This is a genomic window from Roseateles sp. DAIF2 (assembly GCF_015624425.1).
Lineage (GTDB): Bacteria > Pseudomonadota > Gammaproteobacteria > Burkholderiales > Burkholderiaceae_C > Kinneretia.
This window is the reverse complement of sequence record NZ_CP049919.1, coordinates 554,166-609,752: the sequence shown is the minus strand read 5'-3', so window position 1 is coordinate 609,752 and position 55,587 is coordinate 554,166. Positions and strand designations below refer to the sequence as shown.

The 55,587-nt window shown below is 69.9% G+C and carries 50 protein-coding genes, 1 pseudogene and 1 riboswitch (2 of these 52 running past the window's edge); of the genes and pseudogenes, 23 read left to right on the top strand and 28 right to left on the bottom strand.

Annotation, left to right across the window (positions count from 1 at the left end; translation table 11 throughout):
* The 6 genes from cobN to G8A07_RS02815 form a co-directional block, all read right to left on the bottom strand.
* Nucleotides 1-3,886: the 5' portion of a cobaltochelatase subunit CobN gene (gene cobN / locus G8A07_RS02840; RefSeq protein WP_195795619.1), read on the bottom strand. The gene continues 155 nt to the left of window position 1, outside the view; only the first 3,886 of its 4,041 coding nucleotides appear in the window; its start codon is at nt 3,884-3,886; the stop codon falls past the left edge of the window.
* Nucleotides 3,887-4,008: 122 nt separating this feature from the next.
* Nucleotides 4,009-6,276: a TonB-dependent hemoglobin/transferrin/lactoferrin family receptor gene (locus G8A07_RS02835; RefSeq protein WP_195795618.1), complete on the bottom strand. Its 2,268-nt coding sequence runs from the start codon at nt 6,274-6,276 to the stop codon at nt 4,009-4,011.
* A gap of 329 nt (nt 6,277-6,605) precedes the next feature.
* Complete coding sequence (locus G8A07_RS02830) at nt 6,606-7,004, bottom strand: nuclear transport factor 2 family protein (protein ID WP_249937203.1); 399 nt, start codon at nt 7,002-7,004, stop codon at nt 6,606-6,608.
* Between the two features lie 145 nt (nt 7,005-7,149).
* Entirely contained in the window at nt 7,150-9,408 is a 2,259-nt protein-coding gene (locus G8A07_RS02825; RefSeq protein WP_195795617.1) for a molybdopterin cofactor-binding domain-containing protein, read from the bottom strand.
* 123 nt (nt 9,409-9,531) lie between these two features.
* A complete protein-coding gene (locus tag G8A07_RS02820; protein WP_195795616.1) occupies nt 9,532-11,415 on the bottom strand; it encodes a potassium transporter Kup in 1,884 nt (627 codons plus the stop codon).
* 142 nt (nt 11,416-11,557) lie between these two features.
* Nucleotides 11,558-14,455 carry a TonB-dependent receptor gene (locus G8A07_RS02815; RefSeq protein ID WP_195795615.1) on the bottom strand — a complete coding sequence of 966 codons (2,898 nt, stop codon included), beginning with the start codon at nt 14,453-14,455 and terminating at the stop codon, nt 11,558-11,560.
* A gap of 102 nt (nt 14,456-14,557) precedes the next feature.
* Between G8A07_RS02815 and G8A07_RS02810 the strand changes: the two genes are divergently transcribed.
* Both G8A07_RS02810 and G8A07_RS02805 read left to right on the top strand, forming a co-directional pair.
* On the top strand, nt 14,558-15,514 hold the full coding sequence (locus G8A07_RS02810) for a LysR family transcriptional regulator (RefSeq protein ID WP_195795614.1): 957 nt from the start codon (nt 14,558-14,560) through the stop codon (nt 15,512-15,514).
* A gap of 66 nt (nt 15,515-15,580) precedes the next feature.
* Complete coding sequence (locus tag G8A07_RS02805) at nt 15,581-16,162, top strand: NADH-quinone oxidoreductase subunit B family protein (protein ID WP_195795613.1); 582 nt, start codon at nt 15,581-15,583, stop codon at nt 16,160-16,162.
* Here the strand turns inward: G8A07_RS02805 and G8A07_RS02800 are convergent.
* A complete protein-coding gene (locus tag G8A07_RS02800) occupies nt 16,149-17,018 on the bottom strand; it encodes an AraC family transcriptional regulator (RefSeq protein WP_195795612.1) in 870 nt (289 codons plus the stop codon). The genes G8A07_RS02805 and G8A07_RS02800 overlap by 14 nt on opposite strands.
* A 19-nt stretch (nt 17,019-17,037) precedes the next feature.
* Complete coding sequence (gshA, locus tag G8A07_RS02795; protein ID WP_195795611.1) at nt 17,038-18,333, bottom strand: glutamate--cysteine ligase; 1,296 nt, start codon at nt 18,331-18,333, stop codon at nt 17,038-17,040.
* A gap of 112 nt (nt 18,334-18,445) precedes the next feature.
* On the opposite strand from gshA, the gene G8A07_RS02790 reads away from it, so the two are divergent.
* The 3 genes from G8A07_RS02790 to G8A07_RS02780 are packed head-to-tail and all read left to right on the top strand — an operon-like array spanning nt 18,446 to nt 20,580.
* Nucleotides 18,446-19,402, top strand: a complete 957-nt coding sequence (locus tag G8A07_RS02790) for a TraB/GumN family protein (RefSeq protein ID WP_195795610.1) — start codon at nt 18,446-18,448, stop codon at nt 19,400-19,402.
* A gap of 43 nt (nt 19,403-19,445) precedes the next feature.
* Entirely contained in the window at nt 19,446-19,820 is a 375-nt protein-coding gene (locus G8A07_RS02785; RefSeq protein WP_195795609.1) for a response regulator, read from the top strand.
* A gap of 31 nt (nt 19,821-19,851) precedes the next feature.
* The gene (locus G8A07_RS02780; protein ID WP_195795608.1) at nt 19,852-20,580 is read left to right on the top strand and encodes an AAA family ATPase; all 729 of its coding nucleotides are present in this window, start codon (nt 19,852-19,854) and stop codon (nt 20,578-20,580) included.
* A gap of 265 nt (nt 20,581-20,845) precedes the next feature.
* Here G8A07_RS02780 and amt read toward each other — a convergent pair whose 3' ends face one another.
* From amt to G8A07_RS02765, 3 genes are read right to left on the bottom strand one after another with little or no spacing between them, the layout of a single operon-like run.
* A complete protein-coding gene (gene amt / locus G8A07_RS02775; RefSeq protein ID WP_195795607.1) occupies nt 20,846-22,378 on the bottom strand; it encodes an ammonium transporter in 1,533 nt (510 codons plus the stop codon).
* 44 nt (nt 22,379-22,422) lie between these two features.
* On the bottom strand, nt 22,423-22,761 hold the full coding sequence (glnK, locus tag G8A07_RS02770) for a P-II family nitrogen regulator (protein ID WP_195795606.1): 339 nt from the start codon (nt 22,759-22,761) through the stop codon (nt 22,423-22,425).
* 21 nt (nt 22,762-22,782) lie between these two features.
* The gene (locus tag G8A07_RS02765) at nt 22,783-23,535 is read right to left on the bottom strand and encodes a TorF family putative porin (protein WP_249937202.1); all 753 of its coding nucleotides are present in this window, start codon (nt 23,533-23,535) and stop codon (nt 22,783-22,785) included.
* 295 nt (nt 23,536-23,830) lie between these two features.
* Between G8A07_RS02765 and G8A07_RS02760 the strand changes: the two genes are divergently transcribed.
* From G8A07_RS02760 to G8A07_RS02735, 6 genes are all read left to right on the top strand, one after another.
* Nucleotides 23,831-25,348 carry a YifB family Mg chelatase-like AAA ATPase gene (locus G8A07_RS02760; protein WP_195795605.1) on the top strand — a complete coding sequence of 506 codons (1,518 nt, stop codon included), beginning with the start codon at nt 23,831-23,833 and terminating at the stop codon, nt 25,346-25,348.
* Between the two features lie 100 nt (nt 25,349-25,448).
* Nucleotides 25,449-26,453: a hypothetical protein gene (locus G8A07_RS02755; RefSeq protein ID WP_195795604.1), complete on the top strand. Its 1,005-nt coding sequence runs from the start codon at nt 25,449-25,451 to the stop codon at nt 26,451-26,453.
* The gene (locus G8A07_RS02750; protein ID WP_195795603.1) at nt 26,431-27,105 is read left to right on the top strand and encodes an SH3 domain-containing protein; all 675 of its coding nucleotides are present in this window, start codon (nt 26,431-26,433) and stop codon (nt 27,103-27,105) included. The genes G8A07_RS02755 and G8A07_RS02750 overlap by 23 nt, the downstream gene beginning before the upstream one ends.
* Before the next feature lie 167 nt (nt 27,106-27,272).
* Nucleotides 27,273-28,022 (top strand): 5-oxoprolinase subunit PxpB, encoded by a 750-nt coding sequence (pxpB, locus tag G8A07_RS02745; RefSeq protein ID WP_195795602.1) that lies wholly within the window; start codon nt 27,273-27,275, stop codon nt 28,020-28,022.
* Entirely contained in the window at nt 28,019-28,993 is a 975-nt protein-coding gene (locus tag G8A07_RS02740) for a biotin-dependent carboxyltransferase family protein (RefSeq protein ID WP_195795601.1), read from the top strand. Before pxpB ends, G8A07_RS02740 begins: the two co-directional genes overlap by 4 nt.
* Nucleotides 28,990-29,769 carry a LamB/YcsF family protein gene (locus tag G8A07_RS02735; RefSeq protein WP_195795600.1) on the top strand — a complete coding sequence of 260 codons (780 nt, stop codon included), beginning with the start codon at nt 28,990-28,992 and terminating at the stop codon, nt 29,767-29,769. Before G8A07_RS02740 ends, G8A07_RS02735 begins: the two co-directional genes overlap by 4 nt.
* A 32-nt stretch (nt 29,770-29,801) precedes the next feature.
* On the opposite strand, the gene G8A07_RS02730 is transcribed toward G8A07_RS02735, so the two are convergent.
* From G8A07_RS02730 to metH, 3 genes are all read right to left on the bottom strand, one after another.
* Complete coding sequence (locus G8A07_RS02730; RefSeq protein ID WP_195795599.1) at nt 29,802-30,224, bottom strand: hypothetical protein; 423 nt, start codon at nt 30,222-30,224, stop codon at nt 29,802-29,804.
* Between the two features lie 168 nt (nt 30,225-30,392).
* On the bottom strand, nt 30,393-31,028 hold the full coding sequence (locus tag G8A07_RS02725; protein WP_195795598.1) for a glycine zipper 2TM domain-containing protein: 636 nt from the start codon (nt 31,026-31,028) through the stop codon (nt 30,393-30,395).
* 95 nt (nt 31,029-31,123) lie between these two features.
* Nucleotides 31,124-33,862 (bottom strand): methionine synthase, encoded by a 2,739-nt coding sequence (gene metH, locus G8A07_RS02720; protein ID WP_195795597.1) that lies wholly within the window; start codon nt 33,860-33,862, stop codon nt 31,124-31,126.
* A 73-nt stretch (nt 33,863-33,935) separates the two neighbouring features.
* Nucleotides 33,936-34,021, bottom strand: a riboswitch (S-adenosyl-L-homocysteine riboswitch).
* A 94-nt stretch (nt 34,022-34,115) separates the two neighbouring features.
* On the opposite strand from metH, the gene G8A07_RS02715 reads away from it, so the two are divergent.
* Nucleotides 34,116-35,318 (top strand): HD-GYP domain-containing protein, encoded by a 1,203-nt coding sequence (locus tag G8A07_RS02715; RefSeq protein ID WP_195795596.1) that lies wholly within the window; start codon nt 34,116-34,118, stop codon nt 35,316-35,318.
* Here G8A07_RS02715 and G8A07_RS02710 read toward each other — a convergent pair.
* The gene (locus G8A07_RS02710) at nt 35,312-36,217 is read right to left on the bottom strand and encodes a LysR family transcriptional regulator (protein WP_195795595.1); all 906 of its coding nucleotides are present in this window, start codon (nt 36,215-36,217) and stop codon (nt 35,312-35,314) included. The genes G8A07_RS02715 and G8A07_RS02710 overlap by 7 nt on opposite strands.
* 85 nt (nt 36,218-36,302) lie before the next feature.
* On the opposite strand from G8A07_RS02710, the gene gstA reads away from it, so the two are divergent.
* Nucleotides 36,303-36,914: a glutathione transferase GstA gene (gene gstA, locus G8A07_RS02705; protein WP_195795594.1), complete on the top strand. Its 612-nt coding sequence runs from the start codon at nt 36,303-36,305 to the stop codon at nt 36,912-36,914.
* 19 nt (nt 36,915-36,933) lie between these two features.
* Here gstA and G8A07_RS02700 read toward each other — a convergent pair whose 3' ends face one another.
* Complete coding sequence (locus tag G8A07_RS02700) at nt 36,934-38,010, bottom strand: homocysteine S-methyltransferase family protein (protein ID WP_195795593.1); 1,077 nt, start codon at nt 38,008-38,010, stop codon at nt 36,934-36,936.
* 28 nt (nt 38,011-38,038) lie between these two features.
* Here G8A07_RS02700 and G8A07_RS02695 point away from each other — a divergent pair, with 28 nt between their 5' ends.
* Entirely contained in the window at nt 38,039-38,434 is a 396-nt protein-coding gene (locus G8A07_RS02695; RefSeq protein WP_195795592.1) for a rhodanese-like domain-containing protein, read from the top strand.
* 84 nt (nt 38,435-38,518) lie between these two features.
* On the opposite strand, the gene G8A07_RS02690 is transcribed toward G8A07_RS02695, so the two are convergent.
* The 5 genes from G8A07_RS02690 to G8A07_RS02670 form a co-directional block, all read right to left on the bottom strand.
* A complete protein-coding gene (locus G8A07_RS02690) occupies nt 38,519-39,133 on the bottom strand; it encodes a PAS domain-containing protein (protein WP_195795591.1) in 615 nt (204 codons plus the stop codon).
* Nucleotides 39,134-39,221: 88 nt separating this feature from the next.
* On the bottom strand, nt 39,222-39,473 hold the full coding sequence (locus tag G8A07_RS02685; RefSeq protein WP_195795590.1) for an oxidoreductase-like domain-containing protein: 252 nt from the start codon (nt 39,471-39,473) through the stop codon (nt 39,222-39,224).
* 28 nt (nt 39,474-39,501) lie between these two features.
* The gene (locus G8A07_RS02680; RefSeq protein ID WP_371816419.1) at nt 39,502-40,152 is read right to left on the bottom strand and encodes a pyridoxamine 5'-phosphate oxidase family protein; all 651 of its coding nucleotides are present in this window, start codon (nt 40,150-40,152) and stop codon (nt 39,502-39,504) included.
* A complete protein-coding gene (locus G8A07_RS02675) occupies nt 40,152-40,844 on the bottom strand; it encodes a DUF4197 domain-containing protein (protein WP_195795589.1) in 693 nt (230 codons plus the stop codon). The genes G8A07_RS02680 and G8A07_RS02675 overlap by 1 nt, the downstream gene beginning before the upstream one ends.
* Before the next feature lie 53 nt (nt 40,845-40,897).
* Nucleotides 40,898-42,043: an alpha-D-ribose 1-methylphosphonate 5-triphosphate diphosphatase gene (locus G8A07_RS02670; RefSeq protein ID WP_195795588.1), complete on the bottom strand. Its 1,146-nt coding sequence runs from the start codon at nt 42,041-42,043 to the stop codon at nt 40,898-40,900.
* 31 nt (nt 42,044-42,074) lie between these two features.
* Here G8A07_RS02670 and G8A07_RS02665 point away from each other — a divergent pair, with 31 nt between their 5' ends.
* Nucleotides 42,075-42,761: a DUF1045 domain-containing protein gene (locus tag G8A07_RS02665; protein WP_195795587.1), complete on the top strand. Its 687-nt coding sequence runs from the start codon at nt 42,075-42,077 to the stop codon at nt 42,759-42,761.
* Here G8A07_RS02665 and G8A07_RS02660 read toward each other — a convergent pair.
* Nucleotides 42,727-43,674, bottom strand: a complete 948-nt coding sequence (locus G8A07_RS02660; protein ID WP_195795586.1) for a nucleoside hydrolase — start codon at nt 43,672-43,674, stop codon at nt 42,727-42,729. The genes G8A07_RS02665 and G8A07_RS02660 overlap by 35 nt on opposite strands.
* Nucleotides 43,671-44,693 carry a fumarylacetoacetate hydrolase family protein gene (locus G8A07_RS02655; RefSeq protein ID WP_195795585.1) on the bottom strand — a complete coding sequence of 341 codons (1,023 nt, stop codon included), beginning with the start codon at nt 44,691-44,693 and terminating at the stop codon, nt 43,671-43,673. The genes G8A07_RS02660 and G8A07_RS02655 overlap by 4 nt, the downstream gene beginning before the upstream one ends.
* 42 nt (nt 44,694-44,735) lie before the next feature.
* On the opposite strand from G8A07_RS02655, the gene G8A07_RS02650 reads away from it, so the two are divergent.
* The 3 genes from G8A07_RS02650 (at nt 44,736) to G8A07_RS02640 (ending at nt 48,501) form a co-directional block, all read left to right on the top strand.
* Nucleotides 44,736-45,656: a DUF3108 domain-containing protein gene (locus G8A07_RS02650; protein WP_195795584.1), complete on the top strand. Its 921-nt coding sequence runs from the start codon at nt 44,736-44,738 to the stop codon at nt 45,654-45,656.
* Between the two features lie 131 nt (nt 45,657-45,787).
* Entirely contained in the window at nt 45,788-46,078 is a 291-nt protein-coding gene (locus G8A07_RS02645) for a DUF3567 domain-containing protein (protein ID WP_195795583.1), read from the top strand.
* Between the two features lie 131 nt (nt 46,079-46,209).
* Complete coding sequence (locus tag G8A07_RS02640) at nt 46,210-48,501, top strand: ATP-binding protein (protein ID WP_195795582.1); 2,292 nt, start codon at nt 46,210-46,212, stop codon at nt 48,499-48,501.
* A 15-nt stretch (nt 48,502-48,516) separates the two neighbouring features.
* On the opposite strand, the gene G8A07_RS02635 is transcribed toward G8A07_RS02640, so the two are convergent.
* Genes G8A07_RS02635 through G8A07_RS02625 form a run of 3 tightly spaced genes read right to left on the bottom strand, consistent with a single transcriptional unit; the run spans nt 48,517 to nt 50,855 of the window.
* Nucleotides 48,517-49,692, bottom strand: coding sequence for a hypothetical protein (locus G8A07_RS02635; protein WP_195795581.1), 1,176 nt, complete (start codon nt 49,690-49,692; stop codon nt 48,517-48,519).
* Nucleotides 49,693-49,736: 44 nt separating this feature from the next.
* Nucleotides 49,737-50,408, bottom strand: a complete 672-nt coding sequence (locus G8A07_RS02630) for an AraC family transcriptional regulator (protein WP_195795580.1) — start codon at nt 50,406-50,408, stop codon at nt 49,737-49,739.
* An 18-nt stretch (nt 50,409-50,426) separates the two neighbouring features.
* Complete coding sequence (locus tag G8A07_RS02625; protein ID WP_195795579.1) at nt 50,427-50,855, bottom strand: VOC family protein; 429 nt, start codon at nt 50,853-50,855, stop codon at nt 50,427-50,429.
* 64 nt (nt 50,856-50,919) lie between these two features.
* Here G8A07_RS02625 and G8A07_RS02620 point away from each other — a divergent pair, with 64 nt between their 5' ends.
* From G8A07_RS02620 to G8A07_RS02610, 3 genes are read left to right on the top strand one after another with little or no spacing between them, the layout of a single operon-like run.
* Nucleotides 50,920-51,411, top strand: coding sequence for a TIGR02281 family clan AA aspartic protease (locus tag G8A07_RS02620; RefSeq protein WP_195795578.1), 492 nt, complete (start codon nt 50,920-50,922; stop codon nt 51,409-51,411).
* 32 nt (nt 51,412-51,443) lie between these two features.
* Nucleotides 51,444-52,115, top strand: coding sequence for a PhaM family polyhydroxyalkanoate granule multifunctional regulatory protein (locus tag G8A07_RS02615; protein ID WP_195795577.1), 672 nt, complete (start codon nt 51,444-51,446; stop codon nt 52,113-52,115).
* On the top strand, nt 52,112-53,263 hold the full coding sequence (locus tag G8A07_RS02610) for an FIST N-terminal domain-containing protein (RefSeq protein ID WP_195795576.1): 1,152 nt from the start codon (nt 52,112-52,114) through the stop codon (nt 53,261-53,263). Before G8A07_RS02615 ends, G8A07_RS02610 begins: the two co-directional genes overlap by 4 nt.
* A 53-nt stretch (nt 53,264-53,316) precedes the next feature.
* Here G8A07_RS02610 and G8A07_RS02605 read toward each other — a convergent pair.
* Nucleotides 53,317-53,644, bottom strand: a pseudogene (locus G8A07_RS02605) (sulfatase-like hydrolase/transferase); the annotation flags it as partial.
* 4 nt (nt 53,645-53,648) lie between these two features.
* Nucleotides 53,649-54,005 carry a tripartite tricarboxylate transporter substrate binding protein gene (locus tag G8A07_RS02600; protein WP_195795575.1) on the bottom strand — a complete coding sequence of 119 codons (357 nt, stop codon included), beginning with the start codon at nt 54,003-54,005 and terminating at the stop codon, nt 53,649-53,651.
* On the opposite strand from G8A07_RS02600, the gene G8A07_RS02595 reads away from it, so the two are divergent.
* Nucleotides 53,998-54,237 carry a hypothetical protein gene (locus G8A07_RS02595; RefSeq protein ID WP_195795574.1) on the top strand — a complete coding sequence of 80 codons (240 nt, stop codon included), beginning with the start codon at nt 53,998-54,000 and terminating at the stop codon, nt 54,235-54,237. The genes G8A07_RS02600 and G8A07_RS02595 overlap by 8 nt on opposite strands.
* Before the next feature lie 79 nt (nt 54,238-54,316).
* Nucleotides 54,317-55,587, top strand: partial view of an FAD-linked oxidase C-terminal domain-containing protein gene (locus tag G8A07_RS02590; protein WP_195795573.1) — the 5' portion only. Its footprint extends 235 nt past the window's final position; the window shows 1,271 of its 1,506 coding nt (coding positions 1-1,271); its start codon is at nt 54,317-54,319; the stop codon falls past the right edge of the window.

The window sequence follows — 55,587 nt, the reverse complement described above, 5'->3', positions numbered from 1 at the left end:
TCGGCGGTGGCGGCGGTTCGGCCGTCGGGGCCTGCGGCTGTTGCGCCGCAGCCTTCGCGGCCGCGTTTTTCACCTGCGGCGGCGCGACGTTGAGGCCGTAGCCGGCATCGACGAACTTGCTGAAGGCCTGGTTGTCGGTCTTCACGTCGTAGCGGCGCGCCAGCTCGCGCCAGCGTTGCTTCAGCTCGGCGATGCTTTGCGCATCCGCCGTCTTCCACTGGCCCTGGCGCGCGGCCTCCAGCATGCGCTCGATGCTCTGCGCCAGCGCATGCGGGTTGTTGCCCTCGAACCAGCGCTTCAGGCCGAGGTTGTGCTTGTCGCGCACGTAGACGTCCATGAACTCCTGCCACTGGTCGTCGCGCACGATCTCGCGCGCGACCGATTGCCAGCCGGCGAAGTTGTTGATGCCGTCCAGCACCTGCAGGGTGCCGGAGTAGCCCTCCTTCATCAGGCCCTCGATATAGCCTGGATGGAAGTTGCGGGTCGCCAGCTCCTTGGCCAGGAATTGCGCCGCGCCCTCGACCTTGCCGCCGCCGGGGCCGCGCAGATTGGAGATGTAGAGCTCCGGCGCCTTGCCGTCCAGCTGGCGCACCGCCAGCGCGATGCCGCCCAGGTACTGGAAGGGGTCGTCGGTGGTCAGCATGCCGTAAAGGTTGGAGCTGCGCGCCAGCACCGCGCCCTCGGTGCCCCGCAGATGCTCGGCATAGAGGTTCAACTGACCCGCTTTCCCACCGGCCGCCACGCCCTTGCTGCCCCACTCGGCCTCGTCCGGCCCGTAGGCGAACTGCATGCGCGACAGGTACAGCTCGGCCAGCTTGCGGTCGCCCTCCCCTTGAGTCTTCCAGGTGTCGGTGGCCAGGGCCGCATCGTCCAGGCCGGTGCCGTAGCGGCCGGTCTCGGAGGAAAAGATGCGGGTCTGGCCGGCGCGCTCGGCGGCCGCGGCATCGACGCCGCGTGCCACCAGTTGCTGCGCGATGCGCTGGGCATTGGCGGCAACCGGGTTGTCGGCCTCGCCCTTGGCCTCCGCGGCCAGCTTGGCGGCCTTGGCCAGCTGGCGCATCACATTGGGGAAATGGTCGCGGTACAGGCCCGTGGCCGAGAGCACGATGTCGACCCGCGGCCGGCCCAGCTTGTCGCGCGGGATCAGCTTGACGTCGCCCACGCGGCCGCCCGAGTCCCACACCGGTTCGACGCCCAGCGCCCACAGCGCCTGCGCTTCGAGCAGGCCGAAATGGCGCATGGTCTCGACCGACCACAGGGTGAAGGTCAGCTTCTTCGGCGGCTTGCCGCCGTTCTTGGCCTGGTGCGCGGCGATCAGCTTGTCCATCGCCTCCTTGCCGGCCTCCCAGGCGGCCTTGGTCGGCACGCGCGAGGGATCGAAGCCGTAGAGATTGCGGCCGGTCGGCAGGGTGTCCGGGTTCTTGATCGGATCGCCGCCATAGCTGGTCGGGATGTAGCGGCCGGCCAGCGCGTTCAAGAGGCCCTGCATCTCGCTGGCGCCACTCAGGGCCTCATACCACTCGCGTGCCTTCGCGACCTTGGCGCGGGTCGCCTCGGGCATCTTCGCGACGGCCGCGTCCTGGCTCTTGTCGCCGCGCAGGATCGCCTGCAGCTTGCGGAAGGGCGAGGACTCGGCCAGCTTCTTCCAGTCGCCGACCAGCATCTCGTCGGCCTCCTCGTCCGGGCCGGCCATGCCTTCCCAGAACTCGTGGCCCATCATCATCAGCACGGTGGCGACGCGCAGCTGCTCGTCCGGCCCCTGGCCGAAGGTATGCAGGCCCAGCGGCTGGGCGGTGCGAGCCAGCTCGTGCAGATGGTCGTGCACCTCGGTGACGAAGGCCGGGAACTCGGCGGCGATGCGCGCCTCGCTCCAGCCCATGTCGGCGGCCATGCGCTCCTTCCTGACCTTGGCCAGGAACTCGGCCCGGATCTTGTCCTTCACGCCGCCTTCCTCCTGCGCCAGCCATTGGTGCAGCAGGTCGTGGATCTCGGTCAGTGCGGCATGCAGGCCGGCCGGCGCGAACGGGGGCGTCTGGTGGCTGATGATGGTGGCGCGACCGCGGCGGCGCGCCTGCGTCGCCTCGCCGACGTTGTCGACGATGTAGGGGTACACGACCGGCACGTCGCCGACCGCCAGCATCGGGTAGTCGTGCGAGGCCGAGAGGCCGCGCTCCTTGCCCGGCAGCCATTCCTGGCTGCCATGGGTGCCGTAATGCACCAGCGCGTCGGCGCCGAAGCCCTGACGCGCCCACAGATAGGTGGCCATGTAGTAATGCGAGGGCGCGGCGCTGGTCGAGTGGTACAGCGACTTTTCCTTGTCGCCACCGCGCTCGCCGCGGCCGGGCTGCGGCAGCAGGGTCACATGGCCCAGCTGCAGGCGCGGGATCACGAAGAAGCGCTCGCCGCCCTGGCTCAAGAGCATCGAGGATTTCTCCGGCTCGCCCCAGGACTCGCGCATCTGCGCCTGTACGCTGCTAGGCAGCGCGGCCAGCCAGCGCTTGTAGTCGGAAAGCGCGAGGCGTCCGGCCAGGCCGTCGCGCACCAGGTCGCGCAGCACGGCCTGGTTCTCCGGCGGCTCGTAGGCGGGCTTGAGCAGGCGCTGCAGCAAGAGGGTCAGCGGCTTCTCGTCCTGCGGCTCGGTGCGGTAGCCGGCGGCCTGCAGCGCGGCCAGGGTCGCGACGAAGCTCTTCGGCAGGTTCATGAAGGAGGCGCTGAGGTTCTTCTCGCCCGAGGGGTAGTTCCAGAAGAACACGGCGACCTTGCGCTCGGCCGCGGCCTTGCGCTGCAGCTTCGCCAGGTTCAGCGCCTTGCCCGCCACCGCGGCGCTCTGCGCGGCGATAGTCTCGACCTGGTCGTCGCCCTTGCGGTTGGCGGCGGCGATCTGGATGTCGGTGATGCCGGCGTACTCGGCCTGGGCCAGGTAGAAGGGCACGTCCATCAGCTGCACGCCCTGCGGGTCGGCGGCCCAGTCGGCCGCGTCGCCGCGGCGATAGGCCATGGCCTGGATCACCGGGATGCCCATGGCCTCGAACTCCTGGCGGCGCGCCTCGGGGCTCAGGGTGATCTGGGTGTTGATCAGCACATCGACAATCGGCCTGCCATCCAGCAGCGCCATGCGGCGGATCGAGTCGGCGTCCAGCACCGGGCTGTAGAAGGGCCAGGCGATCGCGCCGCCCGCCTCTATGCGAGCGATCAGGTCGTCCAGGAAGGCGGTCTGCTCGGCCGAAATGCTCTGCTGGTGGAAAGCGATGCCGACCACCGGCGGGCGTTTGGCCGGGTCGGCGTCCAGGCCGCGCCATTTCAGGAAGGCCGCCGGCGTCGGCAGCACGATGGACGGCAGCTTCGGATGGTACAGCGCCGCGGGCGGGAACACGACCGGTTCGGGCAGGCGCGCCCAGTCCTGGTTGCCCGCGAGCTGGCTTTTCAGCGCACGCAGGAAGGCGTCCATGTTCGAGCGCCCGCCGTTCACGTAATAGGCATGCAGGCGCTTGGCGAAGGCCTCGGGCACGTTGGCGCTCTTGGGCGCAGCGGTCGGCAGCCAGACCTGCGGCTTGGCTGCCAGCGCCGGCAGCGCGGCGCCCAGGCGCTGGCGCACATAGTCCTCGATATGCTGGCGCGGTGCGTCGATCAGCACCAGATCGGCATTGGCCCAGAGCTTGGCGTCGAGGTCGGGGCTCAGCTTCTCGGCGAAGCGCGCCTCGATGCGCAGACCCAGCGGCTCGGCGGCCTTTGCCAGGGTGACGAACTTGCCGGGCGCCACCGGGCTGGCGGCGATGAAGAGCACGGTGGGCGGCGGCTTGCCGCCCGCCGGCGCGGCCGCGGCCGGACTGCCGAATAGCAGCAGCGCGAAGCTCGCGAACAGGAGGGAGAACAGGATTCTTCGCATCGGATGCTGGCGCCGCTGGTCGGCGCGGCTGGCTGGCTAGGGGTGGTGGGCTTAGCCGGCCCGCGTGTATCGCGTGCCGGCCTTCGCTAGCCACAGACTCCTTCCGGAGCCTGTGTGCGAGCTCAGAACTGGTAGCGCACGCTGGCGCTGAAGTTCCGGCCCGGCTGGGTGTAGGCGTCGAGCGCGATGGCGGTCGGGGCGATGCCGCGCACGTCGGACCATTGCCAGTACTTGACGTCGCCGAGATTGCTGATGCCAGCATTGATCGTCCATTGCTTGCCGATCTCGTACCAAGCCGCCAGATCGCCGACCACGAAGCCCTTGGGCGTGTAGTTGGCGGCCGGGTTCGGATTGCGACGCTGGCTCTTCATGCCGGTCACGCTCAGCTCGGCGCCCCAGACACCCGCCTGCTCATAGCGCAGGCCCAGCACGCCCTTGTCCGGGTCGATGGTCTCCAGCGGTGCCTTGACGCCGGCCACTTCGCTGTCGCCCTTGGTATGGGCATAGCTGGCGCTGACGGTCCAATTGGGCAGGAAGTTCCAGGCGCCGCTCAACTCGAAGCCGCGGATGCGGGCGCTGCCCAGGTTGATCGATTGGAAGACCAGGGGATCGGCCACGGTGCCCGATCCGCCAACCGTCTGGTTGGCGGCAATGAAGTCCTTGTAGCGCCCCTTGAACAGCGCGACGCTGTAGCGCACCAGATCATTGCGGCCGCGCAGGCCCAGTTCCACGGAGTCGCTGGTTTCGGGCTTCAGATTCGGATTGCCGACCGAGGTATAGGCCGGCCGGGCATTCAGATTGGTCACACCGCCGTTGACCTGGCTGGGTGTCGGCGCGCGGAAGCCATGCGAGTACTGGCCGAACACGCGCAGCATCGGCGTGTAGGTCCAGACCACGCCCAGCTTGGGCGACAGCTCCTGGTCGCTGAGCTTGGCGGGCTCGGCCTTGTTGTTGACCGTGTAGAGCGGGTCATTCTTGCGCGGATCGAGTTCGAAGCGATCCAGGCGCAGGCCCGGCGTCACGGTGAAATCACCCAAGGTGATCTCGTCCTGGATGAAGGCGCCGAACAAGCGGTAGTCGGTGTCGGGGAAGCTCTTGTTGGTAGGCCCGAAGCCGCTGGGCGACGGCGCGGTCACGAGCGCACCGTTCAGGTAGTTGCCCCCCTCCTTCAACGAGTGGACCAGCGAGCTGGACGCATCGACCCCGTAAACCAGCCGCTGGTTCGTCAGATAGGACTCGAACTGGACCGAGCCGCCAACCATGCGTTCCGCATAGTAGGCATCGCGCGAACGGCTGTTCCAGACCGAGGTATTGCTGCGCTCCTCATAGCCCAGCTGGCGATTCTTCGCCTGCTGCCAGTAGACATTGGCGAGCATGCGCTGGAACAGGGGATTGCTGCTGTCGGCAAACTCGTAGTCCAGCTTGGCCAATGTGCGGTTGATGCGCTCGGCCGCGTCGACGCGGGTCGTCGTCAGATACATCGGGTCACCAAACAGGGTGTAGACCGTGGTGTCGATGTCGCGGTCCATGTGCTCCAACGAAAGCTTGAAGCGCTGACGCGCATCGAGCTTGTAGATCAGCTTGCCCAGCACATAGTTGGAGGCGATGTCCTGCGGGTTGCCGACGGTACGGTTGCGATTCTTCGCCTCGTTGTCGCCGCGCGTGTTGGTCTCGCTGCCGCGGCGCAGGCTGGCCAGCAGCATGCCCTCGAACTGGTCACCGCGGAAGGCGTAGCTCGGTACCACGGTCGTGGACTTGTCGACCGAGGAGTAGCCCAGCTTCAGCGCGGCCTGCGAACTCTTGCCCTTGGGCACCAGATCGATCGGGTCCTTGGTCTGGAAGCTCACGGCGCCGGCCAGGCCATCGCTGCCATAGGAGCTGGACGAGGAACCGCGCAGGATCTCCACCTGCTTGAAGGCCTCGACATCGATGTAGTCGCCTCGTCCCGCAAACACCGGGCCGCTGGCATAGATCATCGGCAGGCGCACGCCATCGGTCTGCAGCAGCACCTGATTGCCTTCCAGACCGCGGATATTGATGCCCTCATTGCCACCGCGTCCGGTCGCAGAGAACGCGGCAGAGCTGCGATTCGGCTGCGAGCGCACCGAGATGCCGACCTCGTTGCGCAGCAGGTCCTTGATGTCGGTGGCGCCCTTGCGGTCGACATCCTTGGCCGTCAGCGTCGTGATCGTGGCCGCCACCTCGTCTTCTGATGTCGCCAGGCGGGTGGCCGAGGTCACGACCTTGGGAAGGTCGGGCGCCACGAGGGGCTGGGCCTGGGCCACGCCCGCCAGCGCGGCGGCGGCCAGGGCCAGCGGATGCAGACGCGGCAGGGCGCGGACGAGAACCGGGGACGAGGAGGTTGTAATAGCGGTAGAGCAGCGTGCCATGGACGGACCTTGGAATCGCTGCGAGCGCCGTGCTGCGACCACCGCCCAGGGCGCGGCCCGCCGCCGCACCAACCCCGCAGGGCATCGCCGCCGGCAAAGCCTGGCCCGGACGGCGGACGGCATGGGGCCCGCGGCTGGGTTGGGAACTTTGTGCTGGTCGAGCGGCGGGCTGAGGGACTGACTGAATGGCTGGCGGGCTCTTTCGGCGAGCCCACCCGCCATCAGGCAGCGGGGCTCGCGATGCGCCAATTCTACTTAATAACGATTCTCATTAACGTAATGATGCAAATTCGTCACAGCCGCTTGTGCGCCTGCTGAATCGTCCGGGCTCACGGCTGCGGCCGGGCCTTCGCCTGCGCATGGAAGGACTTGCCGACGATCCGCCACTGCCCCGCCACCTTGAGCAGGGCCATATGGTCGACGAACCTGACCGTCGGATAGTCGAGCACGACCTTCGCCACGGCCGCATCGCCGGCGAGGTCCAGGATCTCGAAACTCCGGCTGCGCTGCGACTCGTCGGCCGCGGGCTTGCCCGTGAAGCGCGCGGCGTACTCGGCCACGCTCCAGGAGATGAGCTCGCCGTTGATATGGCCGGTCACCCGGGCCCCCTCGGCAAACGCCTGGTGGATCAGCTCCGGGTTGCCGGTCGCATGGGCGAGCACATAGTGCTGGAGCGGCACCTGGGCCGCATCGATTTCCGTGTTGCCGGCAAGAACATGGGTTGACAAGAGCAAGCCTCCCAATGAAACCAGGGTCGAGAGCATTCGCTGGTGTAGTTGACGCATGACGATCCGCCTTCCGGGCCGGCGAGGTGGAAGACAGCACGGGCGATCGAAGCGGGTGGCCGGCCCGGCACCGCTCCGGCCACCACGCTCAGCCGCGGCCCCCGGCCAGCTCCCAGCCGGCCCGCGTCAGCGGCAGGCGCGTCACCGGCCGGCCGCTGGCCGCCAGCAGGGCGTTGGCCAGGGCCGGCGCGATGCTGGGCACCGCCTCCTCGCCGGCGCCGCCGGGCCGCTCGGCCTCGCCCAGCACCAGCAGCTCGATCGGCGGCAGCTCGGCCAGCCGGGGCAGGCGATAGCCGTCGAAATTGCGCTGCAGCGCGCGATCCTCGGCAAAGCCGATCTCGCCGAACAGCGCGGCGCCCAGGCCGAACACCGTGCCGCCCATCAGCTGGGCCGACACCGCGTCAGGATTGCCGACCCACCCTACATCGAGCGCGGCGGTGATGCGCACCAGGCGAAAGCGCCCCGGCCCGGCCAGCGCGATCTCGACCACATGGCCGGCCACCGCGCGGTTGGCCTCGCTGAGCGCCAGGCCGCGGAAATGCCCGGGCGGCAGCGGCCGCGCACAGCCGGCGCGCTCGGCCAGGGCCTCCAGCAGGGCCAGCACGCGCTGGCGCGCCGGCCGGTCCCCGCCGGCCAGCAGGCGGCGCCGGTAGTCCAGCGGATCCTGGCCGGCGGCCCTGGCCGCCAGGTCCAGCATGGTCTCCAGGCAGAAGCAGTTCTGCGAGTTGCCGACCGAACGCCAGTAGGCCAGCGGCACGCCGCGGTCCCGCTCGCTGAAGCGCAGGCTCAGCGGCGGCAGCGCGTAGCTCGGCCCCAGCCAGCCCATCGAGCCGCTGCCGTCCGGGATGTCGGCCGCAATCGAGCTGGCCACGCCGGAGCTGGATTCGATGCGCGCACCCGCCATGTCGACGCGCAGGGCCTGGGGCAGCCCGTCGGCCCCCAGCGCCAGGCGCACCCGCGCCGCCCAGGCCGGGCGGTAATGGCCGGCGGCCAGCTCGGTGGCGCGCGACCAGATGGTCTTGACCGGCCGGCCCGCGCCGAAGGCCCGGGCGATCAGCGCGGCCTCGCGCACGAAGTCATGCTCCAGCCGCCGCCCGAAGCCGCCGCCGGCCGGCAGGCTGTGCAGCCGCACACGCTCGACCGGCAGGCCCAGGGCCTTGGCCACGGCGGCCTGGGTGTCGGACTGGTTCTGAGTCGAGACCCACAGCTCGGCGCCCTCGACGTCGACGCGCGCGGTGGCGTTCAGCGGCTCCATCGGCGCATGGGCCAGGAAGGGGAACTCGAACAGCTGGTCCAGCGGCGGTCGGCCCGCCGCCTCGGCCGCACGCAGGCCGGCCTCGCAGGCCTCGTCATCGAGCCGGGCCGGGGCGATGCGGCGCGGATAGGCGCGCCCCATGCCGGCCTGTGCGGCCTCACGCAGCTCCCGCGCATAGGCCTCACTGTCCAGCGGCGCCCGCGGCCCGGGCGCCCAGCGCGGCCGCAGGGCCTCGCAGGCGCGCTCGGCGGCCCAGTAGCTGTCGGCCACCACCGCGACCGCGCCCGGCAGGCGCAGCACCCGCCGCACGCCCGGCCGGGCCAGGGCTAGCGCCTCACCGTCCAGGGCCAGCAGCCGCGCGCCGAAGCCCGGGCCATGCAGCACCGCCGCATGCAGCAGCAGGCCCGGCGGCCGCACATCGATGCCGTAGACCATGCTGCCATCGGTCTTGGCGGGAATGTCGGCGCGCGGCAGCGCCCGGCCCAGCACCCGCCATTCGCTGCGCGGCCGGGGCTGCGGCCTCTCCGGCGGGCTCAGCGCGGCGGCCTCGGCCAGCAGCTCGGCCAGGGCCAGGCGTCGCCCGCTGGGCGGGTGCCAGAGCGAGCCGTCGCGCGGCTCGCAGTCGGCCGGAGCCACGCCCCAGCGGGCCGCGGCGGCGCGCTGCAGCATGTCGCGCGCCGCCGCGCAGACCGGGGCCAGCACCGTGTAGGCGCTGCGAAATCCCAGGCTGCCATAGGTCACATAGCTGTCCGCCAGCGGGTTCAGGAACTCCGGCCGCAGCGGCGCCATCTCGACCCGGATCGCCGCCGGCGGCAGGCCCAGCTCCTCGGCCGCGATCTGTATCAGCGCGGTATGGCTGCCCTGGCCGATCTCGCTGATGTTGCTCAAGAGGGTCAGGCCTTGCGCATCGAAGCGCAGCCAGGGGCTGAAGCCCGCAGCGGCCGGCGCGGCGCTGCTGGCAGCAGCGGCCGGCGGGGCGCCCAGCAGCCAGGCGCCGCCGGCCAGCAAGGCGCTTTGCAGCAGGCGCCGGCGCGCCGGCAACTGAGGCTGGTCGTCCGAAAACACCTCCGGCTCCTGGCTTCTTGCTTGCATATCCCGCCCTCCCTGCTGTTTTGGCAGCGGGCGATGCTAGGCGGGCCGCACAGAGCCGCGGCGACGATGCGACGAAACCGGCCCGGCGCGGACGAAGCCGGCCGGCGCAGGGGTCAGATCAACTCAGATCTCGACCTTGGCGCCCAGCTCGACGATGCGGTTGGTCGGCAGGTGCAGGAAGTCGGCCGCGGCGGCGGCGTTGCGGTGCATGCTGGCGAACAGCTTCTCGCGCCAGGGCGCCATGCCCGAACCGATGGTCGGGATCACGATGTCGCGCGACAGGAAGTAGCTGGTCTCCATCTCGTCCAGGTGCACGCCGCGCTGCTCAAGCAGCTTCAGCGCGTCCGGCACATCGGGTTCGTTCTTGAAGCCGAAATGCAGGCTGACCGCCCAGCAGTCGTTGCCCAGGCTCTCGACCTGCACCCGCTTGTCGAAGCCGATCCAGGGCACCTCATGGTGCTTGACGCTGACGAACAGGTTCTGCTCGTGCAGCACCTTGTTGTGCTTCAGGTTGTGCAGCAGCGCATTGGGCGTCACGCCCTGCTCGGCCGACAGGAACACCGCGCTGCCGGGCACGCGCGTCGGCGGGCTGACGAACACCGCCTCCAGGAAGCTGTTCAGGTCGATCGCGTCCTCGCGCAGCTTGGCGCTGAGCTGGCGCCGGCCCTGCTTCCAGGTCAGCATCAGGGTGAACATGCCGATGCCGATCGCCAGCGGGAACCAGCCGCCATGGGCCAGCTTCAGCAGGTTCGAGGCCAGGAAGGTGATGTCGATCAGGAAGAAGGCGCCGGTGGCCAGCACGCACAGGGCCAGCGGGTAGCGCCAGCCGTAGCGGATCACGAAGAAGGTCATCACCGTGGTGATGGTCATGTCGATCGTCACCGCGACGCCATAGGCGCCGGCCAGCTTGCTGCTGGAGCCGAACAGCACCACCGCCAGCACGACGAAGACGAACAGGCCCCAGTTGACGAAGGGCACATAGATCTGGCCGGTGTCGCGCACCGAGGTGTGCAGGATGCGCATGCGCGGCAGGATGCCCAGCTGCACCGCCTGCTTGGTGACCGAGAAGGCCGCGGTGATCAGCGCCTGCGAGGCCACGCTGGCCGCCACCGCCGCCAGCAGGAACAGCGGGATCTCGGCCCAGGCCGGCGCCAGCAGGAAGAAGGGGTTCTTGATCGCCTCGGGCTGCTGCAGCAGCAGCGCGCCCTGGCCGAAGTAGTTGATCACCAGGGCCGGCATCACGACCGCGTACCAGGCGATGCGGATCGGCTTCTTGCCGAAATGCCCCAGGTCGGCATACAGCGCCTCGCCGCCGGTTACCACCAGCACCACCGCGCCCAGCGCGACGAAGGCGACCCAGCGGTATTCCATGCAGAAGGCCAGTGCCCAGGCCGGGTTCAGCGCCAGCAGCACATGCGGGTTGTCCAGCACCTTGGGCAGGCCCAGCAGGGCCAGGCTGAGGAACCAGCACAGCATCACCGGCCCGAAGGCGCGGCCGATGCCGCCGGTGCCGAAGCGCTGCACCGTGAACAGCCCGGCCAGCACCATCAGCGCCACCGGCACGATCAGGTCGTGATAGCCGGGGGCATAGACATCGATGCCCTCCACCGCGCTGAGCACCGTCATCGCCGGCGTGATCACCGCGTCGCCATAGAAGATCGCGGTGCCGAACAGGCCCACCAGCATCAGGCGCCGGCGCAGCTGGGGCTTGTCGTTCACCGCATTGGTGGCCAGCGCCAGCATCGCGATCAGGCCGCCCTCGCCGTTGTTGTCCGCGCGCAGGATCAGCAGCACGTACTTCAGCGAGACCACGATGGTCATGGTCCAGAACAGCAGCGAGAGCACGCCCAGGATGTTGTCGTGCGTCAGCGGCACATGGCCGCCGTGGAACACCTCCTTGAGCGCATACAGGGGGCTGGTGCCGATGTCGCCATAGACGACGCCCAGCGCGCCAAGGGTCAGGCCGGCTTGGGCCAGGGGGCTGCGGGCCGCGGAGGATGCACTCACGGAAAACGCGGCGGCCTGCTCGGCCGCTGGTGGTCGAAAGGGGCATATTGTGCGCCCGCCGTTGTGCAGTGCGTCAACGCGGTATTCCTACCCCGCGAAAAAGGGGTGTGACGGCGTGGTGACGCCGTCACACCCAGAGCCCTTACCAGAAGGTGTAGGTGGCGCTCAGCGACACCGAACGGCCGGCGGCGCTGTAGAGGTCCTTGTCCCAGCCGTACAGGTCGAAGGTCGGGGAGTAGGGGGCCGCACGGTCGAAGGCGTTCAGCACCGTGGCCTGCAAGGTCAGCCCCTTCACCGGGCGCACGGTCAGACCGAGGTCCACGGTCGTGAGCGAGGCCACCCGGCAGCCCCCGCCCAGGGCCGCGGTCTGATAGGGGCTGCTGGCATAGGTCGGGCTGCATGCATCGCGCACACCGGTCACCTGATTGACACGGGGCAGCCCCATGCTGTGCAGGTAGTTGAGCGCGCCATACAGGGTCACATCGCCAAAGCTGTAGTTGCTGCTCAGACGGCCCTTGTACTTCGGCTGATCACGGTCCGCGGCGTCGTTGAAGTCGACATGCGGCATGCCCTTGTCGCGCTGCCGGGTATAGCTCTGCACATAGCCGACGAACAGGCTGCTGCTCAGGCGATGGCCGTTCTCGAAGTTGAGCCGATGGCTCAGCTCCAGATCGGCGCCGCGCACCTGGGTCTGGCCCAGGTTCAGGTATTTGCGCTTGACCAGCGCGATGCGCTCGGTGCCCGGGATGACATTGCCCGCCGCGTCCTTCAGCGCGGTGCTGGCATCCGCGGTGCGGACGACGTCGCCCTGGTAGGAGCTGTCACCCAGTTCAAACAGGCGCTGCAGCACATCGGTGGAGCTCAGGCGGTCCACCTCGTTCTTGCGGGTGATCTGGTAGATGTCGACGGTGCCGTTGATCGTCGGCGTCGGCGAGAACACCAGGCCCAGGGTGTAGCTGCGCGAGGTTTCCGGGCGCAGCTTCGGGTTGGCCACGATGAAGGCCGCGACCGAGCGCGAATTGCCGCTGCTGGCATTGCGATCGCACTCGTTCGCGAGCGTGTTCTCATAGTTGGTAGCCCCCGGGATCTTGCCCGGCAGCCCGTTCTTCCCCAGGGGGCAACGATTCGCGTCGCGCCAGGTGCCGATGGTCTGGGAGCTGCTGACCGACGAGTCGGACATCTGGCTCAGGCTGGGGGCGCGGAAGCCGGCCGAGGCGGTGCCGCGCAGGGCCAGGGATTCCATCGCCTTCCATTTGAAACCGAACTTCGGCGTGGTGGAGTTGCCGAAGTCGCTGTACTGGTCGGAGCGCAGCGCGGCCTCCAGGCTCAGGCTCTTCCAGACCGGCAGCACCGTCTCGGCAAAGACCGAGGTGACATTGCGGCTGCCATTGGCCATGGAGCCGCCGCGCCCGACGAAGTTGCCGGCCTGCAGCTCGGCGTCCGGCCGCATGCTGATGCTTTCCCGACGGTATTCCAGGCCCAGGGCCACACCCACGGCACCGCCCGCCAGGCGACCGATCTCGCGGCTGCCCTTGAGGTTGGCCATCGTGACCTTGGTTTCGCCCTCGTTGAAGATGGTCGGGCTGATCCGGGCCAGCAGCTCGGGGCTGTTCTGCCCCCCGAAGCGGTAGCTCTTCAGCGCCTCCTCGGCCCTCTTGGCATGCACCGCGCCGAACTCGGTTTCCTTGCGCTTGGACTGGTTGTGGAGCAGGCCGCCGTTCCAGTCCCAGCCGAAATGTGCGCCGCTGAGGTCCAGCACCAGGCGCACATCCTCCTGCTTCAGCTTGTCGTAGCGTGGGATGTCCCCCAGGCGGGCGCTGGTCAGCACGCGCAGCTTGTTGTTGGGATCGGCCTGGAACAGCGGGTTGTCCGGATGATTGGACGCCATCACATGACGGAAGGTGCGACGCTGCCCCCGCGGGTCGAACCATTCGCTCAGGCCCGAACCCAGCGTGGCAAAGCCGGTGTCATTGGAGTACTCGCTCTCCAGGCGCGAGTAGGCGGCCTCGACCGAGGCGCTCAGGTCCGGCGAGATGAGGAAGTTGGCGCGCGCGAACAGGTTCGCATTCTTCGAAGGCTCGGTGAAGCGCTCGTACCGGCTGGTATCCATCGCACACACCGGGGCCTTGCTCGCCAGCAAGGTCGTGTCGACAACGCCCGGCGCCGCGCAGCTGTTGTTCTTGGGCGGGATCGGGGTGCTGGTGTTGAAAGCGCCCGAGCCCACGGCGGTTTCACGCCAGAAGTTGGGCGCGAAGGTCAATGAACTGTCGGGGCGGGTGATGTCCCCCGCCAGGCCTGTCGTGGTGGAGGTGGTCCCCAGCTGCCAGGCTTCATAGGACACCCCTTTGAGCTTGTCCATGCCGGTCGCGCCGCGCTTGGACAGGTCCAGGCCCACCATCACGTTGAAACCCTGGGTGTCGAGGTTGCCGAAACCGCCGAACAGATTGGCGGAGTCATTGCGGAAACCGCCTTGCGTGGCGCCGGAGGCGCTCAGCTTCGCCTCCAGGCCCTGGTACTCCTTCTTCAGGATGAAGTTCACCACCCCGGCGATCGCGTCCGAGCCATAGACCGCCGAGGCACCGTCCTTCAGCACCTCGACACGCTCGATCGCCGACATCGGGATGTTGTTCAGGTTGTAGAGCGTGGACTGGCCCGCGTTCGGATTCGCGGTCGCGGTCGCGGCCATGCGGCGGCCATTGATCAGGGTCAGCGTGGAGGCCGAGCCCAGACCGCGCATCGAGACGGTGCTCACCCCATTGGAGAAGCTGCTGCCGGTGGCGTCGGCCTGGCCGCCGCTGCCCACCGCCGGCAGCAGGCGCATCAGCTCGGCCAGATTGCTGGCGCCGGAGCGCGCAATGTCCTCGGCGCGCAGCACCTGCAGCGGCGAGGCGGTCTCCTTGTCCACGCGCTTGATCGACGAGCCGGTCACCTCGATGCGTTCGAGCTTCTGGGCGTCGGCCGGAGCGGCCGACTGGGCCTGGGCCTGCTGCACCACCGCCAGCATGGCGGCCAGGGCGATCAAGGTGTGGCGTTGTTTCACGAGACGGGTCCTTTGGGCGATGAATGGAGAGAAGAGCCATGACCCTAGGGATTTGCGCGGCACAATCCATGACCGTTTTTTTACAAAACTTTTCCTACGGTTATGCCTGAGGGATTGGCCATCTCGCCGGAGCAGGTGGAGGACTTCGTGATGCGGCGCCTGAGCCTGCGCCAGCTGCGCATGCTGATGACGCTTGCGCACGCGGGTTCACTGAGCGCAGCGGCCGAGATGCTGCATGTCACCCAGCCCGCGATCAGCAAGGCGCTCGGCGAGGTCGAGCGCTCCCTGGGACAAACCCTGTTCGTGCGGCGCGGGCGCAACATCCGCAGCACGCCACTGGGTCAGCACCTCGTCCGGCTGGCCGAACGCCTGGAGCAACAGCTGCGCCGCAGCGGCGAGCAGGCCGCCTCGCTGGTGCGCGGCGCCAGCGGCGATCTCCTGCTGGGCGCCACCAACGCGGCGCTGAACGAGGTGCTGTTCGATGCCATCGCCCGGCTCAAGCAGGAGCAGCCCCTGCTGAGCATCAGCGTGCGCACCCATTCGCTCAGCGGCATGTACGAGGATCTGAGGCATGGCCGCCTGGACCTGGTGGTCGCGCGCCAGGTCGGCGATGCGCCGGCCGAGCTGCGGGCGCACAGCATCCTGCCGACCCATGAGGTGGTGGCCATCAGCAGCTGCCACCCGCTGGCCCGGCAACGCCGCCTCGGCTGGGAGATCCTCAACGAACAGGCCTGGATCTGGCCACTGCCCGGCACCCGCTCGCGGGCCCGGCGCGACCAGTTCTGGCAGCGGCTGGGCCTGCCACTGCCCAGCAATATCCTGCAGACCGACGACCTGATGCTGACGATGGGGCTGCTGCGGCGCATGCCGCTGGTCGCCATCCTGCCTTCGCCGATCGCTCGCTCGGTCGCTTTGACCGGTGCGGCCGTGCTGCTGCCGCTGGAGGTGGATCTGGGTCTTGGCGAACTCTGTGCCTGGCATCCGGCCGATCTGCAGAATCCCTTCGTCGACCGCTTCGTGGCCCTGCTCGAACAGACGGCCCGCTCCGCACAGGCCTGACCGAGGACAAGGCCCGATGTCGGAATCTTCCAAGACGCCCCGCCGGCGCGGCGCTACGGTCGCGCCATGCGATACCTCACCGACGAACCACCGACACCGGCCCTGCCCGGCGCTCCCAATGGCTATGTCCTGACCACCGTCGAGGCCGCGGTCAATGCCGCGCGCACCGGCAGCATGTGGTACCTGACCTTCGGCCTGGCCTGCTGCGCGGTCGAGATGATGCACACCGCGATGGCGCGCTACGACTTCGAGCGCTTCGGCATGATGCCGCGCGCCAGCCCGCGCCAGGCGGATCTGATGATCGTGGCCGGCACGGTCACCAACAAGATGGCGCCGGCCCTGCGCAATATCTACGATCACATGGCCGAGCCGCGCTATGTGATCTCGATGGGTTCCTGCGCCAATGGCGGCGGCTACTACCACTATGCCTACTCGGTGCTGCGCGGCGTGGACCGGATCCTGCCGGTCGATGTCTATGTGCCGGGCTGCCCGCCGACGCCCGAAGCCCTGCTCTACGGCGTGCTGCAACTGCACCGCAAGATCCGCGAGGGCCAAGGTGCGCCCGCTTCCGCCCGCGTCATCGACCGCGACGCCGCCCCGCGCCGGGCCGCGACCTCCCTGCTGCCACGCTGGCTCAGGCGCCGTTGACCAGTCCGGCCGCCGCGCCGCGCGCATGGCCGGCGCCGATCTCCAGTGGCCAGAACTCGGCGTCGGTCTCGGCCGCCAGGGCCAGCCGGCCCGGCGTCGCGCCGGCCAGCAGCCGGCAGTCGCGCGCCAGATGGGCCTGGTCGTAATAGCCATGGCGCAGCGCCAGCTCGGCCCCGCCCTGCCGGTGCAGCAGCGCATCGAGCAGGGCGCCCTCCAGCCGCGTGATGCGCTGGAACAGCCGCGGCGCCAGGCCGAACTGCTGCGTGAACACCCGCTCGAACTGGCGCTCGCCCAGGCCGGCGGCGCGCGCCGCCTCGGGCAGCGGCGCATGGCCGGCCAGGGTCCGGCGCAGCCCCTGCAGCCGCCGCGTCAGGTCGACCACGCGCGGCTCGCCAAGCAAACGCCGGCGCAGGAAGGCGAACAGCTGCGCCAGCCGCGCCCGGTCGTCGCGCGCCTCCTGCAGCGCCCGCTCGCAGGCCAGCCAGTCCGGGCCGAGCAGCGCCTCGGCCGGCAGATGCCGGTCGGTCAGCAGCCGCGGCGAGGCCTCGCCGTGCAGCAGCGCGGCCAACGCCCAGGGATGCAACAGCACGCCCACGCAATGCAGCCGGCCCTCGAAGCAGGACAGCAGCGGGCCGCTGGCGGGGCCACTCAAGGTCGCGCGCGGCAACGCGGCCGATGCGGCATCCGGCCCAAGCATGCGCAGGCGGCCCTCGACCACATAGGTCAGCATGCCGCCGGCCAGGGCCGGGAAGCGATTGACGCGGGTCTCGCCCGGCGGCGCCTCCAGCCGCACCGCCGTCGCCTGCGCCACCCAGGGCCGCAGCTCGGGCGGCACGGGTGCCAGCAAGGGCGTCATGGCGGCCGGCGGTGCGGCTTTACGCGTAGACCTCGGCTTCCGGGTCGGTCACCTCCAGCTCATAGCTGGCCGCCAGCATCGCCAGGCGGGCGATCACGCCGTACATGTAGAAGCGGTTCGGTGCGCTGGCGCCGGGCTTGACGCCCGGGCGCGGCAGCTGCGAGGACTCGGCGAAGGCCAGCGGCACGAAGCTGGAGCCCGGCGCGTTCAGGTTCTCGTCGATGCCGCGCTCGGCATGCACGCGGTAGAAGCCGCCGACCACATAGCGGTCCATCATGTAGACCACCGGCTCGGCCACCGCGTCGTTGACGCGCTCGTAGGTCGGCACGCCTTCCTGGATGATGACCTCGCTGATCGGCTGGCCGTCCTTGCTGACGCTCATCTTGTTGCGCGTCTTGCGGTTCAGGTCCGCCAGGTCCTTGGCATCGCGCACCGTCATGATGCCCATGCCGTAGGTGCCGGCATCGGCCTTGACGATCACGAAGGGCTTCTCGTTGATGCCGTATTCCTTGTACTTGCGGCGCACCTTGGTCAGGAGCGCATCGGCCTGGGTCTGCAGCGCCTCCAGGCCCTGGCCCTCGCCGAAGTCCAGCTCGCCGACCGTCGCGTACATCGGGTTGATCAGCCAGGGGTCCATGCCCAGCAGCTTGGCGAACTTCTTCGCCACTTCCTCATAGGCGCGGAAATGGTTGTGCTTGCGCCGCACCGCCCAGCCGGCATGCAGCGGCGGCAGCAGGTACTGCTCGTGCAGGCCCTCCAGCACGCTCGGGACGCCGGCCGACAGGTCGTTGTTCAGCAGGATGGTGCAGGGGTCGAAGTCCTTCAGCCCCAGGCGGCCGCGGGTGCGCAGCAGCGGTTCGACGGTCAGGCTGCTGCCGTCGGCCAGCGCCAGCGGGGTCGGCTCGCTGATCGCCGGGTCCAGCGTGCCCAGGCGCACGTTCAGCCCGGCCTGGGTGAAGATGCGCACCAGGGTGGCGACATTGGCCAGGTAGAAGGTGTTGCGGGTATGGCCCTCGGGCACCAGCAGCAGGTTCTTGGCCTCGGGGCAGATCTTCTCGATCGCCGCCATCGCCGCCTGCACCGCCAGCGGCAGCATCTCGGGGTTCAGGTTGTTGAAGCCGCCGGGGAACAGATTGGTGTCCACCGGCGCCAGCTTGAAGCCGGCATTGCGCACGTCCACCGAGCTGTAGAAGGGCGGCGTGTGCTCCATCCATTCCAGCCGGAACCAGCGCTCGATCGCCGGCATCGATTCGAGGATGCGCTGCTCCAGCTCGTTGATGGGGCCGTTCAGCGCGGTGATGAGATGGGGGACCATGGGCTTGGGTAGCCCGCAGCGGGCTTGGTAGGCATGTGAGGATGATTCTAGGAGGCTATTCGTCTCTGAACTGGGGGCGAGGAGCACAAGCTCAAGGCCCTAAAGTCGGGGCATGAGCATCCTCGCCCGAAAACTCCTGACCGCCCTGCTGCTGCCGGCCTGCCTGGCCCTGAGCGCGCCGGCCCTGCGCGCCGCCCCCGCGGCCTGCCCGCCGGCCGCCGAGGCCCCCAGCGCCGAGGCCCTGCAGGCCGCGCAGGCGCGCGCCCAGGACCGCGGCCTGCTGTGGCGCATCAGCAAGGACGGCCGCAGCGCCTACCTCTACGGCAGCATCCATGTCGGCAAGCTGGACTGGGCCCTGCCCGGCCCCAAGCTGGCCGCCGCGCTGCAGGACAGCGACATGATCGCACTGGAGCTGGACCCGGCCGACCCGGCGATCCAGCAGCGCATGGCCGCCGGCATGGCGCGCCGCCATGTCGCGCCGGACGAATCCCTGCGCCGCCGCCTGGCGCGCCACGAGGCCGAGGCCTGCCTGCCCAAGGGCGCGCTGGCCGGCCAGCATCCGCTGATGCAGGCCTTCATGCTGACCCTGCTGGCCGCGCGCTGGGAGGGGCTGGAGCTGGCCTATGCCCAGGAGCAGGTGCTCAGCGGCATGGCGCGCACCCTGCAGCGCCAGGTGGTCTCGCTGGAGACGGTGGAACTGCAGCTGGGCGCGCTGCTGCCGAAGAATCGGCGCCAGGCGCTGAAGATGACCGGCGAGCTGCTGGACCTGCTGGAGGAGGGCAAGGCACGCAGCGTGCTGCGCCGCATGGCCGAGGCCTGGGAGAGCAGCGACCTGCAGGCGCTGGAGGATTACGAGCAATGGTGCGAATGCGCGCAGAGCGCCGCGGACCGCGCCCAGCTCAAGCGCCTGAACGACGACCGCAACCCCTACCTGGCCGAGCGCATCGATGCCCTGGTGCGGGCCGGCCACCAGCCGCTCGCAGCGGTCGGTGCGCTGCACATGACCGGTCCCAAGGCCCTGCCGCGCCTGCTGGAACGGCGTGGTTTCAAGGTCGAAAGGCTGCAATAAGTCGCATGTCACCGACACGAACTGGCCCTAATATCGCGCCATCATGCAAGCGCGCATCCTGATCGTCGAAGATCTGGCCGACACCCGGCGGCTGATCCGCTGGGCCCTGGAGGAGGCCGGCCACCGGCTGCACGAGGCGGCCAGCGGCGCGCTGGCGCTGCAGATCGCGCAGGCCCTGCGGCCCGACCTGATGCTGGTCGACGTCGTGATGCCCGGCGAGATCGGCGGCCTGGAGCTCTGTGCCCAGGTCAGGCAAGACCCGACCCTCGCCGACACCAAGCTGATCGTGCTGAGCGCCAGCGCCGCGCCGCACGAGCGCCAGCGCGCGCTCGCCGCCGGCGCCAACGCCTTCCTGGCCAAGCCCTTCAGCCCGGTGCGCCTGGCCGAGCTGATCGATGAGGTGCTGGCCGCCGACTGAGCCGCCGGGAGCCCGCCGCTGTCTTCGTTCGATGCCAATCAGTCGCAAGCCCTATCTGCTGCGCGCCGAGTTTCTGCCCGATGCGGCCCCGGACTTCGACGCCTACCCCTTCAACATCCCGGCGGTGCGCGATCTGGCCCAGATCGACTTCCATGCCGACGTGACCTTCTTCGTCGGCGAGAACGGCGCCGGCAAGTCCACCGTGCTGGAGGCGCTGGCGGTGGCGCTGGGCCACAACCCGGAGGGCGGCTCGCGCCACGCGCGCTTCCAGACCGCCGATGCGCCGGTCTCGCCGCTGCACGAGGCGCTGCGCCTGGTGCGCAGCGCCTTCCGGCCGCGCGAGGAATACTTCCTGCGCGCCGAGAGCTTCTTCAACGTCGCGACCTATCTGGACCAGATCGGCAGCCCCAACCCCTCGCTGCATGCCTGCTCGCATGGCGAGGCCTTCATGGCCGTGCTGTTCGAGCGGCTGCGCGGCCAGGGCCTGTACCTGCTGGACGAGCCCGAGGCCGCGCTCTCGCCGCAGCGCCAGCTGACCGCGCTGCGCGCGATCGATGCGCTGGTGCGGCAGAGCTCGCAGTTCATCATCGCCACCCACTCGCCGCTGCTGCTGGCCTATCCGCGCGCCCGCATCCTGCAGTTCGACGGCGCCGGCATCACCGAGCTGCGCTACGAGGACACCGAGCATTACGCGATCACGCGCGACTTCCTGAACCACTATCCGAAGCGGCTGGAGCAGCTGCTCAAGGATGAGGACTGACGAGGCGCCGGTGAGCACCATCTCCACGCTTGTGCTGCTGCCGGCGCACTGTTGTCACGCTTCCTTCGTGCCTACCTGACTCGCTGCTGGGTCGGGTCTTGATGGGAAGTCACCACGCCCCGGAGCTGCCGGCCGAGCTCGACACAGCGATGGCCAAAGCCGCATCCAGATAGCACCGCGCCCTTCTTCTTCGCGCCAAAGAAAAAGCCGCCCGAAGGCGGCCGTCCGAGAATCCCGCCGAACCCGAAGGTCCGGCGGCGACACATCACTTGTGATACGCCGTCTCGCCGTGCGAGGTGATGTCCAGGCCCTCGCGCTCGGCTTCCTCCGAGACGCGCAGGCCGATCACCAGGTCGACGATCTTGTAGGCGATCAGCGAGACCACGCCGGACCAGACGATGGTCAGCAGCACGCCCTTCAGCTGGGCCCAGACCTGGGTCGCGATCGAGTAGGCATCCGCGGTGACCATGCCGACGGTGACCCAATCGCCGACGGCGCTGGGGCCGCCGAGGTTGGGCGAATTGAACACGCCGGTCAGCAGCGCGCCGACGATGCCGCCGACGCCATGCACGCCGAACACGTCCAGCGAATCGTCCGCGCCCAGCAGCTTCTTCAGGCCCGACACGCCCCACAGGCAGGCGAAGCCGGCGATGAAGCCGATGATCAGGCCGCCGCCGATGCCGACATTGCCGGCCGCGGGAGTGATGGCCACCAGGCCGGCGACGGCGCCCGAGGCGGCGCCCAGCATCGAGGCCTTGCCCTTCAGCAACGCCTCGCCGATGCACCAGGCCAGCACGGCGGCGGCGGTGGCGGCCAGGGTGTTGGCGAAGGCCAGCGCGGCGAAGCCGTTGGCCTCCAGCGCGGAGCCGGCGTTGAAGCCGAACCAGCCCACCCACAGCAGCGAGGCGCCGACCATGGTCAGGGTCAGGCTGTGCGGGGTGAAGGCTTCCTTGCCGTAGCCGATGCGCTTGCCGATCATGTAGGCGCCGACCAGGCCGGCGACGGCGGCGTTGATGTGCACCACGGTGCCGCCGGCGAAGTCCAGCGCGCCCCATTGCCAGATCAGGCCGGCCTTGGATGTCATCTCGTCGGCCACGGCGGCGGAGCTGTAGGCGTCCGGGCCCATCCAGAACCAGACCATATGGGCCATCGGGATGTAGCTGAAGGTGAACCAGATCGCCAGGAACAGCAGCACCGCGCCGAACTTGATGCGCTCGGCGAAGGCGCCGACGATCAGGCAGGCGGTGATGCCGGCAAACGTCGCCTGGAAGGCGGCGAACACGATCTCGGGGATGTAGACGCCCTTGCTGAAGGTGGCCGCGTTGGCGAAGGTGCCGGCGGCGTTGTCCCAGATGCCCTTCAGCAGCACGCGGTCGAAGCCGCCGATGAACTTGTTGCCCTCGGTGAAGGCCAGGCTGTAGCCGTACAGCACCCACAGCACGACGATCATCGAGAAAGCGACCATCACCTGCATCAGCACCGACAGCATGTTCTTGCTGCGCACCAGGCCGCCGTAGAACAGGGCCAGGCCGGGCACCGTCATCATGATCACCAGCAGGGTGGAGACCATCATCCAGGCGGTGTCGCCCTTGTTGGGGACCGGGGCGGGCGCTGCGGCGGCGGCCGAAGCGGCCTCCGCCGCGGGAGCAGCGGCTGCGGTCACTGCATCGGAGGCGGCAGACACCACGGCCGAGGCGGCCTCGGCCACAGCCGGCGCGGAGGCCGCGGCGTCTTGGGCCCAGGCCGGGGCGCAGGCCGCCGCGGCCAGCGCCAGGCAGGCGAGTAGTTGTTTGATCATGATGAAGATATCTCCGGATGGGTCGGTCTTGTATTTGTGCTCTCTCAGAGCGCGTCCTGGCCGGTCTCGCCGGTGCGGATGCGCACCACCTGGTCCAGCGGCGACACGAAGATCTTGCCGTCGCCGATCTTGCCGGTGCGTGCCGAGCTCTCGATCGCCTCGATCACCTGCTCGACCACGTCGTCGGCCACGGCGGCCTCGATCTTGACCTTGGGCAGGAAGTCCACCACGTACTCGGCGCCGCGGTACAGCTCGGTGTGGCCTTTCTGGCGGCCGAAGCCCTTGACCTCGGTGACGGTCAGCCCCTGCACGCCGATGGCGCTCAGGGCCTCCCGCACTTCGTCAAGCTTGAAGGGCTTGATGACGGCGGTGATCAGTTTCATGGCTCTCTCTCCTCACGGGATTCAGAAGTTGTACTTAAGCGCGACGACCACGCCGCTCTTGCCCAGGAACTTGCTGCTGTTGGCGTTGGCGCCCGGCACGTAGAAGTTCTTGTCGGCATTGGTGCCGACCAGGGTGATGCTGGGCACCAGGCCGCTGAAGTCCTTGGACAGGCTCAGCGAGTAGTCGGTGTAGGAAGCGTCCTTGCCCACCGGGCCCTTGATCTTCTGGTGGCCGACATGGGGGGCCAGCATCCAGCCATCGCCGACATCGAAGCTGGCCGCGAGGTCCAGGTAGCCGCTGTTCTTGCTGTCCGGGTTGCCGAAGGTGTCGGTCACCGCATGCGAATACTTGGCCGTCACCGGCCCGTAGCTCAGCGCCGCGTAGAGCTCGGTGGTGTTGGCGCTGGTGGGGCTCAGCTTGTTGCTGGGGTAGACATAGCTCAGCAGGCCCAGGTCCAGGGTCAGGCCCTCGGCGACCTGGGTCTTGAAGCCGCCGTACAGGTCGACCTCGACATCGGCGTCGCCGCCCGGGATGTCCTTGATCCACTTGATGGTCGAGCCCCAGACGCCCAGGTAGAAGCCGCTGGCATGCGCATAGTCCAGGCCGCCCTGCAGCGCGGGCTTGAAGCGCGACTGCGAGATGCCGCGGTAGCGGTAGTCCGAGGTCAGGCTGACATTGAAGGTCAGGGGGCTGGCTTCCTGGGCCTGGACCGGCAGCGCGGCACCCAGGCTCAGGGTGGCGGCACATGCGGCAAGCATCGGCTTCATCATCATCGCGGGACTCCTGGATTGGATTTTGGGGAGGAAGGGGCGAACGGATGGGTTACTCGGCAGCGTTCTTGCAGCTTCCGTGCCAGCCGCTCCTCGCCCAGGTGCAGACCCCGTGGCCCGCGTCGGGGCCCGTGCATCCCGCGAATGGCGCACCAGTTTGGATCAGCACCGTGCCGGCGCCAGCTTGGTGCACGCCCTGAATCCGTGCATCGCCGCGGGGCGCATGGATGGCCGCCGCTGCTGCACAATCGTCGCGAGACCGGCCCGCGCTCGCGGCCGGCCCTCGGGGGAGGTCGCCATGTCCCTGGCCGTGATACACAGCCGTGCGCTCGACGGGCTGGCCGCCGCGCCGGTCAGCGTCGAGGTGCATCTGGCCAATGGCCTGCCCAGCTTCACCCTGGTGGGGCTGGCCGAGACCGAGGTCAAGGAGGCGCGCGAGCGGGTGCGCGCAGCGCTGCAGAACAGCGGCCTCTCCTTCCCGCACAACAAACGCATCACGATCAGCCTGGCGCCGGCCGACCTGCCCAAGGAGGGCGGGCGCTTCGACCTGCCGATCGCGCTGGGCCTGCTGGCCGCCAGCGGTCAGATCGATGCCGAACGCCTGGCCGGGCTGGAATGCGCCGGCGAGCTGTCGCTGGCCGGCGAGCTGCGGCCGATCCGCGGCGCGCTGGCGATGGGCCTGGCGCTGCGCCAGACCGGCGGCGCCCGCCGCCTGGTGCTGCCGCTGGCCAGCGCCGCCGAGGCCGCGCTGGTGCGCGGCGTGCCGGTCTATGGCGCCGGCCATCTGCTGGACCTCGTCGCCGCGCTGGCGCCCGGCAGCGAGCAGGCGCTCACACCGGCGAGTCCGGAGGCAGCACCGGCGCCGCCGAACGCCGCGCTCGATCTGCGCGACATCAAGGGCCAGGCCGCGCCGAAGCGCGCGCTCGAGATCGCCGCCGCCGGCGAGCTGAGCCTCTTGCTGATGGGTCCGCCGGGCACCGGCAAGTCGATGCTGGCGCAGCGCCTGCCGGCCCTGCTGCCGCCGCTGAGCGAGGACGAGGCGCTGGAGTCCGCCGCGGTGCTGAGCCTGGCCGGCGAGTTCACGCCCGCCGCCTGGGGCCGGCGCGTCTTCCGGTCCCCGCACCACAGCGCCTCCAGCGTCGCCCTGGTCGGCGGTGGCTCGCCGCCGCGGCCGGGCGAGATCTCGCTGGCCCAGCATGGCGTTTTGTTCCTCGACGAGATCCCCGAGTACCCACGGGCCGCGCTGGAGGCCCTGCGCGAGCCGATGGAGAACGGCCGCATCCTGATCGCCCGTGCCGCGCGGCGGGTCGAGTTCCCGGCGCGCTTCCAGCTGATCGCGGCCATGAACCCATGTCCTTGCGGATTCTTAGGCCATCCGGGGCGCGAATGCCGCTGCACGCCGGACCAGGTCGCGCGCTACCAGGGCCGGCTCAGCGGCCCCTTCCTGGACCGGCTGGACCTGCTGGTCGAGGTGCCGGTGCTGCCGCCGCAGACCCTGGCCGCCGCGCCGGACGGCGAGCCCAGCGCCGCGGTGGCCGCAAGAGTCGCCAAGGCGCGCGGGCTGGCGCTGGCGCGGCAGGGCTGCAGCAATGCGCGGCTGCTGCCGGCCGCATTGGAACAACATGTCCGGGCCGAACCGGCCGCCAACACGCTGCTGCAGAAGACGGCCGCGCATCTGGGCTGGTCCGGACGCGGCTACCACCGGGTGCTGCGGATTGCGCGCACCATCGCCGATCTGGCCGACGTCCCCATGATCGCGGCCGAGCATATGGCGGAAGCGGTCCAACTGCGCCGGGGCTTGCAGCTGGGCGGTTGATCAACGCCGACCAGCAGCGTCGACGGACAACCGTCAGGCGTACCTCAACGCGCGCCCACATGACCTTCGGACGCCCGGAATCGCTGGCGACAAACCCAAAATGCCCGGCAAAGCCTGCACAGGATCAGCGAGCAAGCGCGGGGAGAAAATCATGGGGCATACGAATTCCTGGAACCCGGATCTGGAGGGATTGGCGGAGCGTTTCGCGCTCGGGGTGACTCGGGATCCCGCGGTCGCGCTGCAACAGTGGCATGCTGACTTGCACACCCTGCACTCCTCCTTGCGCGCGACCGCCCACCGGCTGGCAGACCAGCGTTTGAGCTGGCCTGCCCGGATCGCATTGAATACGGTGCCCGATGGCGCCCGACTGCTGCTGCAATGGTCGCTGGAGCGCCAGGGGCGGCCGGAGTTGCCAAGCTTGCCTTTCCTTTCCCCACGCTTGGCCTATGCCTACTGCGCCAGCCTTGTGCATCAACGGGCACAGCCGGCCGCCAGCGCAGCATTGCGCGAAGGTCGGCTGCTGGTACTCGGTCTGCGTCGCGACACGTCAACCCTGGAAAACAAGGGGCGCGGGGTCTACGACGATCACCTCGTGGTGCTGAATGGCTGGGGCCGCCGCGGCAGCGTACATTTCTTCCCTGCGACGACCGAGCCCAGCGCGCAGTATTCGCAGCGGGCCGCGAGCGCAGCCGGAGGCGGTCGCGTGGACGCTCGCTACCAGGATGTGCGGTTCAAGGAGAGCCATGGCGCCGACGTCGACCGCGATGGGGTGCTGGATGCGGGTCGCCTGCTGGCCGGCACATACTTCTTCACCGAAATGCCCAGGTTGTTCTTGGATGATCGCGCCTTCTGGGCCTCACAGGCTCAAACCGTCGAACGCGATACCAATGGGGATGGGCGCTTCACGCTGGCGGACTCACACCGTATCGACCGCAAGGGCGTCGGACGCACCATGTACATCCATCAAGGCGGGCCGATGAACCGTGCCACCATCAATACCTGGTCTGCAGGATGCCAGACCGTGCCAAAGAATCTGTATCCGACATTCCTGTCGGCTCTAGGACGAAGCCCGAGGTTCTTCTATGTACTCATCGACGCGCGCTGACCGGATGCTGCGGATCTGCGGCGGCGCCCTCCTGGCAGCAAGCTGCTTTGCAGCCCATGCCAATGAGCCGAGCGCCACATCGACCTCCTGCTCGATCGTGGCTTTCGTGGATGAGACAGATCCGGCCGGTCTGAATGTGCGTGCCGCGCCCAGTGCCAAGGCACGGGTTCTCGGGACCTTGCCTCCCGTTTGGGTCGACAAGGATTCAGGATCCCGGGTCCGGATCCGCGTCGAGGTCATGGAGGGTAGCAACGGCTGGTTTCGCATCCGCAATGCACGTGACGACGAAGATTTGACCGGGATAGCCGCGCGCCCGACCTTCGGCGGCGAAGGCTGGGTCAGCGGGCGCAAGCTGGTGGTGAAGTCGCAGGCCAGGCAGGGTCATGCGGACCCGGCGGAGGACTCGGCCGTGCTGCTACGGCTCAACGAGCAGCAGATCTTCGATGGCAGCCTGATGGTCCGCGCCAGTTCCCTGGTGGCCTGCCACGGGAGATGGGCGCAGCTGGAGTTCTCCGATCGCCGACTGCCAGAGCCGGACCTGAAGGCGCTGGACCTCGCTCCTGCTGCCAGGGCGGGCTTGCCGCGCGGACGGTTCCGACTCTGGGTCGACAAGATCTGCGGCTCTCAGGAAACCAGCTGCGACGGGCTCTGAGCCGGCGCCCTGTCGACACCCGAACGGCTTGCCTGGGGCGCAAGCCCCGCCTTCGTCGACCTGGCTGACAATGCGTCATCCGATCGCCAAGGCGGCGCGGCAACTGGACGACGACCATCGATGCCCCAAGAAGCGCAATCCCCGGCCCGCGTGCCGCTCGCCCGCCGATGACGGCGGCCTCCGCCACGCCCACGGCCACCGCCTGGCGCATCGATGCGGTCGGTGATCGCTGCCTGCTGGTCGGCCTGGGCACCGAAGTGGACCCGGCCACCAGTGCGCGGGTGCATGCGCTGGCGCAGCGGCTGCGCGAGCGGCCGATCGAGGGCGTGCGCGACATCGTGCCGGCCTTCACCACCCTGGCCCTGCATTACCGGCCCGAGCGCTTCGGCTTGACGCCCTTCGCCACCCTGCGCGAGCTGCTGCTGGAGCGCCTGGCCGAGCCGCTGGAGGCGCTGGCCGACAGCGGCCGGCTGATCGAGGTGCCGGTCTGCTACGGCAGCGCGGCGCAGCCGGACTTCGGCCCGGACCTGGACGAGGTGGCCGCGCGCTGCGGCCTGGCGCCGGCCGAGGTGATCGAGCGCCACCTGGCCTCGGCGCACCGCGTCTACATGCTGGGCTTCGCGCCCGGCTTTCCCTTCATCGGCGGGCTGGATCCGGCGCTGGCGATGCCGCGGCGCGCCAACCCGCGCACCCGCATCCCGCCGGGCTCGGTGGCGATCGCGCGCGAGCAGACCTGCATCTATCCGCTGGAGACCCCCGGCGGCTGGAACCTGATCGGGCGCACGCCGCTGCGCCTGTTCGATCCCGGCGCCGAGCCGCCCTGCCGGTTGGCGCCGGGCGATGCGATCCGCTTCGTCGCGATCGACGCCGACACCTACCGCGGCCTGCTGGCCGAGCAGGCGGGGCACGCGGCATGACGGCGGTGGTCCGGATCGAGGTGCTGAAGCCCGGCGCGCAGACGCAACTGCAGGACCTGGGGCGCTATGGCCACCAGGGCCTGGGCGTGCCGGTGGGCGGCGCGATGGATGAATGGTCGCACCGTGTCGCCAACCTGCTGGCGGGCAACCGCGACGAGGATGCCGCCACCCTGGAACTGGTGCTGACCGGCCCGAGCCTGCGCTTCGGCGCCGCCACCCGCATCGCGATCTATGGCGCCGACATGGCGCCGCGCCTGAACGGCCGGCCGCTGAAGCCGGACCGCGCGGTCGAGGTGCCGGCCGGCGCGCTGCTGGAGTTCGGCGCCTGCGTCGCCGGGCAGCGCGCCTATCTGGCGGTGCGCGGCGGCTTCGCGGCGGCGCCGCTGATGGGCAGCCGCAGCACCTATCTGCGCGGCGGCTTCGGCGGCTTCCAGGGCCGCGCGCTGCGCAAGGGCGATGTGCTGGAGGCCGCCGGCCAGGCACCCGCGCCAACCGCGACGGGCCCGCGCACGCATCCGCTGCTGCCCAGCAGCCTGGCGCGCCAGCCCGCCGGCGAGCCGGCCTGGCTGCGCGTGATGCCCGGCGAGCATTGGTCGCTGTTCGGCGCCGAGGCGCAGCAGCGACTGGGCCATGAGGCCTACCGCATCAGCCCCAAGTCCGACCGCATGGGCTTTCGCCTCGAGGGCGCACCGCTGCAGCGCCTGCAGCCCGGCGAGCTGATCTCGGAGGCGATGAGCTTCGGCACGATCCAGGTGCCGCCGGACGGCCAGCCCATCGTGCTGATGGCCGAGCGCCACGGCACCGGCGGCTACCCCAAGATCGCCCATGTGATCAGCGTCGACCTGCCGCGCCTGGCCCAGCTGGCGCCGCAGCAGGCCCTGCGCTTCGAGCTGGTGAGCCTGGAGGCGGCGCAGACTCTGTACCTGCAGCGCGAACAGGCGCTGGCCACCCTGAGGGACGCCCTGCCATGACGAACCGCGGCAACAAGACGCTGGACCTGAACTGCGACATGGGCGAGAGCTTCGGTGCCTACACGATGGGCAACGACCTCGCCATCCTCGACCAGGTCTCCTCGGCCAATATCGCCTGCGGCTTCCATGCCGGCGATCCGCCGACGATGCGCCGCATCGTCAATGCCGCGCTGGCCAAGGGCGTCGCGGTCGGCGCGCATCCGGGCCTGCCCGATCTGCAGGGCTTCGGCCGGCGCGAGATGAAGGTCTCCCCGGCCGAGGCCTATGCGCTGGTGCTCTACCAGGTCGGCGCGCTGGCCGGCTTCGTGCAGGCCGCCGGCGGCCGCCTCAACCATGTGAAGGCGCATGGCGCGCTCTACAACATGGCGGCGCGGGACCGCGCGCTGTCGGACGCGATCGCGCAGGCGGTGCGCGATTTCGATCCAGGGCTGGTCTATTTCGGTCTGGCCGGCAGCGTGATGATCGAGGCCGCCCAGGCCCTCGGCCTGCGCTGCGCCCATGAGGTGTTCGCCGACCGCAGCTACCAGGACGATGGCCGCCTGACGGCGCGCGGCACGCCGGGCGCGATGATCGAGGACGAGGACCGCTCGCTGGCCCAGGTGCGGCAGATGCTGCACGAAGGCCGGGTCACCGCGCTGAGCGGTGCCACGGTGCCGGTGCGGGCCGACACCTTATGTCTGCACGGCGATCAGCCCGGCGCGCTGGCCTTCGCGCAGCGCATCCGGGCCGAGCTGGGTGCCGATGGCGTGGCTCTGCACGCGCCGGCGCGCGGCTGAACGGTCTCGAGGAAGTTACCGACTGTGCCTGCTCAAGCCGCGAGGTTCGACATCTTCACGATGTACCAGATGGCGGCGGAGGTGAACACCGTCGACACCGTCGCGACCAAGAAGGCATGCAGAAAGGTCAATCCCAGCGCGAGCCTGAAACCCAGCACGTAGGCGCCATGCTGCAGCGCCAGCAGCAGCAGGCCACTGCCGCCATTGATCAGCTCGCGCGGCGCGCCCTTCATGAAGCTCATGACCGTGAAGGCGGCGATCGCTCCGAAGAAGACGGACAGCACGATGGCCTTGAACGATTCGGTCAAGGTCACGCCCGCATTCGAGACCGCCGATGTCGTGGCCTGCACGAACAGGGTGGCCAGCAGGATGGCCCCGCAAAAGATCAACGCCCCCTTGAGCGGCGCGATCACGAACACAGCCAAGAAGAAGAGTGCGGTAAGCAGGGGGGCCATTACGCAGTGTCGGAAGGTTGCAGCGGGGCCTGATTGTGGCGGCCCGCGCAACCATCCAGTGGCCGGATGACGCCCCTCTCATGGGGGAGGTCCGATGCGGCTTGACAGCTGCGGAAGCTGGCTCTGACGCCGGCCGAGCGGATCACTCCGCGCGGCCGTGCCGCGCCCTCAGTCGCGGTGGCGCAGCAGGCCGTCGCGCACGACGACCACATCGCCGGCGCGGACCTGCGGGTCCTGGCGCTGTTCGTGGCGGCGCGTCGCGCCGTCGCGGTCGGCCAGGCGCACGACCCAGACGCGGTAGCTCTTGTGGCGCTTCTCGATCTCGTTGCCGGCATAGCCGCCGGCCACCGCGCCGCCGACGGTGGCGATCTTCTTGCCGCTGCCGCCGCCGACCTGGTTGCCCAGCAGGCCGCCGATCACCGCGCCGCCGATTGCGCCCAGGCCGCTGCCCTCGCCCTGGCGCTCCTCGGATTGCACCGAGACGACGCGCGAGCATTCATCGCACAGGCGCGGCGCCGGCGCGGCCGTGCTGGCCACCGGTTGTTGCTGCTGTTGATGCTGCTGCTGTTTCGCGGGGGCGGGCTTGCTGTGACTGCTGCTGACCGGCCGCGGGGCCGGTTCGGCCGCGGGTTCGGTGGCGTTGGCCGCCAGCTTGCTGCCGACGGCAGCGGGCTGTTCTTCCTTGACCGGCTCGGCCGGGGCCGTGCTCTGCGAGGAGCGGCCCAGCGCAAAGGCACCGCCCAGCAGCACCGCGGCGATAGCGGTGGCGGCAATGGTCTGGCTGGCGTTGAGGGGCATCTTCATGTTCTTGACTCCGATAGCAAGGATGCCATTGCAACGCGCGCGGCCCGCCGGACGCCGACCCGGAGATGTAAACAGTCGTCAGCCGGCCAGGTCGCTCAACCGAGCAAGGGGGCGAGCGCCCGCCCGGCCTCGCGCTCATCCAGCGCCATGCGCCGCGCCCAGTCGGCCAGCTGGTCCTCGCCGATGCGGCCGACGTTGAAATAGCTGGCCTCGGGATGCGAGAAGTAGAAGCCGCTGACACTGGCGGCCGGGGTCATCGCCATCGCGTCGGTCAGGCCCATGCCGATCTCCGCGGGGTTCAGGACCTGGAACAGATCGCGCTTGACCAGGTGGTCCGGGCAGGCCGGGTAGCCGGGCGCCGGGCGGATGCCGCGGTACTTCTCGTCGATCAGCTCCTCGTTGCTGAGCGCCTCGTCCTGCGCATAGGCCCAGAACTCCTGGCGCACGCGCTGGTGCAGGCGCTCGGCAAAGGCCTCGGCCAGACGGTCGGCCAGGGCCTTCAGCATGATGGCCGAGTAGTCGTCATGGTCGGCCAGGAACTGGCTTTCCTTCTTGTCGACATTCAGGCCGGCGGTCACCGCGAACAGGCCGATGTAGTCGGGCACGCCGCCCCTGGGGGCGATGTAGTCGGCCAGCGCGCGGTTCGGGCGCTTGATGCCGTCGACCACCGGGCGCTCCGACTGCATGCGCAGGCCGCGCCAGCTCATCAGCACCTCGGAGCGGCTCTCGTCGGTGTAGATCTCGATGTCGTCGTCGCCGACCTGGGCCGCCGGGTAGAGACCGAACACGCCACTGGCCTGCAGCCAGCGCCCCTCGATCAGGCGCTGCAGCATGCGCTTGCCGTCGCTGAAGACGCGCTGCGCCTCGGTGCCGACGATCTCGTCCTTCAGGATCGCCGGGAAGGGCCCGGCCAGGTCCCAGGTCTGGAAGAACGGGCCCCAGTCGATATGCTGGGCCAGCTCGGCCAGGTCGTAGTTCTTGAACAGGCGCCGGCCGATGAACTTCGGCACCGGCGGCTTGTAGCCGGCCCAGTCCAGCCGCACCTTGTTCTCGCGCGCCTGCGCCAGCGTGACCAGCGGGGTCTGCTTCTTGTTGGCGTGCAGCTCGCGTACCTTCTCGTAGTCGGCCTTCAGCTCGTCGATGAAGCGGGTCGCACGCTCGTCGGAGAGCAGCTCGGTGCAGACGCCCACCGAGCGCGAGGCGTCCGGCACATAGACCACCGGGCCCTCGTAATGCGGGCTGATCTTGACCGCGGTATGCACGCGGCTGGTGGTGGCGCCGCCGATCAAGAGCGGGATCTTCTTCAGGCGGAAATAGTCGTCGCGCTGCATCTCGGCCGCGACATGCTGCATCTCCTCAAGACTCGGCGTGATCAGGCCCGAGAGGCCGATGATGTCGGCGCCCTCGACCTTGGCCTTGGCCAGGATGTCCTGGCAAGGCACCATCACGCCCATGTTCACCACCTCGTAGTTGTTGCACTGCAGGACCACGGTGACGATGTTCTTGCCGATGTCGTGCACATCGCCCTTCACGGTGGCGATCACGATCTTGCCCTTGGGCTTGACGTCGCCGCCGGCCGCGGCCAGCTGGCGCTTCTCCTCCTCGATATAGGGCACCAGATGCGCCACCGCGCTCTTCATCACGCGCGCGCTCTTCACCACCTGGGGCAGGAACATCTTGCCCTGGCCGAACAGGTCGCCGACGATGTTCATGCCGGCCATCAGCGGGCCCTCGATCACATGCAGCGGCCGGCCGCCGCCGGCCAGGATGGCCTGCCAGGCCTCTTCGGTGTCCTCGACGATGAAGTCGGTGATGCCATGCACCAGGGCGTGGCTGAGGCGCTCGTTGACATTGCCGGCACGCCAGGCCAGGCGGGCCGAGTCGTCCTTGGCCGCGCCCTTGGCGCTCTCGGCCACCTCGATCAGGCGCTCGCCGCTGTCGGGGCGGCGGTTCAGCACCACGTCCTCCACCCGCTCGCGCAGCACCGGCTCCAGGTCGTCGTAGACGCCGACCATGCCGGCGTTGACGATGCCCATGTCCATACCGGCCTGGATCGCGTGGTACAGGAACACGGTGTGGATGGCCTCGCGCACCGGGTCGTTGCCGCGGAAGCTGAAGCTCACGTTGGAGACACCGCCGCTGACCTTGGCGCCCGGCAGGTTCTGCTTGATCCAGCGCGTCGCGTTGATGAAGTCGACCGCGTAGTTGTCATGCTCCTCGATGCCGGTGGCGATCGCGAAGATGTTGGGGTCGAAGATGATGTCCTCGGGCGCGAAGCCGACCTCGTCGACCAGCATGCGGTAGGCGCGCCCGCAGATCTCGATCTTGCGCGCGAAGGTGTCGGCCTGGCCGGTCTCGTCGAAGGCCATCACCACCGCCGCCGCGCCGTAGCGTTTGACCAGCTTGGCCTGGCGTCGGAACTCGGCCTCGCCCTCCTTCAGCGAGATCGAATTGACGATGCCCTTGCCCTGGATGCATTTCAGCCCGGCCTCGATCACCTCCCATTTGGAGCTGTCGATCATGATCGGCACGCGCGCGATCTCCGGCTCGGAAGCGATCAGGTTCAGGAAGCGCACCATCGCGGCCTTGCTGTCCAGCATGGCCTCGTCCATGTTGATGTCGATCACTTGGGCGCCGTTCTCGACCTGCTGGCGCGCCACCGCCAGCGCCTGCTCGAACTGGCCGGCCAGGATCATGCGCGCGAAGGCCTTGGAGCCGGTGACATTGGTGCGCTCGCCGATGTTGACGAACAGCGTGCCAGCGCCGATCTGCACCGGCTCCAGCCCGGAAAGCTTCATCGGGGGCGGGGTCAGCTGCGGGGAACTAGCGGTCATGGCGGCCTCGGAAAACGCTGGGGAGCAAGAGATCACCCGGGCCGCATGCTCACCGCGGCCACGGTCAAACGTGGGTCGGTGAGCGTCGTTGCGTCGTCCGGCCGGGCCGGACCGTTCCGAGCCTGGCGGGTTCACCCCGTCGCAACGCTCCTCGGACCGCGTGCGATTTTACGCCGAAGGCCGGCCGCGACGCTCAAGAGCGGGCCCGGCCGGCCGACAATCCGTGAATAACAACAAAGCGAGACCGGCCCTCTTGGATCTGATCCCCCTGCCCCCCAACAGCCTGCGCGTCGGCCAGGTTCTGGACTTCTCGGTGCGCGACGCCGAGGGCCATCTGCTGTTCGCGCGCGGCCAGGTGCTGCAGAACAGCCCGCAGGTGCAGGCCCTGATCCAGCGCGGCGCCTTCGTGCTGGCGCATGAGACCAAGGAGTACCAGCGCGCGCTGGCGCACAAGGTCGACACGATGATGCTGCAGGGCGCCACCCTGGGCGCGATCTCGCGCGCCCGCGGCGATTTCGACCACCGGCCCGAGCGCGGCCCGGCCGGCGCGGCGCCCAACGACCAGGCCGCCTGGGCCGACCTGCAGCTGCGCTGCCATGCGCTGCTGCGCGAGCCGCGGCCGGAGGACTTCCTGGCCCGCTTCGGCGCGCTGCAGCAGGAGATGCTGGCGCGCATCGGCCAGCACACCGACGCGGCGCTGATGCTGTTGATCCTGGAGGCCAGCCAGGACTGGCAGCATTACAGCGCCCGCCATGCGCTGCTGAGCCTGGCGCTGGGCGAGCTGTGCGCGCGCCAGCTGGGCTGGGCCGAGGACATCCGCCAGGTGCTGGCCCAGGCCGCGCTGAGCATGAACATCGCGATCAGCGGCCTGCAGGACCGCCTGGCCGCCCAGACCGAACGCCCCGACGAGGCGCAGCGCGCCCAGCTGGTCGCCCATGGCGACCGCGGCGCCGAGCTGCTGGCGCGGCTGGGCGTCGGCGACGCGCTATGGCTGCAGGTGGTGCGCCTGCACCATGAGGCCGGGCCGGGGCCGCTGGCCGGGCGCAGCATGCCCGAGCAGATGGCGCGGGTGCTGCGCCGGGTCGACATCTATGGCGCGCGCCTGGCGCCGCGGCGCAGCCGGCGCGCCCTGTCCGGCGCGCAGGCGGCGCGCGCGGCCTATCTGGACGAGCTGCAGCAGCCCGACGAGGTCGGCGCCGCGCTGATCAAGGCGATCGGTCTGTACCCGCCGGGCAGCCTGGTGCGGCTGGCCAATGGCGAGGTCGGCGTGGTCGCCAAGCGCGGCCACAGCGCCAACGAGCCGCTGGTCGCGGCCCTGCTGGGCAAGAGCGGCAACCCGCTGAGCGAGCCGGTGCCGCGCGACACCCGCCTGGCCGGCCAGGCGATCGCGGCCAGCCTGGCGCCGCATGAGCTGAAGCTGCTGCTGAACACCGAGAAGCTGCTGAAGCTCTACTGAGCCCCGGCCGGATCCAGCCGGATCCGCTCGCCCAGATGGCGCGCCACCGCGGCAATGCGACGCAGATGGCGCGATTCCGGATGGGTTAGCAGCCAGAGCTGGTTGTCGCATTCCGGCAGCGGCTCGCTCAGCGCCCGCAGCCCGCGCCCGCCCAGGAACAGCGGCAGGATGCCGATGCCCAGGCCGGCGGCCACGCCCTCGGCGACCGAATGCACGCTGTTCAGCAGCAGGCGCGGCTGCACCTGCGGCAGATGGCGACGGCGCCAGCGCACCGAGGGATGCTCGGGCAGCGCATCGTCCACCGCCAGCCAGGGCCGGCCGGCCAGATCCGGCGCGCCGCCGCGGCGCCGGGCGGAGCCACCCGCCGCGCCGAACACCGCCGAGCGGATCGTGCCCAGCGCTCGCCCGACCAGATGCGGCGGCGGCTTGTTGGTCGCGCGCAGCGCGATGTCCGCCTCGCGCTGGGTCAGGCTGACCAGCTCGTTGCGCGCGCTCAGCTCGATGCGCAGCCCCGAGTGCGCGGCCAGCAGCGGCGGCAGCACCGGCATCAGCAGGCCGTGCAGCAGGGTGTCGGTGGTGCTGATGCGCACCGTGCCGCTGACCGCGGCGCCGTCGTCCTGCCGCACCGCGCCGCGCGCCGCCTCCAGCTCGGCCTCGATGCCCTCGGCATGCTGGGCCAGGCGCAGGCCCAGCTCGGTGGCGCGGTAGCCCGTGCGCGAGCGTTCGAACAGGCGCTGGCCGGTCAGCTTCTCGGCGCGCTGCACGCCGCGGAACACGGTCGAGGCATCCATGCCCACCAGCTGCGCCGCCGCGGTCAGGCTGCCGCCGCGCACCAGGGCCAGCAGCAGGGCCAGATCGGCCGCGCCCAGGGTGCCGGCGGTTTGCAGATTTGCACTCATGGATTGTCTTGGCGCCTATTCCGATTGCAGATCCGAAATCCTAGAGTGAAGCCACCCCAACCGGAAACCGAAAGGACCCAAAACCATGAAGCTCTATTACGCCCCCGGCGCCTGCTCGCTGGCCGTGCATATCGCGCTGCGCGAGGTCGGCGCCGATTTCGCGCTGAAGCAGGTGGACCTGGCCAGCCACCGGCTGGCCGAGGACGGCAGCGATTTCTACGCGATCTCGCCGCGCGGCTATGTGCCGCTGCTGGAGTTGGCCGATGGCAGCCGCCACAGCGAGGGCAGCGCGCTGCTGCAGCATGTGGCCGATCTCGATCCCGCGCAGGCCCTGATCGGCGAGCCCGGCAGCGCGCGGCGCCTGCAGGTGCTGGAATGGCTGGGCTTTGTCGCCACCGAGCTGCACAAGAGCTTCAGCCCCTGGCTGTGGCACAAGGAGACGGCCGACTCCACCCGTCAGGCGGTGAAGGACAAGCTGGCTCAGCGCTTCGCCGAGCTGGAAGGCCTGCTGGCGACGCGCGAGCATCTGGCCGGCGACTACAGCGTGGCCGATGCCTATGCCTACGCCATCATCAACTGGTGCAAGTTTCTGGGCCTCTCGCTGCAGCCCTATCCGCACCTGGCGGCCTACCAGGCCCGCATCGAGGCGCGCCCGCAGGTGCAGGCGGCGCTGCGCGCCGAGGGCCTGCTCTCCTGAGGGGATGGCTGGCGGCGGCTCAGGCCGCCGCGTCGACCAGTTCGCTGAAGAAGCGCTGGCCGCTGGCGCGCGGCTTGTAGGCCGAGACGCGCTGCGCGATCGCGGCGATATGGGCCGGGGTCGTGCCGCAGCAGCCGCCGGCGATGTTCAGGAAGCCGGCGGCGGCGAACTCGCCGACCAGGCGGCCGGTCACATCGGGCGTCTCGTCGAAGCCGGTGTCGCTCATCGGGTTCGGCAGGCCGGCGTTCGGATAGCAGCTGACCGCCACCTCGCCCGCCGCCTTGGCCAGCTCCTCGATATAGGGCCGCATCAGGGTGGCGCCCAGCGCGCAGTTCAGGCCGATCGCCAGCGGCTTGGCATGGCGCACCGAATGCCAGAAGGCCGTCACGGTCTGGCCCGAGAGGATGCGGCCCGAGGCGTCGGTCACGGTGCCGGAGATGATCACCGGCAGGCGCTCGCCGGTGTCGTCCATCAGCTCGTCCAGCGCGAAGATCGCGGCCTTGGCGTTCAGGGTGTCGAAGATGGTCTCGACCAGGAACAGGTCGACGCCGCCTTCCAGCAGGCCCCTGGCCTGCTCGTAATAGGCCGCGCGCAGGGTGTCGAAATCGATGTTGCGGGCACCGGGGTCGTTGACGTCCGGGCTGATCGAGGCGGTGCGCGGCGTCGGCCCTAAGGCGCCGGCGGCGAAGCGCGGCTTGTCCGGCGTCGAGTACTTGTCGCAGGCGGCGCGCGCCAGCCGCGCGGCGGCGACGTTCATCTCGTAGGCATGCTCGCCCAGGTCGTAATCCTCCTGCGCCACCGAGGTGGTGCCGAAGGTGTTGGTCTCGATGATGTCGGCCCCGGCGGCCAGGTACTGCTCGTGGATCTCGGTGATCACCTCGGGCTTGGTCAGCACCAGCAGGTCGTTGTTGCCCTTCAGGTCCTTGCCATGCTCGGCAAAGCGCGTGCCGCGGTAGTCGGCCTCACCCAGCTTGTAGCGCTGGATCATCGTGCCCATCGCGCCATCGAGGATGGCGATGCGTTGTTGCAGAATGTCGGGCAGCTGCGCGCCGCGCGTGTAGGCGACTGGTTTGGGGGCATCGTTCATGGCCGTCATTCTAGAGATGCCGTCAATACCCCCATCCATGAAGCACCTGCTCCCCCAAGAGGCCTACACCTATCTCCAGGCCCATCCCGAGGCCCTGTTCGTCGATGTGCGCATGGAGCTGGAATACCTCTATGTCGGCCATCCACCCGGCGCCATCCATGTGGCCTGGTACGAATACCCGGAGATGCAGCCCGATGTGGCGCGTTTCGTGGCCCAGGTGCGGCGTGAGGCCGGCGGCGACCTGAACCGCCCGCTGGTGCTGCTGTGCCGCTCCGGCACCCGCACGATCGCGGCCGGCGAGGCCTTGGCCGCGGCCGGCTTCACCGAGCTGGTCAACGTGGTGCACGGCTTCGAGGGCGACCCGGACGAGAACTTCCAGCGCAACCGGCTGAACGGCTGGCGCTTCGATGGTCTGCCCTGGGAGCAGATGTGAGGTGATGGGTGTCGCTGCCGCGCTTGATGTCACCGAGGCGAGTGAGCGCCGCCATGCCTATCCGGCGACCGGCAGCACAGCGCTTTATGGCCTAGAAGCGCGCGGCCCTTCTAGTTGAGCCACGGATGCGAACAGCAGGTCCTCCACCATGCCCAGCACGAGCCCCCGCTCAAGCGCTACTTGCGCCGCCACCGCATCGGCCAGTTCATGGCCAGACCATTCGGCGCTCAGCAGGCGATGAAACGGCAGCGCTAGCGACGAGGAACCCTGCGTCGAGTCACGAGGATCGTCGACCAATCCGCCGCTCGGTGTGCAGGGGCGCTCGGTCAAGTCGATCATCGTCCCGACCATGCGCAGCACCCGGCCCTCGTCATTTCGCTCAATCGCGCGGCCACGGGAATGCACAAGGCGATAACCCGAGCCATTGCTGCGCAGACGAAATGTCGCCTCGTAGCTGGATTGAGTCCCGCGAGCGTGCGCCCGCATGGCCGCCAGCATGCATTCGAGGTCGTCAGGGTGGACCCGGCAGCGCCAGAAATGCGTGCTGTCGGCACCGTATGGTTCGGGGAAGCCAAGCCGCTGCTTCCACTGCGGTGAATGGTGAACGATCTCGAGGTCCGGGCGCAGGTCCCAGACGCCGAGATCCCCCGTCTCGATCGCCTGCCGCCAACGAACTTCACCCGGCTGCTGCATTTCCATGCAGGAGATTGTCATGCGACAACCCGGCGCCGAAATCGGGCATCGGTCGATTTGGAAAATTTGTCTCGCTTGACGTGTCGATCAGCCATCAGTCCTCCAACCTCAACACCCCCTCATCCCGCCAATACCCCATCTCCGCATAGAAGGTCTCCCAGACGCAGGCAGCCTCGCAGCCGCTGTCGCAGCAGTTGTCGGGCTCGTCGGGCGGCTCGCTCAGGGCGATGCCGCGCTGCGCGGCCAGGGCCTGCAGCTCACGGCGCAGCCGGATCGCGCCGGCGCGATCGGTGATCGGGGCGGCAAGCAGGGAGGACAGCGATGGGGACAGGGGCGCGGACGACATGATGTCCGTATTGGAGCAGAGCGTTGGCTCAATACATGGTCTGCCGCTGCCGCTCCTCCAGCGCCGCGTCGTAGGCCGGGCCGTCGACCCGCGGGCTCAGGGCCTGCAGGATGCTGCCGGTCGAGGGCAGCGCGCTGCGCTCGATGCGCGCGGCCGGATCCCACAGGCCGGAGCGCTTGATCGCGCGGGCGCATTGGAAGAACACCAGTTTCACCTCGATCACCAGCACCGAGCGCGGCAGCTTGCCCTCGAACTCGAAGCGCTGCAGCAGCGCCGGCGCCGCGCCGATGCGCGCCAGGCCGTTGACGCGCAGCGCCTCGCCGATGCCGGGGATCAGGAACAGCAGCGCCACCGCCGGGTCGTGCAGCACATTGCGAAGGCTGTCGATGCGGTTGTTGCCGCGCCGGTCCGGCAGCAGCAGGGTGTTCGCGTCGGCCACCTCGACCAGGCGCCCGGCCGGATCGCCGCGCGGCGAGGTATCCAGCCCGCGCGGGCCGCGCGTGGCCAGCACGCAGAAGGGCGCGGCCTCGATGAAGGGCCGGTACAGCGGGTGGACATGGTCGCATTCCTTTTCCAGGGTCGCCGGCGCGTCGGGCGCTGGATAGACGCCGCGCAGCTTGTCCAGGCTGTCGAGATCATGGCCGCGGTCCAGCCAGGGTGCGCCGTCGCTGCTCATCATCAGAGCCCCCCGAAGACCTTCTTGAGAATCGAGCTGCCGGTGCCGACCGGATCCTTGCGGATCTTCTTCTCCTCCTCGCCGATCATCAGGAACAGGCCGTCCAGCGCCTTGCCGGTCACGTACTGCTGGATGTTGGCGTCCTCGCCGCGCACCAGGCCCAGGCCCGCGGCCTTGCCGGCCACCGCGTTGTACTTGTCGGCCAGCGCCACGCGCTCGGTGGCGCGGGTGACGATGGGCAGGAACTTGGCCGACAGCGGCGTGCGGGTCTTGGTCTCGAAGAAGCGGGTGGCCGCATCGTCGCCGCCGCGCAGGATCTGCACGCCGTCCTCGACGCTCATGTTCTTCACCGCCGCGACCAGCAGGCTCTTGGCCTCCGGTACCGCAGCCTCGGCGGCGCGGTTCATCGCGGTCAGCAACTCGTCGACGCGCTTGCCCTGGCCGGTGGCCTTCAGCAGCTTGGCGCCGTCCTTCAGGTAGCCAGGCAGCTCGATGCGCACCAGCGGATTGCCGAGGAAGCCGTCGGGCTTGCCCAGCAGGCCCACGGCCGCCACCGCGCCACGCTCCAGCGCGGTGCGGATGCCGGAGGCCGCATCGCCCTCGCTGAGCGCGAACGCGCGCTGGCTCATCAGCGGCAGCACCGCCAGGCCCAGCAGGAGGGTGAGTTGGCGACGCTGTTGTTGCTGTGTTTGCATGATCGATGAACTCCTTGCCTTGTTGCGATGATGAGGATGATGGGCGCTGAGCCTCAGCAGACGCGCCGGCCCGCCACCAGGGTCTCGCGCACCAGCGGCAGGCCCTCCTCGAGCTCGACCACGCGCAGCAGGTCCGCGCGCAGCCCGACGGCGATCTGGCCGCGGTCGGCGGCGAAGCCGCAGGCGCGCGCCGGGTTCAGGCTGACCAGGGCCAGCGCCTCGCTGGGCGTGAAGCCGGCCTCGCGCCGCAGCCGCCAGGCCGCCTGCAGCAGGCTGGTCGGCACATAGTCGGAGGACAGCATGTCCAGCAGGCCCTCGCGCGCCAGTTCCAGCGCCGCGACATTGCCGGAATGCGAGCCGCCGCGCAGCACATTGGGCGCGCCGGCCACCGTCGCCAGGCCGCAGCGGCGCGCCTGCCGCGCCGCGGCCAGCGTGGTCGGGAACTCGCTGATCGTCGCGCCCAGCGCCCGCGCCTCGTCCACATGAGCCTCGGTGGTGTCGTCATGCGTCGCGAGGGTCAGGCCTTGCCGGCGCGCTATTTCAGCGAACCAGGCCCGGTTCGGCCGCGCATGCGCGGCCTGGCGCTCGGGCGCCAGCGCCACCTCGGTATCGAAGCGGCCGTCGCTCCAGCCCTTCTTGCCGGTGTAGTAGACCCGCGCATGGGCCAGGTCGGCCCATTGGCGCTGGCCCGGTGTGTGGTCCATCAGCGAGAGCAGGCGCAGCCGCGGGCTGGCGGCGAAGGGCTCGAACAGCTCGCGCGCGTTCGGCGCCGGCAGCTCGCAGCGCAGATGCAGCCAATGGTCGGCGCGCAGCGCGCCCACCGCCTGCAGCCGGTCCAGCGCCTGCAGCGCGCCGGCCTGGCTGCGCGCGCGAAAGCCCTGGTCATAGGGGTCGCCGACGCCGATCGCGTCGAACACCGTCGTGATGCCGGCCGCGGCGATCTCGGCGTCATGCGCCTGCACCGCGCCGAGCATCGGGAACACCACCTTGGGCCGGGGCATCACATGGCGCTCCAGGTTGTCGGTGTGGATCTCGATCAGGCCCGGCAGCAGCCAGTCGCCGCCCCAGTCCTCGGCGCCGCGCGCGCCCGCCGGCCCGCGCCCCAACGCCGCGATGCGTCCGTCGCGCAGCAGCAAATGACCCAGGAAACTCTCGCCGGCCAGCACCAGCCGGGCGTTGTCGATCAATCGCTCCGTCATGCCGCGACGATACCCGACAATGCGCCCCGCCATGTTGCCCGCCGCTCGATACGCCCTGTACTTCGCCCCGCCATCCGGCCATGCGCTGGCGCGCGCCGGCGCCGCCTGGCTGGGCCGCGACGCCGCCGATCCGGCGGACCACCGCCCCGCGCCGCCCGAACGCGGCGAGCCCTGGCGCTACGGCTTCCATGCGACCCTGAAGCCGCCGATGCGCCTGCGGCATGCCGACGATCAAGCCGGGCTGTTCGACGCGATCGCGGCGCTGGCCACCGCGACCCCGGCCTTCGCGATGCCGGCGCTGGAAGTGGCGATGCTGTCCGGCTTCCTGGCGCTGCGCCCGCGCGAGCCGCTGGCGCGCGAGCATGCCTTGTGGCGCCTGGCCGATGCCTGCGTGCAGGAACTGGACGATTGGCGCGCCCCGCCCGATGCGGCCGAGACCGCGCGCCGCCAGGCGCTGAGCCTGGATGCCGAGCAGCAGGCCCTGCTGGCGCGCTGGGGCTATCCGCATCTGCTGCAGCGCTGGCGCTTTCATCTGACGCTCAGCAACCGCGCGCCCTCGGCCGCGCTGGTGCAGGCGGCGCGGGAGCACTTCGCCGCCGCACTGGCCGAGCCGCTGCGCTGCGAGGACCTGTGCCTGTTCGTCGAGCCCACGCCCGGCGCGCCGCTGCAGCTGGCGCGGCGCTTCAGGCTGGGCGCAACCGGGCCAGGCGCTCGGTGATCAGCGCGTAGAAGCCCTCGGCATCGAGGCCGCCCAGTACCTGGGCATTGGCCGGCTGGCCTGTCACGCCCCACCAGTCGATCACCGTCATGCCCTGGGTCAGCGGGCTGGCGGTCTCGATCGCGACATGGCAGTCACGCCCGCTGAACAGCTCGGGTTGCAGCAGCCAGGCGATCACGCAGGGGTCGTGCAGCGGGCCGCCCTGCTGGCCGTATTTCTGCACGTCGAAGCGCTCGGCGAACTCCAGCCATTGCGCCACCGTCTCGGCCAGCGGCGTGCCGAGCGCGCGGATCGCGGCGACGCGGTGCGGCAGGGTCTGGGCTTGATGGGTGACGTCCAGCGGCGCCATCGTGATCGGCACGCCGCTACGGAACACCAGGTCCGCGGCCTGCGGGTCCACATAGATGTTGAACTCGGCCGCCGGCGTGATGTTGCCGCCCTCGAAGCCGCCGCCGCCCATCAGCACGATGCGCCGGATGCGCGGCGCGATGCGCGGCTCGCGGATCAGGGCCTGGGCGATATTGGTCAGCGGGCCCAGCGGGCAGAGCGTGACCGTGCCGGCCTCGCGACGCATCAGCGTGTCGATGATGAAGTCCACCGCATGGCCCGCGGCCAGCGGCATCGTGGGCTCCGGCAGCACGGGGCCGTCCAGCCCGCTGCGGCCATGCACATGCTCGGCCGTCACCAGCGGCTTCAGGAGCGGCCGGTCGGCACCGGCGTAGACCGGCACTTCGCGCCGCCCGGCCAGCTCGCAGACGATGCGCGCATTTCGGCTGGTCAGCGCCAGCGGCACATTGCCGGCCACCGTCGTGATGCCCAGCAGCTCCAGCTCCGGGCTGGCCAGCGCCAGCAGGATCGCGACCGCGTCGTCCTGGCCGGGATCGGTGTCGATGATGATCGATTGGCGATTCACGCCGCCTCCGCCGGGCTTGCCTCGACCTCCAGCGGCTCATGCAGCGACACCACGTCCTGGTCGATCGCGCCGAACAGGCTCTGCCCGTCCAGGCCCTTCATCTCGATGCGGATCGTGTCGCCGAACTTCATGAACTCGGTCTTGGGCTCGCCCGTCTCGATCGTCTCGATCGCGCGCTTCTCGGCGATGCAGCTGTAGCCACGGCTCCAGTCCTTGTTGCTGACCGTGCCGGAGCCGACGATGGAGCCGGCGCGCAGATTGCGCGTCTTCGCGATATGCGCGATCAGCTGGCCGAAGTGGAAGGTCATCTCGGGGCCGGCCTCGCATTGGCCGACCTTGCGGCCGTTCCATTGCGATTGCAGGCTCAGGTGCACGCGGCCGCCCTTCCAGGCCTCGCCCAGCTCGTCGGGCGTCACCGCCACCGGGCCGAAGGCGGTGGCCGGCTTGCTCTGGAAGAAGCCGAAGCCCTTGGCCAGCTCGGCCGGGATCAGGTTGCGCAGGCTCCAGTCGTTCACCAGCGCCAGGAGGCGCACGCCCTCCAGCGCCTGCTCGGGGCCGGCGCCCATCGCCACATCGCCGGTGATCACCGCGAGCTCGGCCTCGAAGTCGATGCCCATCGCCTCGGAGACGAAGCGTGCCGGCTCCATCGCACCGAGAAAATCGTCGCTGCCGCCCTGGTACATCAGCGGGTCCAGGTAGAAGCTCTCCGGCACCTCGGCGCCCCGTGCGCGGCGCACCAGCTCCACATGATTGAGGTAGGCCGAGCCGTCGGCCCATTGGTAGGCGCGCGGCAGCGGTGCCATGCACAGCTTGGGATCGAAGGCGAAGGCATGGCGCGCCTTGCCATGGTTCAGGGTCGTGGACAGCTCCTCCAGCTGCGGCGACAGGAAGTTCCAGTCGTCCAGCACCTGCTGCAGCCGGGTCGCGATGCCGTTGGCGTAATGAGCCTGGCTGAGGTCGCGCGAGACCACGACCAGCTGGCCGTCGCGCGAACCGTCCTTGTAGGTGGCGAGCTTCATTGTTTGTTTGTCTGTCCGTGAACCGAATGGCAGCATTGTCCGATGAGTCTTCGCCCGACCCGCCGTCTGCTGTTCGCCCTGGCCCTGGCCGCGGCCCTGCATGCGGGTCTGTGGGTCTGGCTGCGTCCGGAGGCCCCGCGACAGCAGCCGGCATCACCACCGCGGGCGATGGACCTGGGCGCGGCCGCGCCCGCGGTCGCCGCCGCACCGCCCCTGCCGGCGGCGACTCAAACACCGGTACCACCTCGGCGAACTCCGGTGCAGAAACCTCCGGCCATCAGCACCGCCGCGCCCGCGCCGGCCGCCACACCCGTCTTCAAGCCCCCTCCCACCCTGCATTGGCTGTACCGCCTGCGCCAGGGCGACGAGGATGGCGCCGCGCGCCTGCAGTGGCAGCGCAACCCGGACCAGTACCAGGCGCGGCTGGAGCGCGAGCTGCCCGGCCGCGCCCTGCCGGCCTGGAGCAGCCGCGGCGGCTTCGATGCCGCGGGGCTCGCGCCCGAGCGCTTCGCCGAGCAGCGCGGCGAGCGCGAGCGCCAGGCCATCAACTTCCGGCGCGAGCAGGGCCTGATCAGCTTCTCCGCCAGCCGCGCCCAGCTCGCGCTGCCGCCCGGCGCGCAGGACCGGCTCAGCTGGATGCTGCAGCTGGCCGCGCTACTGGAGGCCGACGCCGCGCTGCGCCAACCCGGCGCGCGCCTGAGCCTGCCGGTGGCGGGCCAGCGCGGCGAGCTCAACGAATGGCAGTTCGAGGTGCTGGAACGCGAAGACTTGACCCTGCCGGTCGGCCCCATCAGCGCCGCGCTGCGCCTGCGGCGCGAGGCTTTGGGACCCTATGACGCGCGCATCGAGGTCTGGCTCGATCCCGCCCGCCACTACCTGCCGGTGCGGCTGCGCCACAGCCTGGGCGAGACGCAGCGCTGGGAGCTGGAACTGCAGCAGGAACTGTGGTCGAACGAACCGTGACGTTGTGACGCTTCCACCACAGGACGCACAAACGAGATCCCCCGAGACGCGGGGCTTTCTGCCAGTATTTGTGCACGGCCGGGCTTGAAAGCGCGTAGCCTGACCGCAGCTACACGACACAGGAGTGATTCATGCACATGCTTTACAACTCCCCCAGCTTCATCGTCGTGCAGTTTGACGTGCCGGTGACAGGCTCGTTGCGGACGGCGGATGAAAACATGCCGGAGTTCCAGCTCAGCCGCGGCGGTTTCGAGATCGTCGACAAGTACGCCCGCCGCGAAATCTTCATCGAGGGCGCGCTGGCCGAGCAGTTCCAGCAGGGCGTCGAATCACTGATGGACCAGGATCCCTCGGAAGAGGATCTGGACGACTTCATCGAGAAATATGCCAACCTGGGCCAGCAGCCCGTGGTGATGCACTGAGCCGCGATTAACCACTAATCCTCGCTCCAGGCGCCGGCCAGCGCACGCCGGCCCTTGACAGCGCGCCCCGCTGAGCCAAGATGGGGCACACCCCGGGCGTCCGATGCCCGGGCCCCGCGAGGAGTACCCCCATGGTCAAGCGACTGGCTGACACGCGCGTGCTGGCATCCCCCGGCCTCTGCAAGGCCCCGGTGCTGGACCGCATGTGTTCGCATTTCGTGCTGACCCTGACGGTCAAGCATGCGGGCCGCTTCAATCTGCGGCGCGACTTCAACGGCCTGCTGTCCTTCACCGGCCGCCATCTGGTCTGGCCGCTGCGCGTGCTGGCCCGGCTGCGCGGCTACCTCGCGCAGCGCTGCCAGGGCAACGAGCTCTGGGCCGGCCATGCCGCGCTCGGCGACGAGGAATTCCTCGAACGCTACGGCGTCTGGCACGGCCCCTTCGCCGAAGCCACCCTGTTCTTCTACCTGGACGAGTACATCAAGGACGCGCCCAAGGACATGATGGCCCTCCTGGCCACCACCTGCGAGTTCCTGGACCGCCAGCTGAAAAAAGAATCGACCCTGGTCGAGAAGAACATCGCCGCTTTAGGCCATCTGCTGCAGCTGAACCCGGCCGAGCGCGCGATCCTGCTCTACGGCACCCTGGCGCGCTACCAGCGCGAGCTGCGCGGCGCGCTGGTCGAGTTCAAGGTCAACACCGCTCAGGAAGCCTTCGCCGCGATCGCCGCGGTGGCCGATGTCAACGCGCAGGAGGTGGCCGAGGCACTGCGCGCCGGCTCACGGCTGGAACGCATCGGCATGGTCGAGAACCTGATCTCCGAGCACAACATCACCGATCTGGCCGACCTGATGAAGGTCAGCGAGCAACTGCCGCCGGTGCTGATGCGCGAGTACCCGGCGCCGGGCGATCTGATGGCGGTGTTCACCCGCCCCGCGACCAAGAGCGAGCTCAAGCCCGAGGACTTCCACTTCGTCGCCGAGGACCTGAGCCTGCTGGGCGACCTGTTGCGCAATGCGGTGGCGCGCCAGCTGCCGGGCGTCAATGTGCTGCTCTACGGCCCGCCCGGCACCGGCAAGACCGAGCTGGCCAAGGTGGCGGCACAGGCCGCCGGCCTCGATCTCTACGAGGTCGAGTACGCGGATCGCGATGGCAACTCGCTGTCCGGCCGCGACCGCTACCGCTCGCTGCAGATCAGCCAGCAGTTCCTGAAGGCCAGCCCCGACGTGGCCCTGCTGTTCGACGAGGTCGAGGACGTGTTCCCGCCGCTGTCCACCGACACGGTGCACCTGATGGCGCGGCTCGACGCGGCGCTGGATGCGCCGGCCTCGGGCTCGGTCTCCGGCAAGGCCTGGGTCAACCAGATCCTGGAGACCAATCCGGTGCCTGTGATCTGGGTTACCAACCGCATCGAGCAGATCGACCCCGCGTTCCGGCGCCGCTTCCAGTACCACCTGGAGCTGAAGTCGCCGCCGCCCGGCGCGCGCGCGGCGCTGGTGCAGCGCGCGCTCGGCGAGGTGGCGGTCAGTGCCGAGTTCGCCGCCCGCCTGGCCGAGCGCCGCGGCCTGACGCCGGCGCAGATCCGCACCGCGGTGCGCTTTGCGCAGCTGGCCGGTGCCGGCAGCGAGACGCATGAGGCCCTGATCGAACGCCAGCTGGCCAATGCCGACAAGGCCCTGGGCCATGCCGCGCATGAGCAGCATGGTCGGCGCCCGGTGGTGACGCAGTACGCGCTGGAGCTGCTGAATGTCGAGTCGCGCTTCGAGCTGCCGCGCATCGTCGAGGCGCTGCGCCGGCGCGGCGGCGGCAATCTCTGCTTCTACGGCCCGCCGGGCAGCGGCAAGACCGCGCTGGCCGAACATATCGCGCAGCAGCTGGGCCGCCCGCTGATGATCCGCCTGGCCAGCGACCTGGCCAGCAAGTTCGTCGGCGAGACCGAGCAGAACATGGCGCGCATGTTCGAGAGCGCGCAGACCGAGGGCGCGGTGCTGCTGCTGGACGAGGCCGACAGCTTCCTGCGCAGCCGCCGCATGGCCGAGCGCAACTACGAGGTCAGCGAGGTCAACGAGATGCTGGCCGGCATGGAGCGCTTCGCCGGCATCTTCATCTGCACCACCAATCTGTTCGAGGAGCTGGACGAGGCGGCGCTGCGCCGCTTCGCCTTCAAGATCCGCTTCAAGCCGCTGAGCGCGGCGCAGCGCGAGACCATGTTCGAGCGCGAAGCCGGCATGGCCGCGGACGAGGAGCAGCGCGCGCGCCTGGCCGCGCTGGACCAGCTGACCCCGGGCGACTTCGCCGCCGTGCGCCAGCAGGTCGAGATCCTGGCCGAGGCGCTGACGCCGGACGAATTCCTGTGCCAGCTGGAGGCCGAGCACAAGCTCAAGCCCGAGGTCCGGCAGCGCCGCGGCATCGGCTTCCGCTAGGCCCCGGTCCGTCCCTCAACGCGGCGCCGCCTTCGGCGACAGCGGCCACAGCGCATCGACGGGGCGCTCCAGCACCCGCGCGGCGACCGGGTGGAAACGTGCCGGCTCCAGCCGGCCGTCGGCGACGATGCCGGCCAGCCAGCGCTCGATGGAACCGCCGCTCTCGATCCAGCGGTCCTGGCGCAGCAGGCCGTACAGGCCGGCGGCGATCACATGCATGCCGTCGTCGGCCTTGCGCCAGCGGTCCGCCGGGTTGCGGCCCACGCCCAGGGCCTCGCTGATCAGTTGGTCCAGCGCCTGCACCAGGTCCTCGTTCAGCATGCCCTCCAGGCTGGTGTAGCCCCAGCGCGGATCATGCTCGCGCACGATCTTCATGATCAGCGGGTCGCGCCCGAGGGCGGCCAGCGCGGCGGTTGCGGCCGGGCCGTCCATCGGCACCGGCGGATGGAGCATCTCGTGGGCGGCGATCCGCACCGTGGTCGCGGTGTCGTAGTCGGCCGACTGCAGGAAGGTCTGGCCCTGCACCTTGATGCCATGCGGTTTCGCGAACTGCAGCAGCACGATCTGGATCTCCGGGTCGAAGCTGCGGCCGCTCAGCTTCTCCTGCCAGCTGATCACGTCGAAACCGGCCAGCGCGCGGCTCACCTCGGCGATGCGCCGGTCCAGGTCGCTGCCGATCCGCTCCTGGCGGAAGGCCGCGAAGCCGGCCGCCTGCAGCGCGGCGAAGATCGCCTCGAGCCGCACCGCCGCGCGCTCGAACCAGGCCCAGTCCTTCTCGCTCCAGTAGCTGCTGGCCCGGTAGCTCGGCAGGATCGCCGTCTGCCGCGCGCGCAGCGCGCCCAGCAGGCTGGCGAGCGTCGCGTCATGGCCCTGGGCCGAGAACAGCACCTGCAGATTGGGGCCGAGCAGGCCGAAGCCGTCCTGGTTCGCCTCGTTCCACAGCCGGCCGATATCGGCACGGACCGCCTCGGGCAGGCGCGGCGCGAAGGCGGCGGCATCCGCGGCATAGAAGTCCAGGTACAACTGGGTGCCCGATAGCGGCCCGAGGAAGGCGATCGCGTCGGCGCCTTCGGCGGCGCGCACCTTCCAGCGGGTGCGGTTCGGCCGGGCCTGGGCGGCGGCGGTGCCGGCGGGCAGCAGGGGCGCCAGCCAGGCGATCAGCGGTGCGGACAGGAGCTTGCGACGGTTCATGGCCCGATGCTAGGCGGCCATGGTCATCTCGCGCTTGAACGGACTTAACCCGTCGTCTTCGTCATCATCAGCCGCGTCGGCGTCTGCCCGGTCAGCGCGACGATGGCGCGCGTCAGATGGGCCTGGTCGGCAAAGCCCGTCTCGGCGGCCAGCGCCGCCAGCGAGCCCTGCCAGCCGCGCAGCCGGCGCAGCGCCTGCATCACGCGCAGCTCCAGGCGGTAGCGCTTCGGGCTGGTGCCATAGGCGCGCTTGAAACCCCGGCTGATCGAGGGCGGCGCGATGCCCATGCGATCGGCCCATTCGGCCAGGCCCAGCGCCGGATCCTCCGCCAGCGCCGCGGCCAGCAGGTCCGGCCAGTCGTTGAGCCGGGCCGCCGAGGGGCGAAAGCTCTGCCGCAGCAGTTGCGCGGCCGCGCCGGGATCGCGCTCGGCCAGGCGGGCGATCGCATCGGCATCGTCGACCCGGCCCAGCGGCGCCTCGCCGATCCCGCCCGCGGGCACCGGCAGGTTCAGCACCCGGGCGCCGACGCCGAAGAACTCGTTGCGATGCGACTCGTGCGCGCCGTGGAACACCGCCTGACCGGCCTCGACGCGCATGCGTCCCCGGTCCCCCGCCTCCACATAGCCCCCGGCCAGCACCAGCGCGACATAGCCCTGGCCGTGGCGATGCCGCGGCATCCGCTCGAAGGCGCTGTGCAGGGAGATCAGGCTCGTCATCGGTGCAGGCACCCGCGCTCAATGCGCGTAGATCGCTTCCTCGGACGCGAAGCCCTTGATCTCGATCGGGTTGCCGAAGGGATCCTCGAAGAACATCGTCCATTGCTCGCCCGGCTGGCCGGCGAAGCGCACCTGGGGCTCCAGCACGAACTCCAGCCCGGCGGCCTGCAGGCGCGCGGCCAGCGCCTGCCAGTCCGGCAGCAGCAGGATCAGGCCGAAATGCGGCATCGGCACCAGGTGCTCGCCGACCCGGCCGGTGCGGCTGGTCTGGAAGGGCTCGCCCAGGTGCAACGAGATCTGGTGGCCGAAGAAATCGAAGTCGACCCAGGTCTCGGTGCTGCGGCCCTCCTGGCAGCCGAGCAGGCCGCCATAGAAGGCGCGCGCCCGGTCCAGGTCGCGCACATGGAAGGCCAGATGGAAAACGCTGCGGCGGCTGTGGCTGGACATCGGGTGCTTCGCTCCAAGGGGGTGGTGGATCGGGAACGGGGGATTTCCATGGCATCGTAGCGGCATGCAACAACCCCAAGCCCCGCAACTGCCGCACAGCCTCAAGCTGGTCACGATCTGGCTGCTGGTCACCGGCGCCGTCTTCCTCGGCTTCAAGGCCTGGGAGCACCGGCAGGCGCAGAGCCGCATCGAGCTGCACCAGGGCCGCATCGTGCTGCAGCGCGGTGCCGATGGCCATTTCCACTGGCCCGGCCGCATCAACGGCGTGGCGGTGGATTTCCTGGTCGACACCGGCGCCAGCTCCACCGCGCTGCCGCAGGAGCTGGCCGAGCGGGCCGGGCTGAAGGCGCTGGGCGCGGTGCGCTCGCACACCGCCGGCGGCGTGGCCCAGGGCTGGATGGCGCGGGCGGATGTCGAACTGCAGGGCGGCGTGCGCGCCCAGCAGTTGCCGGTCACCGTGCTGCCCCAGCTCGGCGCGCCGCTGCTGGGCATGGATCTGCTGTCCAAGCTGCGCTTCACGCAAGGCGACGGCCGGCTCACCATCGAGGCGCCCTAGGCTTACCATCGCCCCATAAAGAGGAGACATCCATGGCCGACAGCAGCAGCGCTTCCTTCACCAAGTTCGTCCCCGGCTTCGACTTCCTGCAGGGCCTGGTCAAGAACGCCGGGGCCGCCCTGCCGGGCATCGGCCAATGGGTCGCGCCGACCCTGAACCCGGAGGAGCTGGAGAAACGCATCGAGGAGCTGCGCACCGTGCAGTTCTGGCTGGAGCAGAACGCGCGCATGCTGGGCGCGACGATCCAGGCCCTCGAGGTGCAGCGCATGACCCTGTCGACCCTGAAGTCGATGAACGTGCCGCTGGCCGAGCTGGGCAAGACCCTGCAGGTGCCGACGCCCACGGCTCCCGTACCTGAACCCGTCCCGGAACCCGCCACCGCCAAACCGCGCGCCGCCGGCAAGACCGCGGCGAAGAGCGCCGGCAAGGGTGCCGCTGCCGCCAGCGCGCCGGCCGCGCTGCCGGTGGACCCGATGCAATGGTGGTCGGCGCTGAGCCAGCAGTTCACCCAGCTGGCCACCACCGCGATGAAGGACACCGCGACCGATGCCGCCAAGAACCTGGCCGGCGCCATCGTCAAGCAGAGCTTCGACGCCGCCGGCGAGACCCTGAAGAAGGCCGCGGCCATGCCCGGCGCGGTGGTCAAGAAGGCGGCCGGCGCGGCCACCACCACCAAGCCGAAACCGACCCGACAGCGCCGATGAACAAGCCCTTCGTGCATGCCCATGCCACCCATCCCGACGCCCATCTGGCGCTGGCGCTGGTGGCGGCGCAGATCGAGGCCCAGCGCCAGGCGCTGGACCTGCGGCCCAATCTCGGCTGGCTCTACCTGACCGAGGCCCATGCCGCGCGGGCCGAGAGCCTGCTGGACGAGCTGCGCCAGCGCTGGCCCGGCGTGGCCTGGGTCGGCGCGGCCGGGCCGGGCATCTGCGCCAGCGGGGTCGAGTATTTCGACGACGAGCCGGCGCTGGCCCTGATGCTGGCCGAGCTGCCGGCCGGGCAGTTCCGCGTCTTCTCGGGCCGGCAGCCGCTGGCCGGCTGGCCGGCCGAGACCGCGCTGGTGCACGCCGACGGCGCGACGCCCGACCTGCAGGAGCTGCTGCGCGAGCTGGCCGAGCAGACCGCCGGCGGCTATCTGTTCGGCGGCCTGGCGGTGGGCGCGCGCGACGCGCTGCAGCTCGCCGACGGCGTCTGGCGCGGCGGCCTGTCGGGCGTGGCCTTCGGCCCCGGCATCGGGCTGCTGTCCCGGGTCAGCCAGGGCTGCCAGGCGCTGGGGCCCGAGCGCCGCATCACCGCCTGCGACGGCAACCTGCTGCTGGAGCTGGACGGCAAGCCGGCGCTGGACTGCCTGCTGCAAGACCTGACCCTGCCGGTCAGCGCCGGCGCGGCCGAGCTGCGCGAGGCGCTGCCGCGCTTTCGCCGCACCCTGGCCGGCCTGGCCGACGCCGGCAGCCGCGGCCGCCGCGAATACGGCCCCGAGGTGCGGGTGCGCCACCTGGTCGGACTGGAGCCGGCGCGCCGCGGCCTGGCGATCGCCGAACAGCTGCTGCCGGGCCAGAGCCTGAGCTTCTGCGAGCGCAACCCCGAGGCCGCGCGGCGCGACCTGCTGCGCATCAGCACCGAACTGCGTGCCGAGCTGGAGGAGCAGGGCCGCACGCCGCTGGGCGCTCTCTACATCAGCTGCGCCGGCCGCGGCGGCCCGCATTTCGGCGCGCCCTCGGCCGAGCTGCAATGGCTGCGCCATGGCCTGGGCGAGCTGCCGCTGGTCGGCTTCTTCGCCGGCGGCGAGATCGCGCACCAGGGCCGGCTGTATGGCTATACCGGCGTGCTGACCGTGTTCACCGACGGCTAGGCTCCGCTGTGCAGACCCGCCCCCGCCAGCCGCCGGGCTCCGATGCGGGGGTCTTGCCGGCATCACATGCGACTTGCCGGCCAGCACGCAGCGCCGGCCCGCCTGCTTCAGGTATTCGCCCAGGGTCAGCTCGCCCAGCGGCAGCGGCACGCGGTTCCAGGTCGCGCCATGGCTGCTCGGGTAGTGCCCGGTGTCGTAGCTCATGCGCGAGGGGCCGCAGACACCCGAGTTCACATGGGCCTGCTCGAAGCGCAGGCCGCGCCGGGCCGGCGCGTCGATATTGGGCGTGTGCAGATAGGGATGCTGGCCGTAGCAGCTCAGGTGGTCCCAGCGCAGCTGGTCGCACATGATGAAGAGCACATGGCGGACGTCGTCGCCCATCGCATCAATTGGGATTGAAGCCGGACTTCTTCACCACCGGCGCCCATTGCGCCTGATAGGCCTTCAGCATCGCGCGGGTCGGCGCCAGGCCGGCCGAGACCGGCACCATCCTGGCGGCCTCGAACTTGGCGCGCAGGCCCGGCTCGGCCATCAGCCGGGCGACCTCCTCGGCCAGGCGCCTGACCTTGGCCGCCGGCATCGCAGCCGGCGTGAACAGCGCGTTCCAGCCGCTGGCGCTGAGCGCCAGGCCGGCCTCCTTGAAGGTCGACACATCGGGCAGGCTGCGCTGCTCGCCCGAGGTGGCCAGCAGGCGCAGCTTGCCGCCCTCATGCTGGGCCTGCAGCGAATCCAGCGTGTCCACCGCCGCCGGCCAGGCCATGTACCGCCGCGCGCTGGCCGAGGCCGCGGCCTTCAACCAGGCCCTGCTGGCGCCGCTGGACGAACCCCAGCGCGAACAGCTGGACGCGCTGCTGCAGCGCCCGCAGGCCCGCGCCGGCGAGCTCCAGGCCATGGCCGACCAGTTGCCGCCGGCGCGGCGTCATGCCGGCGGCACGCGGCGCGCGGCGGCTGCTGCTCATCATTCACCGCCATAAAGTCATGGCTGTCGCGCGCGGCCGGCGGACGCCGCCGCGCGGGCTCGGGCTACAGTAGCTGCCCCAGGAGAGCCCCGCCTTGAACGCCGCCGCAGCCATCCCGCCCCAGCCGCCCGCCGCCAGCCGCGCCCAGCGCCAGCAAGCGGTCGTCGCGGCCCTGTCCCGCGTGCTGCCGGCCCATGCGCTGCTGTGGCAGAGCGAGGACACCACGCCCTATGAATGCGACGGCCTCTCCGCCTACCGCGAGCGGCCGCTGGCCGTCGCGCTGCCGGAGGATGAGGCCCAGGTGGCCGCGGTGCTGCGGGCCTGCCATGCGCTGGGCGTGCCGGTGGTGGCGCGCGGCGCCGGCACCGGCCTGTCGGGCGGCGCCCTGCCCCATGCCGAGGGCGTGACCCTGGCGCTGGCCAAGTTCCAGCGCATCCTGGAGCTGAACCCGCTGGCGCGCACCGCGCGCGTGCAATGCGGCGTGCGCAACCTGGCGATCTCCGAGGCCGCGGCGCCGCATGGCCTCTATTACGCGCCCGACCCCAGCAGCCAGATCGCCTGCACGATCGGCGGCAATGTGGCCGAAAACTCGGGCGGCGTGCATTGCCTGAAGTACGGTCTGACTCTGCACAACGTGCTGCGCGTCAGGGGCTTCACCGCCGCGGGCGAGGCGGTCGAGTTCGGCTCGGAGGCGCTGGACGCGGCCGGGCTGGACCTGCTGTCGCTGATCGTCGGCAGCGAGGGCATGCTGGCGGTGATCACCGAGGTCACCGTCAAGCTGGTGCCCAAGCCGCTGCTGGCGCGCTGCATCATGGCCAGCTTCGACGACCTGCGCCGTGCCGGCGACGCGGTGGCCAACATCATCGCGGCCGGCATCATCCCGGCCGGCCTGGAGATGATGGACAAGCCGATGACCGCCGCGGTGGAGGACTTTGTGCGCGCCGGCTACGACCTGAGCGCCGCGGCCATCCTGCTGTGCGAGAGCGACGGCACGCCGGAGGAGGTCGAGGAGGAGATCGGCCGCATGCTGGCGGTGCTGGAGGCCAGCGGCGCGACGCGCTGCGAGGTCAGCGAGAACGAGGCCCAGCGCCTGAAGTTCTGGAGCGGCCGCAAGAACGCCTTTCCCGCCTCGGGCCGCATCAGCCCCGACTACATGTGCATGGACTCGACCATCCCGCGCAAGAAGCTGGCCGCGATCCTGGAGGCGATCCAGCAGATGGAGCAGAAGTACGGCCTGCGCTGCGCCAATGTCTTCCACGCCGGCGACGGCAATCTGCACCCGCTGATCCTGTTCGATGCCAACGATCCCGAGCAGCTGCATCGCTGCGAACAGTTCGGCGCCGAGATCCTGGAGACCAGCGTCGC

Coding starts and splice junctions, on each gene's coding strand:
- G8A07_RS02835 (WP_195795618.1), bottom strand. CDS start 6,276: ATGGCACGCTGCTCTACCGCTATTACAACCTCCTCGTCCCCGGTTCTC.
- G8A07_RS02755 (WP_195795604.1), top strand. CDS start 25,449: ATGCCCGGCAAAGCCTGCACAGGATCAGCGAGCAAGCGCGGGGAGAAA.
- G8A07_RS02650 (WP_195795584.1), top strand. CDS start 44,736: ATGAGTCTTCGCCCGACCCGCCGTCTGCTGTTCGCCCTGGCCCTGGCC.
- G8A07_RS02780 (WP_195795608.1), top strand. CDS start 19,852: ATGCCAATCAGTCGCAAGCCCTATCTGCTGCGCGCCGAGTTTCTGCCC.
- G8A07_RS02685 (WP_195795590.1), bottom strand. CDS start 39,473: ATGTCGTCCGCGCCCCTGTCCCCATCGCTGTCCTCCCTGCTTGCCGCC.
- G8A07_RS02760 (WP_195795605.1), top strand. CDS start 23,831: ATGTCCCTGGCCGTGATACACAGCCGTGCGCTCGACGGGCTGGCCGCC.
- G8A07_RS02800 (WP_195795612.1), bottom strand. CDS start 17,018: ATGACGCCCTTGCTGGCACCCGTGCCGCCCGAGCTGCGGCCCTGGGTG.
- G8A07_RS02635 (WP_195795581.1), bottom strand. CDS start 49,692: ATGAACCGTCGCAAGCTCCTGTCCGCACCGCTGATCGCCTGGCTGGCG.
- G8A07_RS02670 (WP_195795588.1), bottom strand. CDS start 42,043: ATGACGGAGCGATTGATCGACAACGCCCGGCTGGTGCTGGCCGGCGAG.
- G8A07_RS02655 (WP_195795585.1), bottom strand. CDS start 44,693: ATGAAGCTCGCCACCTACAAGGACGGTTCGCGCGACGGCCAGCTGGTC.
- G8A07_RS02805 (WP_195795613.1), top strand. CDS start 15,581: ATGCGATACCTCACCGACGAACCACCGACACCGGCCCTGCCCGGCGCT.
- G8A07_RS02785 (WP_195795609.1), top strand. CDS start 19,446: ATGCAAGCGCGCATCCTGATCGTCGAAGATCTGGCCGACACCCGGCGG.
- G8A07_RS02640 (WP_195795582.1), top strand. CDS start 46,210: ATGGTCAAGCGACTGGCTGACACGCGCGTGCTGGCATCCCCCGGCCTC.
- G8A07_RS02645 (WP_195795583.1), top strand. CDS start 45,788: ATGCACATGCTTTACAACTCCCCCAGCTTCATCGTCGTGCAGTTTGAC.
- G8A07_RS02620 (WP_195795578.1), top strand. CDS start 50,920: ATGCAACAACCCCAAGCCCCGCAACTGCCGCACAGCCTCAAGCTGGTC.
- G8A07_RS02610 (WP_195795576.1), top strand. CDS start 52,112: ATGAACAAGCCCTTCGTGCATGCCCATGCCACCCATCCCGACGCCCAT.
- G8A07_RS02735 (WP_195795600.1), top strand. CDS start 28,990: ATGACGAACCGCGGCAACAAGACGCTGGACCTGAACTGCGACATGGGC.
- G8A07_RS02695 (WP_195795592.1), top strand. CDS start 38,039: ATGAAGCACCTGCTCCCCCAAGAGGCCTACACCTATCTCCAGGCCCAT.
- G8A07_RS02825 (WP_195795617.1), bottom strand. CDS start 9,408: ATGCAAGCAAGAAGCCAGGAGCCGGAGGTGTTTTCGGACGACCAGCCT.
- glnK (WP_195795606.1), bottom strand. CDS start 22,761: ATGAAACTGATCACCGCCGTCATCAAGCCCTTCAAGCTTGACGAAGTG.
- G8A07_RS02790 (WP_195795610.1), top strand. CDS start 18,446: ATGAGCATCCTCGCCCGAAAACTCCTGACCGCCCTGCTGCTGCCGGCC.
- G8A07_RS02740 (WP_195795601.1), top strand. CDS start 28,019: ATGACGGCGGTGGTCCGGATCGAGGTGCTGAAGCCCGGCGCGCAGACG.
- G8A07_RS02665 (WP_195795587.1), top strand. CDS start 42,075: ATGTTGCCCGCCGCTCGATACGCCCTGTACTTCGCCCCGCCATCCGGC.
- G8A07_RS02730 (WP_195795599.1), bottom strand. CDS start 30,224: ATGGCCCCCCTGCTTACCGCACTCTTCTTCTTGGCTGTGTTCGTGATC.
- G8A07_RS02615 (WP_195795577.1), top strand. CDS start 51,444: ATGGCCGACAGCAGCAGCGCTTCCTTCACCAAGTTCGTCCCCGGCTTC.
- gshA (WP_195795611.1), bottom strand. CDS start 18,333: ATGGTCCCCCATCTCATCACCGCGCTGAACGGCCCCATCAACGAGCTG.
- G8A07_RS02810 (WP_195795614.1), top strand. CDS start 14,558: ATGCCTGAGGGATTGGCCATCTCGCCGGAGCAGGTGGAGGACTTCGTG.
- G8A07_RS02625 (WP_195795579.1), bottom strand. CDS start 50,855: ATGTCCAGCCACAGCCGCCGCAGCGTTTTCCATCTGGCCTTCCATGTG.
- G8A07_RS02680 (WP_371816419.1), bottom strand. CDS start 40,152: ATGATGAGCAGCGACGGCGCACCCTGGCTGGACCGCGGCCATGATCTC.
- pxpB (WP_195795602.1), top strand. CDS start 27,273: ATGACGGCGGCCTCCGCCACGCCCACGGCCACCGCCTGGCGCATCGAT.
- G8A07_RS02710 (WP_195795595.1), bottom strand. CDS start 36,217: ATGAGTGCAAATCTGCAAACCGCCGGCACCCTGGGCGCGGCCGATCTG.
- G8A07_RS02700 (WP_195795593.1), bottom strand. CDS start 38,010: ATGACGGCCATGAACGATGCCCCCAAACCAGTCGCCTACACGCGCGGC.
- G8A07_RS02675 (WP_195795589.1), bottom strand. CDS start 40,844: ATGCAAACACAGCAACAACAGCGTCGCCAACTCACCCTCCTGCTGGGC.
- G8A07_RS02750 (WP_195795603.1), top strand. CDS start 26,431: ATGTACTCATCGACGCGCGCTGACCGGATGCTGCGGATCTGCGGCGGC.
- G8A07_RS02690 (WP_195795591.1), bottom strand. CDS start 39,133: ATGGAAATGCAGCAGCCGGGTGAAGTTCGTTGGCGGCAGGCGATCGAG.
- G8A07_RS02765 (WP_249937202.1), bottom strand. CDS start 23,535: ATGATGATGAAGCCGATGCTTGCCGCATGTGCCGCCACCCTGAGCCTG.
- G8A07_RS02725 (WP_195795598.1), bottom strand. CDS start 31,028: ATGAAGATGCCCCTCAACGCCAGCCAGACCATTGCCGCCACCGCTATC.
- amt (WP_195795607.1), bottom strand. CDS start 22,378: ATGATCAAACAACTACTCGCCTGCCTGGCGCTGGCCGCGGCGGCCTGC.
- G8A07_RS02630 (WP_195795580.1), bottom strand. CDS start 50,408: ATGACGAGCCTGATCTCCCTGCACAGCGCCTTCGAGCGGATGCCGCGG.
- gstA (WP_195795594.1), top strand. CDS start 36,303: ATGAAGCTCTATTACGCCCCCGGCGCCTGCTCGCTGGCCGTGCATATC.
- metH (WP_195795597.1), bottom strand. CDS start 33,862: ATGACCGCTAGTTCCCCGCAGCTGACCCCGCCCCCGATGAAGCTTTCC.